Source organism: Dorea amylophila (assembly GCF_025567265.1).
Taxonomy (GTDB): Bacteria; Bacillota; Clostridia; order Lachnospirales; family Lachnospiraceae; genus Dorea_A; species Dorea_A amylophila.
On the sequence record NZ_JAOQJW010000028.1, the window covers coordinates 1 to 50,659 of the forward strand.

General features: G+C 42.6%; 54 protein-coding genes and 1 pseudogene. 54 read left to right on the plus strand and 1 reads right to left on the minus strand.

The window, feature by feature from the left end; genetic code table 11:
• The 10 genes from OCV72_RS14860 to OCV72_RS14905 all read left to right on the plus strand — a co-directional run.
• Positions 1-656 (plus strand): hypothetical protein (locus OCV72_RS14860; RefSeq protein ID WP_172677234.1); only part of this gene is annotated, 656 nt, incomplete at its 5' end.
• A gap of 266 nt (positions 657-922) precedes the next feature.
• A complete protein-coding gene (locus tag OCV72_RS14865; RefSeq protein ID WP_242859272.1) occupies positions 923-1,843 on the plus strand; it encodes an Abi family protein in 921 nt (306 codons plus the stop codon).
• Between the two features lie 213 nt (positions 1,844-2,056).
• On the plus strand, positions 2,057-2,548 hold the full coding sequence (locus OCV72_RS14870; protein WP_006426642.1) for an RNA polymerase sigma factor: 492 nt from the start codon (positions 2,057-2,059) through the stop codon (positions 2,546-2,548).
• Entirely contained in the window at positions 2,541-3,110 is a 570-nt protein-coding gene (locus tag OCV72_RS14875; protein ID WP_006426641.1) for a zf-HC2 domain-containing protein, read from the plus strand. Before OCV72_RS14870 ends, OCV72_RS14875 begins: the two co-directional genes overlap by 8 nt.
• A gap of 12 nt (positions 3,111-3,122) precedes the next feature.
• Positions 3,123-5,033 carry an FtsX-like permease family protein gene (locus tag OCV72_RS14880; RefSeq protein ID WP_055284614.1) on the plus strand — a complete coding sequence of 637 codons (1,911 nt, stop codon included), beginning with the start codon at positions 3,123-3,125 and terminating at the stop codon, positions 5,031-5,033.
• Positions 5,033-5,788, plus strand: a complete 756-nt coding sequence (locus OCV72_RS14885) for an ABC transporter ATP-binding protein (RefSeq protein ID WP_055284616.1) — start codon at positions 5,033-5,035, stop codon at positions 5,786-5,788. Before OCV72_RS14880 ends, OCV72_RS14885 begins: the two co-directional genes overlap by 1 nt.
• 200 nt (positions 5,789-5,988) lie before the next feature.
• A complete protein-coding gene (locus OCV72_RS14890) occupies positions 5,989-7,224 on the plus strand; it encodes an ATP-binding protein (RefSeq protein WP_055284618.1) in 1,236 nt (411 codons plus the stop codon).
• A 35-nt stretch (positions 7,225-7,259) separates the two neighbouring features.
• Positions 7,260-9,371, plus strand: coding sequence for an ABC transporter permease (locus tag OCV72_RS14895; RefSeq protein WP_055284621.1), 2,112 nt, complete (start codon positions 7,260-7,262; stop codon positions 9,369-9,371).
• Positions 9,361-9,885 carry an ABC transporter ATP-binding protein gene (locus tag OCV72_RS14900; protein ID WP_242859273.1) on the plus strand — a complete coding sequence of 175 codons (525 nt, stop codon included), beginning with the start codon at positions 9,361-9,363 and terminating at the stop codon, positions 9,883-9,885. Before OCV72_RS14895 ends, OCV72_RS14900 begins: the two co-directional genes overlap by 11 nt.
• Before the next feature lie 386 nt (positions 9,886-10,271).
• Entirely contained in the window at positions 10,272-11,318 is a 1,047-nt protein-coding gene (locus OCV72_RS14905) for a hypothetical protein (RefSeq protein WP_242859274.1), read from the plus strand.
• Positions 11,319-11,374: 56 nt separating this feature from the next.
• On the opposite strand, the gene OCV72_RS14910 is transcribed toward OCV72_RS14905, so the two are convergent.
• Positions 11,375-11,611, minus strand: coding sequence for a helix-turn-helix domain-containing protein (locus tag OCV72_RS14910; RefSeq protein WP_004848380.1), 237 nt, complete (start codon positions 11,609-11,611; stop codon positions 11,375-11,377).
• A gap of 117 nt (positions 11,612-11,728) precedes the next feature.
• Here OCV72_RS14910 and OCV72_RS14915 point away from each other — a divergent pair, with 117 nt between their 5' ends.
• From OCV72_RS14915 to OCV72_RS15130, 44 genes and pseudogenes are all read left to right on the plus strand, one after another.
• Positions 11,729-11,860, plus strand: coding sequence for a hypothetical protein (locus OCV72_RS14915; protein ID WP_262568961.1), 132 nt, complete (start codon positions 11,729-11,731; stop codon positions 11,858-11,860).
• 3 nt (positions 11,861-11,863) lie between these two features.
• Positions 11,864-12,130, plus strand: coding sequence for a hypothetical protein (locus OCV72_RS14920; RefSeq protein ID WP_004848384.1), 267 nt, complete (start codon positions 11,864-11,866; stop codon positions 12,128-12,130).
• A 169-nt stretch (positions 12,131-12,299) separates the two neighbouring features.
• Positions 12,300-13,001 carry a hypothetical protein gene (locus OCV72_RS14925; protein ID WP_004848385.1) on the plus strand — a complete coding sequence of 234 codons (702 nt, stop codon included), beginning with the start codon at positions 12,300-12,302 and terminating at the stop codon, positions 12,999-13,001.
• A gap of 143 nt (positions 13,002-13,144) precedes the next feature.
• Positions 13,145-13,462 (plus strand): DUF5720 family protein, encoded by a 318-nt coding sequence (locus OCV72_RS14930; RefSeq protein ID WP_055056414.1) that lies wholly within the window; start codon positions 13,145-13,147, stop codon positions 13,460-13,462.
• Positions 13,463-13,573: 111 nt separating this feature from the next.
• Positions 13,574-14,482: a ParM/StbA family protein gene (locus tag OCV72_RS14935; RefSeq protein WP_055056415.1), complete on the plus strand. Its 909-nt coding sequence runs from the start codon at positions 13,574-13,576 to the stop codon at positions 14,480-14,482.
• Entirely contained in the window at positions 14,479-14,754 is a 276-nt protein-coding gene (locus OCV72_RS14940) for a hypothetical protein (protein ID WP_018593901.1), read from the plus strand. The genes OCV72_RS14935 and OCV72_RS14940 overlap by 4 nt, the downstream gene beginning before the upstream one ends.
• A 156-nt stretch (positions 14,755-14,910) precedes the next feature.
• A complete protein-coding gene (locus tag OCV72_RS14945) occupies positions 14,911-15,270 on the plus strand; it encodes a hypothetical protein (RefSeq protein ID WP_044998323.1) in 360 nt (119 codons plus the stop codon).
• A gap of 50 nt (positions 15,271-15,320) precedes the next feature.
• A complete protein-coding gene (gene dcm, locus OCV72_RS14950) occupies positions 15,321-16,640 on the plus strand; it encodes a DNA (cytosine-5-)-methyltransferase (RefSeq protein WP_004848393.1) in 1,320 nt (439 codons plus the stop codon).
• Positions 16,641-16,646: 6 nt separating this feature from the next.
• Entirely contained in the window at positions 16,647-17,606 is a 960-nt protein-coding gene (locus OCV72_RS14955; RefSeq protein WP_004848397.1) for an amidoligase family protein, read from the plus strand.
• Positions 17,607-17,616: 10 nt separating this feature from the next.
• A complete protein-coding gene (locus OCV72_RS14960) occupies positions 17,617-18,114 on the plus strand; it encodes a gamma-glutamylcyclotransferase family protein (protein WP_055056416.1) in 498 nt (165 codons plus the stop codon).
• 54 nt (positions 18,115-18,168) lie between these two features.
• Positions 18,169-22,551, plus strand: coding sequence for a SpaA isopeptide-forming pilin-related protein (locus tag OCV72_RS14965; RefSeq protein ID WP_055056417.1), 4,383 nt, complete (start codon positions 18,169-18,171; stop codon positions 22,549-22,551).
• Positions 22,529-23,317 carry a class B sortase gene (locus OCV72_RS14970; RefSeq protein ID WP_055284623.1) on the plus strand — a complete coding sequence of 263 codons (789 nt, stop codon included), beginning with the start codon at positions 22,529-22,531 and terminating at the stop codon, positions 23,315-23,317. The genes OCV72_RS14965 and OCV72_RS14970 overlap by 23 nt, the downstream gene beginning before the upstream one ends.
• Positions 23,314-23,511, plus strand: coding sequence for a hypothetical protein (locus OCV72_RS14975; protein ID WP_044998325.1), 198 nt, complete (start codon positions 23,314-23,316; stop codon positions 23,509-23,511). The genes OCV72_RS14970 and OCV72_RS14975 overlap by 4 nt, the downstream gene beginning before the upstream one ends.
• Before the next feature lie 348 nt (positions 23,512-23,859).
• A complete protein-coding gene (locus tag OCV72_RS14980) occupies positions 23,860-24,057 on the plus strand; it encodes a hypothetical protein (RefSeq protein WP_044998327.1) in 198 nt (65 codons plus the stop codon).
• Between the two features lie 19 nt (positions 24,058-24,076).
• Complete coding sequence (locus OCV72_RS14985; RefSeq protein WP_044998333.1) at positions 24,077-24,265, plus strand: UPF0175 family protein; 189 nt, start codon at positions 24,077-24,079, stop codon at positions 24,263-24,265.
• A 275-nt stretch (positions 24,266-24,540) separates the two neighbouring features.
• Positions 24,541-25,062, plus strand: a complete 522-nt coding sequence (locus OCV72_RS14990) for a type II toxin-antitoxin system PemK/MazF family toxin (protein ID WP_004848409.1) — start codon at positions 24,541-24,543, stop codon at positions 25,060-25,062.
• A gap of 283 nt (positions 25,063-25,345) precedes the next feature.
• The gene (gene metK / locus OCV72_RS14995; protein ID WP_055284625.1) at positions 25,346-26,512 is read left to right on the plus strand and encodes a methionine adenosyltransferase; all 1,167 of its coding nucleotides are present in this window, start codon (positions 25,346-25,348) and stop codon (positions 26,510-26,512) included.
• The gene (locus OCV72_RS15000; protein WP_055056419.1) at positions 26,512-27,480 is read left to right on the plus strand and encodes a DUF3991 and TOPRIM domain-containing protein; all 969 of its coding nucleotides are present in this window, start codon (positions 26,512-26,514) and stop codon (positions 27,478-27,480) included. Before metK ends, OCV72_RS15000 begins: the two co-directional genes overlap by 1 nt.
• A 5-nt stretch (positions 27,481-27,485) precedes the next feature.
• The gene (locus OCV72_RS15005) at positions 27,486-28,259 is read left to right on the plus strand and encodes a hypothetical protein (protein ID WP_055056420.1); all 774 of its coding nucleotides are present in this window, start codon (positions 27,486-27,488) and stop codon (positions 28,257-28,259) included.
• Between the two features lie 104 nt (positions 28,260-28,363).
• Entirely contained in the window at positions 28,364-29,170 is an 807-nt protein-coding gene (locus OCV72_RS15010) for a DNA-methyltransferase (protein ID WP_330376629.1), read from the plus strand.
• 81 nt (positions 29,171-29,251) lie between these two features.
• Positions 29,252-29,578 (plus strand): DUF7768 domain-containing protein, encoded by a 327-nt coding sequence (locus OCV72_RS15015; protein WP_009268837.1) that lies wholly within the window; start codon positions 29,252-29,254, stop codon positions 29,576-29,578.
• Between the two features lie 126 nt (positions 29,579-29,704).
• The gene (locus OCV72_RS15020; RefSeq protein WP_009248016.1) at positions 29,705-30,082 is read left to right on the plus strand and encodes a hypothetical protein; all 378 of its coding nucleotides are present in this window, start codon (positions 29,705-29,707) and stop codon (positions 30,080-30,082) included.
• An 8-nt stretch (positions 30,083-30,090) separates the two neighbouring features.
• Entirely contained in the window at positions 30,091-30,399 is a 309-nt protein-coding gene (locus OCV72_RS15025) for a plasmid mobilization protein (RefSeq protein ID WP_009248015.1), read from the plus strand.
• Positions 30,400-31,674 carry a relaxase/mobilization nuclease domain-containing protein gene (locus OCV72_RS15030; protein WP_009248014.1) on the plus strand — a complete coding sequence of 425 codons (1,275 nt, stop codon included), beginning with the start codon at positions 30,400-30,402 and terminating at the stop codon, positions 31,672-31,674.
• A 14-nt stretch (positions 31,675-31,688) separates the two neighbouring features.
• The gene (locus OCV72_RS15035; RefSeq protein WP_055056422.1) at positions 31,689-32,489 is read left to right on the plus strand and encodes a PcfB family protein; all 801 of its coding nucleotides are present in this window, start codon (positions 31,689-31,691) and stop codon (positions 32,487-32,489) included.
• Between the two features lie 6 nt (positions 32,490-32,495).
• Positions 32,496-33,446 carry an ArdC-like ssDNA-binding domain-containing protein gene (locus OCV72_RS15040; protein WP_055056423.1) on the plus strand — a complete coding sequence of 317 codons (951 nt, stop codon included), beginning with the start codon at positions 32,496-32,498 and terminating at the stop codon, positions 33,444-33,446.
• Between the two features lie 51 nt (positions 33,447-33,497).
• Positions 33,498-33,839 carry a hypothetical protein gene (locus tag OCV72_RS15045; protein WP_242859275.1) on the plus strand — a complete coding sequence of 114 codons (342 nt, stop codon included), beginning with the start codon at positions 33,498-33,500 and terminating at the stop codon, positions 33,837-33,839.
• A gap of 18 nt (positions 33,840-33,857) precedes the next feature.
• Positions 33,858-34,136 (plus strand): DUF4314 domain-containing protein, encoded by a 279-nt coding sequence (locus tag OCV72_RS15050; protein ID WP_055056425.1) that lies wholly within the window; start codon positions 33,858-33,860, stop codon positions 34,134-34,136.
• A 29-nt stretch (positions 34,137-34,165) separates the two neighbouring features.
• Positions 34,166-35,896, plus strand: a complete 1,731-nt coding sequence (locus OCV72_RS15055) for a VirD4-like conjugal transfer protein, CD1115 family (RefSeq protein ID WP_416795056.1) — start codon at positions 34,166-34,168, stop codon at positions 35,894-35,896.
• Positions 35,897-35,904: 8 nt separating this feature from the next.
• Entirely contained in the window at positions 35,905-36,273 is a 369-nt protein-coding gene (locus tag OCV72_RS15060; RefSeq protein ID WP_055056439.1) for a hypothetical protein, read from the plus strand.
• A 63-nt stretch (positions 36,274-36,336) separates the two neighbouring features.
• Positions 36,337-37,176 carry a VirB6/TrbL-like conjugal transfer protein, CD1112 family gene (locus OCV72_RS15065; RefSeq protein WP_044961796.1) on the plus strand — a complete coding sequence of 280 codons (840 nt, stop codon included), beginning with the start codon at positions 36,337-36,339 and terminating at the stop codon, positions 37,174-37,176.
• A gap of 14 nt (positions 37,177-37,190) precedes the next feature.
• The gene (locus OCV72_RS15070; protein WP_055056427.1) at positions 37,191-37,661 is read left to right on the plus strand and encodes a DUF4313 domain-containing protein; all 471 of its coding nucleotides are present in this window, start codon (positions 37,191-37,193) and stop codon (positions 37,659-37,661) included.
• A gap of 6 nt (positions 37,662-37,667) precedes the next feature.
• Positions 37,668-38,114 (plus strand): PrgI family protein, encoded by a 447-nt coding sequence (locus tag OCV72_RS15075; RefSeq protein WP_055056440.1) that lies wholly within the window; start codon positions 37,668-37,670, stop codon positions 38,112-38,114.
• A complete protein-coding gene (locus OCV72_RS15080; RefSeq protein WP_276554592.1) occupies positions 38,107-40,437 on the plus strand; it encodes a VirB4-like conjugal transfer ATPase, CD1110 family in 2,331 nt (776 codons plus the stop codon). The genes OCV72_RS15075 and OCV72_RS15080 overlap by 8 nt, the downstream gene beginning before the upstream one ends.
• Positions 40,438-40,505: 68 nt before the next feature.
• Complete coding sequence (locus OCV72_RS15085) at positions 40,506-41,303, plus strand: DUF6674 family protein (RefSeq protein WP_055056429.1); 798 nt, start codon at positions 40,506-40,508, stop codon at positions 41,301-41,303.
• 30 nt (positions 41,304-41,333) lie between these two features.
• Positions 41,334-41,681 (plus strand): hypothetical protein, encoded by a 348-nt coding sequence (locus OCV72_RS15090; RefSeq protein ID WP_021652009.1) that lies wholly within the window; start codon positions 41,334-41,336, stop codon positions 41,679-41,681.
• 27 nt (positions 41,682-41,708) lie between these two features.
• A complete protein-coding gene (locus tag OCV72_RS15095) occupies positions 41,709-43,418 on the plus strand; it encodes a lysozyme family protein (protein WP_055056430.1) in 1,710 nt (569 codons plus the stop codon).
• Positions 43,419-43,579: 161 nt separating this feature from the next.
• A complete protein-coding gene (locus OCV72_RS15100) occupies positions 43,580-43,942 on the plus strand; it encodes an MmcQ/YjbR family DNA-binding protein (protein WP_172675983.1) in 363 nt (120 codons plus the stop codon).
• A 44-nt stretch (positions 43,943-43,986) separates the two neighbouring features.
• Positions 43,987-44,405: pseudogene (locus tag OCV72_RS15105) on the plus strand (nuclear transport factor 2-like protein).
• Between the two features lie 201 nt (positions 44,406-44,606).
• Positions 44,607-45,296, plus strand: coding sequence for a response regulator transcription factor (locus OCV72_RS15110; RefSeq protein ID WP_055056432.1), 690 nt, complete (start codon positions 44,607-44,609; stop codon positions 45,294-45,296).
• The gene (locus OCV72_RS15115) at positions 45,293-46,321 is read left to right on the plus strand and encodes a sensor histidine kinase (protein ID WP_055056433.1); all 1,029 of its coding nucleotides are present in this window, start codon (positions 45,293-45,295) and stop codon (positions 46,319-46,321) included. Before OCV72_RS15110 ends, OCV72_RS15115 begins: the two co-directional genes overlap by 4 nt.
• A gap of 20 nt (positions 46,322-46,341) precedes the next feature.
• Positions 46,342-47,019 (plus strand): ABC transporter ATP-binding protein, encoded by a 678-nt coding sequence (locus OCV72_RS15120; protein WP_055056434.1) that lies wholly within the window; start codon positions 46,342-46,344, stop codon positions 47,017-47,019.
• Complete coding sequence (locus OCV72_RS15125; RefSeq protein WP_055056435.1) at positions 47,006-49,609, plus strand: FtsX-like permease family protein; 2,604 nt, start codon at positions 47,006-47,008, stop codon at positions 49,607-49,609. Before OCV72_RS15120 ends, OCV72_RS15125 begins: the two co-directional genes overlap by 14 nt.
• A gap of 80 nt (positions 49,610-49,689) precedes the next feature.
• A complete protein-coding gene (locus tag OCV72_RS15130) occupies positions 49,690-50,313 on the plus strand; it encodes a VanZ family protein (RefSeq protein WP_055056436.1) in 624 nt (207 codons plus the stop codon).
• Positions 50,314-50,659: the final 346 nt, after the last annotated feature.

Here is a 50,659-nt window from a genome sequence, read left to right on the forward strand (position 1 = left end):
TCGTACCAGAAGATGCCGGTGAAGGGTGTGAAGATACAGTTATATTTTCGGATGAATATTTTGATAAACAATGGAAAAAACAGGCAACAGATTATGAAGAAGTTTCAATGTTAGAAGCATTTTCTTTTCCAAAAACAAAAGAGCAGATGGCCTGGAAAGAGATAAAATGTCATGCAGATAAAGAGGGAATTACTGTATTTCAACCAGATGACAGTCATTCGCCACATGCTATATGCTATGATAAGACTGTGTTTTTAAAAGAGCAGAAAGCAAGTAATATATTTTTACTTTTTAGCAAGCTGTTTATTCTGATAACACTTTTGATTAGTGGTGCTTTTATTATGGTTGTTAAAAATCTGGCCGAAATGTCTTCTTATCAAAGACGTTATGAATTTTTTCATTCTATGGGCATGAAACAAAAAGAGCAAAAGAAGATCTTAAGTTTTGAGATTTGCAGCGTAGCAAATATAGCATTAGGTACAGGTATTTGTTTAGCTCTTTTATATGTAATGACTTATTTACATTGGTATGATGCGATGGGTGAAAAAATATCAACCACTTTTTGGATCTACTGGCTTAAGCTCGTTGGAATTTATATAATTATTCAGATAGTTGTGCAGAAATTATTTGTAAGGTATGTGAACAAAAGAATTTAGAAGAAAGGCTCAGACGAGGTTTGTTCTGTCAAATTTTGAATGCGATATAAAAATACGCATATAATATTTTACTGACAAATGTTTGCAAAAATCACTTGCCTTTTGCAAAGGTTCGTGATAAAATTTTTGTCAGTGATCAGGTTGCAGAAACTTGCGATGCCTGCGACCGGACGGAGGACCTGAGGGCCCTCCGTTTTTCTATATATGCAGATTTTTATAGAAGGTGAAAAATGACAGAAAAAGCGTTAAAACCGATAAAACCGTTTTTGAATTATGAAGAACAAATCAATAATCTCATCGAGCAAAAAGGAATGATTGTTAATGATCATAAATTTGCTGTGTCCAAATTAGAAGATATCAGTTATTTTGCTTTAATAGATGGATATAAAAATCTGTTTTATAATCCTATGACAAGAAAATATAAGGAAGGCACAACCTTTGAGGATCTTGTTGCTTTATATGAATTTGATGAAAAACTTCGTACATTGATTTTCCGGTATCTTTGTCATTTTGAGCAAAAAATGAGATCGCTGATTTCTTATCATTTTTGTGATACTTATTCAGAAAAACAGGAAGATTATCTGAATGCTGTACATTATAATAACTCGGGAGCAAATAAAAAGAAAATTGCTGCTTTAATAGCTATACTGGATAGAGAAGCAAAGAAAAGCACAGATCACGCTTATGTAGTTTATCAAAGAAAAACATATGGAAATGTTCCTATGTGGGTCATTATGAAAACTTTAACATTTGGACAGATGTCAAAGATGTATTCATTTCTGACGACCAGTATGAAAACGAAAATTAGCCGACATTTTGATTATGTAAGTGAAAAAGAACTAATTCAGTACATGAAAGTGCTTACCTTATATAGAAACGTCTGTGCTCATAATGAAAGGTTATTTTCATATAAGAGCAGGTTTGATATCCCTGATACAATATTACATAGAAAAATGAAACTTCCGCAAAATGGAAATAAATACAAATGTGGAAAAAACGATTTGTTTTCTGTTGTAATTGCTTTTCGAATGTTGCTGGCAAAAGAAGATTTTGCTGAATTTAAAAAATCTTTGAATCAGATAATTAACCAGTATATGAAAAAGACGGGCAATCTAAACCAGGATTTATTTTTCAAAGCAATGGGATTCCCGGAAAACTGGAAGAATATAAGTAGATATAAATTATAAAATAATCAATATAGTACGAACCGAGGATTCAAAATGAAAACCACGGAAAACAGATAAATATATAAATAGTCAGGAAGGTCAATATTTTGATTTGCCTGACTTTTTTTATATCCAAATATGTAAGAAAAGTTGCCGATGGAAAGTTCTTTGCATTTTATTTGTAACATTTATCAAATTGAATAGTTAATATTATAAAGGAAAGGAGGACAGCACATGGATTTTGATTGTATATATAAATCATATTACCTGGACGTATATCATTTTTTGTGTGGTTTATCATCGAACAAAGAAATTGCAGAAGATATTACACAGGAAACCTTTACAAAAGCATTGACGGCAATTAATTCATATGATGGAAGAAAAGATATACGTGCATGGTTATTTACAATTGCAAGAAATACATATTTTACATATTGTAAGCGTGAGAAAATCTATGTGGAATGGGAGCCTCCAACGGAGCAGGTCGATATTCAGACGGAGTTTATTGACAATCTAATAAATAAAGAACAGGTTGAGAAAATACATAATTTTTTGAAAAATATGAAAGATCCATACAAAATAGTATTTGAATTAAGAATACATGGGGAACTTTCATTTGAAAAGATTGGAAGAATTTTTGGAAAAAGTTCTGGCTGGGCAAGAGTAACTTATTATAGAGCCAAAATGAAAATATTAGAATATATGGAGGCAGAGAATAATGAATAAAATAACATGTAATGTAATTAAAGATATTCTTCCGCTTTATATAGATGGGGTGGTAAGTGAAGATACACAAAAAATAGTGGATGAACATTTAGCGGAGTGCAGTTTATGCAGGGATGAAATGAATAAATTAAAAAAAACGTTAGTTATTCCAACAAATGAAGAAATACAACAGGAGACTGTCAATGTATTGGAAAAAAGTATTTCTTCTATTGAAAGAACTGTAGTTAAAAAATTTATCCATTATTCATCGTATTTCGATCTGATATTTAATATCGGAATGATTCCGTTTATATATTGGCTGTATGTGATTTGGATAAAAAAAGAAACGTCTCTTTTGAATATATATGTGTTTATCAAAAAATATAGCCGAATAAGCGGGGACTTATTAAGCTTTGCTTTGTTTTTTGTAATATTTATTTGTTGCGATATTATCCATATTGTTTTAACCATGAAAAAGAAACAATTGAATATTATGGATTCGGTAGTTGTGATGTCAATTATGGTAAAGTTATTTCTTATTCTTATTCTAATGGCATTTTTAACGGCAGGTATATTAATGTAAGGGGGAGAATTCATGTTCAAAGTTGTATGGAAAAGCTTTAAGTATAATAGGAAAAATTTTCTTTCTTTTTTTATGAGTGAAATATTATCAGTTGCAGTTATATTTATGCTTATTTATATTCAAGAGGCATTGTCACAAGTCCCAGGAATAAAAACTGAAGCGTTACAATTTGCATATCAAAGTGAATTAAGAAAGCAGTTACGCATAATCATTCCATGTATTATTTTAATTATGATTCTGGTAACGGGATATTCTGTTAAAGCGTATATAAACACAAGAATATGGGATTATAAATTATTTCAATTATTAGGAATACGCAAGAAAAATTTAAAAGTAATGATTGGTCTGGAATATGTAATAAGCGGTATGCTTGCATGTGGTTTTGGAATTCTGTTTGGTTTAATTGGAACGAAAATTATAAAAGAAATTCTTCATACTAGAATAAATGCAAGATTTGTCAAAGGCATTTCGATGTCAAGAGTTTATCTTGTGTTGATTCTAAGCTGTCTGATCATGACGATAGGCGTATATATTACATTGCAAATATTATTAGATACCAGAACGAATTTAGGAGATAAGATATTCAAGATTAAGGAATCTCGAATCCATTCGATGATATCAGTTATTTACTTTATAGTGGGTATTTTGGTTATTAGTAGTGGTTATCTGTTGGTGAATAATGATCCAATGATGGCTTATATGGCACTTATATGTATTTTGACAGGTCTTATAATTCTTATGATATTCGGAACTGGATTTTTTATGGATAAATTCAGTGAGTCGAAATATTATAAAAAGCATATATTAGCTTGGAATGATTGCTACTGTTACATAAAAAAACATGGATTTCGGATGCTAATGCAGATATTGTTGGGAATCATTTTAATATTTAATACATTTTTAATGCTTCGAGGTACAATTCATGACAGATATATGCCAAATGATTTTGTGTGTATCGGCAACTCAAAAGAAACGACAGCAGTAAATACTGTGGTAACAGCTCGATTTAATGGTCTTACAAAACAATTCCCGTTTCTGTGGTTTAATGAGATGAGAGGTGATTCATGGGTTGCTATATCACTTAGCGACTATAATAAAATTTACAATAAAAATGAATCGTTAAATAAAAATGAAATAATAAGAATTTGGAGAAAAGAAGGGAGCCGTAAATCGGATCTAAGTGATAAACAACATAGAAAAATAAAATCAATCGCACTTGGTAAATGCGGAAATATGGATGAAGAGGGATTGGAATATAAATACAATTTCCAGATAAAGAAAGAGCAAATCAAAGAGATGATCGGCTTTTCTATGACCGGTCTTGTAATTATTCCAGATAATATATTCACGCAGGCAGAAAAAGAAAGTGATTATAAAAAAATGTTTATGATTATAAATCTGCCAAAAAAGAACCTGACAGTTTCAACACGATACATAGAAGAAAAATTGCAACAAGGAAAACTAGATGAGGCTTTTTGTAAGTTGACAATTCAGGGTATTGATAAAAAAGAAAACGTATTAAATCAAATGGTAGCAATCCTCGTAGCGATTATTATTTTAATTTTTACGATGTTTATAACATGGTTAATGCTGCAGAATGATCAGGAGCATTTAAAACGAAAATATCAGATAGGTGCTATTCTTGGTGTGAAGAGGAAGGAAGGGTATTTATCCGTTGTGAAAGAAATATCCAGAGACATGTGGTGGTCCCTTTTACTTGCGATCGGTATAAGTGGAATGTTTTGCGGCGTATTTATAAAATCTTATTATTACGGAACAATGGAAATTGTTTTGATACAAAAGGAAGTTGCAATGTTAGGATGGATTTTATGCATATATGGAATTATTTTTATGATATTTATTATTTTTTCAACCAGGCGTTTATGGAAAGAAATTTCAAAAATATGGGGTGATAAGAATTGATGAGAAATATATTAGAAGTTAAAAATCTTGTAAGAAGTTACAATACAGCAACTTTTAGGGATTCAAAAAATAATGTGAATGTGTTAAAAGGAATCAGCTTTCAAGTTGCGGAAGGTGAATTTGTTGGAATCATGGGAAAATCCGGATGTGGTAAGACAACGTTGCTTAAGACACTCGGAATGATTGATAAACCGACGGATGGAACAATTAAATTTATGGGAGAAGATACCAGTGAACTGTACGGGGACAAGCTTGCGGATATCCGGAACAGTAAAATAGGATTTATTTTTCAGGATTTTTATCTGATGGACAGCCTCTCAGTGGAAGAGAATATCATGCTGCCGATGATCATAAGCAAACAGAATATTAATAAGATGATTGCAGAAGCAAAGAAATATGCAGAACAATTTCAGATAGAACATCTGTTAAAGAAAAACCCTTATGAATTATCCGGTGGTGAAAAGCAGAGAGTTGCCATATGTCGTGCGTTAATCAATAATCCTGATCTGATACTTGCTGATGAGCCGACCGGAAATTTGGACTCAAAGTCAGGAAAGATTGTAATCGATGCATTGAATAAGATTTCATCGGAATATGAGAAGACAATTGTCATGGTAACGCATGATCCGCAGATGGCAAGCTATTGCAGTCGGTTAATTCTGTTGAAAGATGGTGTAATACTAGAGGATTTGAAGAATAGCGGAAATCAGGATGCATTTTATCAGGAGATCCTTAGGAAGATGAAAGAGTTGTAGAAGATTCACAATTCCAATTTCAGGTTTTGTAGACGCCAAAATAGGCAAAAGAAATTGTTATAAAGAGTATTTCGAAAAATTCATGGCCAGAAAACCGGGTATTCATGGCCACAAGCAACTGTTGCCACACAAATCATGGTATAATTACCCCAATCATTTAAGTATAAAATTAACACAAAATAATAAGGAAGCCCTTTCAAATGACAATAACAGACACCGTAAAACAAAAAAAGCCAAAACATAAACTATTGGAGAAATACACCGTAAAAGAAAGAACAAGGAAACAAAAAGCAGACATATTTATGGGAATCGTTTTTCAGATATATCTTTGCATACCATGGATCAATATAAATGGGAAATATAACACAATACATATGTATTTAATAAAGGCATTTCGACAAAACGATTATGTAGACATATATATACAAACATTCTTGAAAAATCATACATGGCCGCAACAGTATTCAAGAATGGCAGCATTAATCTTCTTACTGTCCATGATTGTAATGCTTCTTGTGCAATGTTTAGAATTGTTTAAACTATATCAGAACATAAAGGGTATCAATAATTCTAACTATTTATTAGCTATTGGTATCGCCTGGTTTGCGGTATTTTATATTTTTCTTGCTGCGTTGGACGCACATAGTGAAGGATTGATAAAGCTTTATTCCATGCCTGCTTATTTTTACATGATAACATTTTTAGTTTTGATAGTTGTGTGGATATTTTTAGATATGCAGGCAAATATCTGGGATGATGAGACAGCAAAGCATAAAGCCGAACTGGAAGAATGTGATAAAAAATTACTGCAAATGAAAATAAACTCGCTGGAGGCGCAATATAAGGAAATGTTGAAAAGCAGAAAGGTTGTACATGATATGAAAAACCATCTGCTTGCATTAAAAAACTATTCCCTGGAACAGGACTGGATCGGACTGGATAACTACTTAAATGAACTTAGCGAGGATATATTAGATTACAATTATCAAATTTGGACAGGTAATCGTATGCTGGACATGATACTTAATGAGAAATCGAAAGAAGCCAAAGATAAAAAAATTGATATGCAGATTAACACAGAAGTATTTACAACACTTCCTTTTACGGATCGTGAAATTATATCATTGTTTGGCAATCTTTTAGACAATGCAATAGAAGCCTGTGAACGAATAACTGATAAAAATACGTGGATCCATATAAAAATGAAAAAGAAAAATCAACTGTTGTATTTTGAAATCAAAAATACGACAGAGCATATAGTGCAACCACTTCCGGGAAAGTTTATAAGCACAAAAACAAATGGTACTTTACATGGATACGGAATGAAAAACATTATGGATGTTGTTGAAAAATATCGTGGGATCTTTCAATCTCAAATGGTTGAAGATTATTTTGTAGTCATGATTTCAGTCTATGCCGATATATACAGCAAATGATATAAGACATTATTTTATGTGAGTGGGTGAGTGAAATGAAAAAAGACAAGTTATTTTTTCAGATAATGAAAAAAATATTTTTGGGACACCATAAAGAATTAAGAATTCTGATTTTATGCGAAACAATACTGACGGCAATTTCATATGCTATAGTCAGCGGATATCAGATGTTTTCCAACGGACATTCCTCAGAATACTTTATGCAGGAAGACGGAATAAGCAAAAGCTTTCTTTCCGCCGGAACAATTCTATTATTCTGCGGAATTATACTGATTATTACGGTGCTCATATCATATCTTGGAAAGCGTATTCCGGAATATGTATTTTTACAAAGAATGGGAATATCAAAGAAAGATTTAAAAACGATGGTTTTATACGAGGCAGCAATTTCGTATCTGGTATCCATCATAGCAGGATTTTTCGTTGGAAAAATATTGACTGAGGGATTAAAGCTCCTTATGGTTCGTGCTTTGCATATAAATTTTAAATTAGGAAGGGTGGCTTTCTTTACATATCCGTCCATTTGTATTCTTATTTTATTTATATATGGACTCAGTTTCTTGCTGGTAAAAGAATTGCAATCCGATTTTCTGATCATTACAAATATGAATGAGACAGCAAGAATAGAAAAGCTGGAAGGAAAATTCAGAGTTCCTAAAATAATGATCGGAATCATACTTTGTATTTATTCCGTTTATGCATATTCTAAAATATATCATTATGAGAGTGCATATCTGATCATCGCTTTCTTTACCGGATTGTATTTAAGCTTAAGAAATATATTTTCTATTTTTTTAGAACGTATAAAGCACAAAAAGCAGAAAAAATATTATAAGAATCTTTTGATGAATCATCGGTTTTATTACCGTATGAATACCGTGAGCAGATATATTTTATTCTTTTCACTGATGAGTTTTTTAAGCTGCTTTTATTTCGGAATACAATTTATCAGTACAATAAATGCCGAAAAAGCAGAAAGTTTATATCCGTATGATTTTATGTGTGTTGCAGATAAATCAGACGATAAGCTTTTTGAAAAAATAAAAGAAAAGTATCATGCTACATTAACTGAATATCCAATGGTAAGAGTTGCAAACGCAGATAAGACGGAACATTTAGAGGGACGAGGGGAAATTATTATCCAGGGACAACAGATTGGTATCTCGGAGTCTACTTATTACAAGTTAAAAAAAGCTGTAGATCCATCGTATAAAAAGAAATCCTTAAATCTGGATAAAAATGGAAAGAAAGTATATGTTGTCCATCAACAGGACCGGGCAACAAAGGCTCAGCCGGTCGACTGGTACTATAACAAAAAGACACCGACTTTACATATCGGACTCCCTTGTGAATATTGTGATTATGCTGATCATGAGACAACATACGATAAGAAAATAGTTGCCGGAGAGGAGATCTCCAGTCTTACAGGGTGTTACAGTACACCAAAATGTGAAAATCTGATCGTTTTTTCCGATGAATATTTCAAAAAAGCTCAAAATGAATGGAAGGATATAGAGGCTTTGACTGGTTTTAAATTGGAACGGTATAAGGCAATGTATGGTGATGATGGAGAACCTTATATTATTGAAGGACCAACAAAACTAGTATTCATCCAGACAAATAAAAAGTACATAGATCAAATCGATAAAGAATTGGAGTCAAAAGAAGAGAGACATAAATATATCGGCAATTATGATTCTACGATAAAATTTCATTATTTATCAAAAACAGCAATTACGGATATGAAAACCGAAAGAGCCGTTAAGTCGATGATCTGTGTATATATTATCATTACATTAAGCATATTGAATTGGATCATGCTATATGCCATGAACGAAATGGAGAAAAAAGAAAAAGCAGAACGCGAGAAATTCCTGGTATCCATGGGAATGGACCGAAAAGAACGGAAGAAAATGAATAAAAGAGAATGGTACATATATTGGATTGTCCCGACAATTATTCTTATCATTTCAACCATATTATTTATGCAAGACACCATGGCTGCAAGAATGTATTCAGGCGATATCCGAAAAATCTGTGAATTACAGGAAACTGGAGTTGTAGCAGTGTGGATCGTAATAAATGGAATATATTTTTGGATCATGAATCGCAAGGCAAGAAGGGGGATAGAAAATCATGACAAATAATACAGAAATACTGCGGACAGAAGGATTAAAACGGTCATATCTTGTTAACGAAACGAAAATAGATGTATTAAAAGGAATCAATCTGACCATTAATAATCAGGAATTCATAGCCATTATGGGAAAATCTGGATCTGGGAAAACAACACTCTTAAAATTATTAGGACTGCTGGACCGGCCGACGGAAGGAAAAGTCTTTTTTAAAGGTGAAGACAGTAATTCGTTAAGAGGGGACAGGCTTGCCATGATCAGACGCCGTGAAATTGGATTCATATATCAGGATTACTATCTTATGGACAGTTTATCGGTAAGAGAAAATATCATGCTGCCGAAGATTCTAGATCACAGTCCAGTAGAAGAGAGTATAACGGAAGCAGAAAAACTAGCCGATATTATGGGGGTTCGTGCTTTACTGGATAAAAAAATCTTTGAATTATCAGGAGGCGAAAAACAAAGGGCAGCGATCTGCCGGGCGTTGATGAATCATTCGGATCTGATCCTTGCCGATGTAAACTGAACCCCATGTGCTTACTGTACATAGCGTGTACACAGTAGGATTACATGACAATATAGGTACATGATACACAAGTAATGAGAAAAAATGTGTATGGAGTAGGAAGAGGGTATTGATATCTGGTATGAGGAAAGACATCCTTGTAGCAGGTTTTTTATTGTCTATAATAGACAGGTATAAAGGTAATATTTTAGTGGTATGTCCGAATAGCTTTTTTACGATAAGTGGGTATACTGGTGTGGTAAAGAGAAGAGGTGATGACTATGGCGTACTGCTATGATGGGAAAACATATGAAACGATAAAAGAAATGGCAGAGGAATATGGAATTGACCGTCAGAGAATATATTCCTTCCGGCGCCGAGGCTAGTCGTTAGAAGATGCAATGCAAATGTGCATTAATGATGTGCGAGGAAGAGGTTGGCTTTTTGAATACAATGGAAAGTTATATCGTTCGCCTAAAGCATTGGCTGAAGAATATGGATTACCTTGGAATTCATTAGCACATTACATACAAAGGTGCAAAACAGTAGAAGAAGCGGTAGATCGTTGCAAAGAGGCACAAGAGAAGAAAATTATGCTATGGGGCAAAAGATATCAGAGCAGATATGAGGTGGCAACAGCATTTGGAATTAGAGAGACTTCCATTTCAGCCAGAATCCATACAAGAAACAGGACATTAGAAGAAATTGTTCTTGAACTATTGCAGAAAGAACCGATATGTTTTGAAGGAAAAACCTATAATACATTGGTAGAATTGTGTGCGGAGTATCAAGTGCAGCCCTGCAATGTTTTTGAACGCTTGAAATATGGGAAAACATTGGAGGAAGCTATTTATTTGCCGATCAGGAATAATGGGAAAAGATATGAAATTGAATATGAAGGGAAAGTATATCAGAATGCTGCTTTTTTATGCAGGGAATATAATATCTCCAAGCTGTTAGTATATGGACAACAGCGCTATAAATCAGAATATTCGTTTATAGAATGTTTCCACTTAGTAAAGCAACTGCGGGATGAATGTGGATGGCCTAAAACTGAGGTATTTGCTTTTATTCCGAGATGTAAGATTCAAGGGAAATTCTATAAAAGGATATCAGATTTTGCATCGGCTGTCGGCATGACCAGAGGGCAGATAGATACCTATAAATCCCGACACCATCATAAAAATATGATTGAAGCATTACAGGAAATGAAGAAAGACCGTATTCCAGCGTATAAGACGGAATGCGGTCTTTTGCCATATAGTGAAGCCAGAAAGAAAAAATACACATCTAAGCAGTTGGAACAATTGGCATATGTCCCAAGTGCATTGCCGCGATACCCTGTGCTTCAGTCCTTTGATTTTACACAAGACAGTATGGATATACTTCTTCGATATGAGGAATTATTTCAAAAGCAATCCCAATGTAAGAGAGAGTGGAGGGAACAAAGATAAAGGAGAGGGGGAAAAGAAGAGGGGAGAAGAATTATAGGAAATGTTTCTTTTCCGGTTTAGAGAAGCCCGGAAAAGAATGTGTTGATATCGGTATGGAAGATTTTTGCAAGGGCAACAAGTTCCGATACCTTGATGTTCATACGGTTGGTCTCCAGTTTAGCATAGGTACTTTTGGACATGGAGATACCCATCAGGTTTAACTTTGCAATGACCTGGTCTTGCGTAAGTTTGTTTTGATAACGGATGGCTTGGATATTTTTGCCGATATCCATGTCTGGTCTGATCTTCTGCATGATAGAGTCCTCTCATTTCTTGATGTTTCGTAATAAAGAAACTTTATATTGATTTTACTGAGTTCACTTTTTATAATGTTTCGTAATAAGGAATTATTTATGCAAAGGGGAATGATTATGCATCAGAGCGATATAGAACGGTTTGCTTTCCTGTTTTTATGTGGAAAGCGTGACAGGGCAATCCTGATGGGAATAGAAAAAATGACATTTTCAGATTTGGACAGGCTGACATATGTGACTGATTTTTAAGGCTTGAAATTATATAACCTAGAAATCTGGAATGAATTTGCAGGGCAGTTTGGCGAACAATTTCGCCAGTTGGAATTATTATATGATGAAACCTGCAGCATCGTGTCCTTGGAGTCTACAGAAGCAGATGAGCATTTGCATGAACGATGGATACAGGAATTTTGCACACAGATATTGGATGAGGAAGTTCGGAAACAGCTGGAACAAATTATAAAACAACAATATCAGGAAAAAGAGATGGTAGATCCCACAGAGACAGACATCGTGTAGGTGCCTGTCTTTATGATTAAAGATGTATTTTTAGGATGCTTAAATTTAGAAATAAAAGAAAAGAGATTATTTGATTAGATAATGCGGTAATGGTATTAAATGGAAAAGGAAAGGGATTTATGGTATATTATCTATTGAGAAAGAATTGAAAATACATGAGGTAAGAAATATGGAAGAGTTTATAAAGTGGTTTTTAGAGAATTGGAATGCAAATATATTTACTTTATTTACGGTTTTATTATCTGGTATAATTTCTTTGATAATTTCGGCAGCTTATTACCGTAAAGGGAATAGAAATAATCTGAAAATGTCGGTCATTCATCCGATTATTAGTATATTAAATGACAGCTATTCAAGAAATAATTACAAGAAGATAGAAGAAATCGCAAGAGAATATAGTGTAAGATATTTCAAGAAAAAAGAATTAAAAAAATTGAATTCGCTTTTAGAAGCATATAAAGAGATTAGTGTCTATAATGATATACAAATAAATGCGAATAGTTTATTTTCATACTTTGAATATAAATTAGAAAAAGAAGGAATTAATACTAAACCATTCCCGATTGAATATGAGGGAGAAGTGGTTGCTACGCAGTATCCACCAGATTTATTTTATTTATCAGAAGATTTGGAGGATGTTCTTAAACAATATGATCCTGATTATGAACCAGATGAATGTGAAGCGAGGCTAATTTCTACATATGAAAGTTATTGTAAAAAATATTATACTTCTAAGAAGATTACATATTTTGATGACTATACATTGAAACAGGTATTAAAACAATCAGAAGTACGAAAAAAGTGGGATAAAAAGTTCGATAGCGTGAATCGAGCAAAAAGAGAATTTATGGAATTGAAAATAGCAAAATAAAAAGATAAATTATATAAAATCATATAAAAGGGGATTGGAAGATCCCACAGAGACAGACATCGTGTAGGTGCCTGTCTTTTTTTCGCAGAAAATTAAGTATAGAAATACGAAGAAAAAGGCTTCGAAGGGAGGTGATAGCAAACGTGAGTATCAGTATTCATGAATTATTGGCAGTAGCCAGGGAGTCGGAGGGTGTGAAGGCAGTACAGGGAGATGCCATGCTATGTGAGAAACGGTTTGCACCGGACACCCGGTATATGGTGGAGTTTTTGGTGTTGAAGCAGACGGAGCAGTTTGGGGAAGCGGGAATATATCATCGTTACTTTTTAACAAAGAAAGCATATTACGAAATAATGGAGTTACAGAACCAGGGAATCCTTCGTTTTCAAAGACAGGCACTTGTTTTGGAAGGAACACTGCATTATCTTCCCGTCCAGACATTTTTTCGAGACCGGGAGTAGGAAAAACAACAAGCTGGAAAGAAAAGAATGTCTGCCGGGGCGCGCCTTCGGGGGCAAGGGCTCTTTCACCGGAAACTTAACATAGAATAGAAAAGAAGGGAGTGGTAAGCAATGATTATCGGAATCGATCATGGATATTACGCCATTAAAACAAAGCAGGTGTGTTTCTCCACAGGGATCATCCGGTATGAGTATGAACCCTATACCATGCAGAATGTACTCCAGTACAGGGGAGAATATTATGTGTGTGGGACTGGGAGACAGACATTAGTAAAGGACAAGACCGCCAACGACAATTATTATCTGTTGACGCTGGCAGCACTGGCACAGGAGATCCGAAAGCGAAAGGGGGAAAGGACAGCGAAGGTTGTTCTTGCAGCCGGACTTCCCCTTACCGGGTTTGGAAGGGAAAAACAGAAATTCAAGGAGTATCTGTTTCGGAAGGAACAGCCAATCCGTTTTTTCTACGAAGGGGAACGCTATGAGATCCAGATTGAGGATGTGAAACTGTTCCCCCAGGGATATTCAGCCCTGGCTCTTTATCCAGAGTATTTAAAAGATGAGCCTTCTGTGCTTCTTGTGGATATCGGAGGTTGGACGGTGGACTTGATGCGGCTTGATAATGCTGTTCCTAACGCAGCTACCTGTAGAAGCCTGGAACTGGGGGTCATCCGCTGTATGGATGAGATCAGGGAACAGGTAAGGAGAAATACAGGGCTGTCGGTAACGGAGACGCAGATCGAGCGTGTCTTACATGGAAAACCCAGCAGCATGCCTGCGGAAGTGGTGTCTTTGATTGAGAGGCAGGGCAGGCTTTATATTGAAAAAATCCTGTCTGCGATCACCGAGGCAGGCTTTGACCTGCGGGCAGTTCCTTCCGTTTTCATGGGAGGCGGTGCTGCTATTTTTAAACATCGTGTAAGCGAGCAGGACCGCCTGTGCCGTCCGATTTACCTGACGGATATCCATGCCAACGCTGCCGGATATGAACGGATTGTGGGGCAGATGAGGACGCTGTGAGCCGCCCGGTCTTTTCCTTCCGCCCAAACCTTAAGAACCCGGAACATGAAAAAGCGTGGCAGCTTTTGATGGAAATTCCGGCAGGGCAGAGGAATCAGTATCTGGTGGATGTGATTCTGGAACAAGAAGAGAGAGAAACATTAAAAAGACTCATTCAGGAGGCTGTTCGGGAAGAGTTAAAATGTGGCGATGTGGAACGGACGCCAGCACAGGAAAAGGAAGAAATTCCCGGTCAGATGCTGGATTTTTTATTTCAGATGGAGCAGGAGTAAAGGGGGTGAGGCCTATGGGCAAGGAAAGCATGGCATTGTTGGATATGCTTTGGTTTTGCATACATTTGACATGGTTTCTTTAGTGGGTATTGTGAATAGCTTTCTTTCAAATTTGGGAGTATGTTGTGTATAACAAAACGAAAGGGGAAAGCGCTTATGGCAGAGATGAAGAACATATGCGGAAAGATCCCGGTGGAATTACATGAGAAGGTACGAGCCGAGATCGAAGAAAAGGAAACAAGTACACAGATCTTTATCCGGCAGGTGATCGAAGAACACTTTAACAGGCTGGAAGGCAAAGGAGAAGAAAGCATGGAAAAAAGAACATTAGCAGTACAGGTCACAGAGGAATTATTCCAGAGAGTCAAATGGGCAGTCACAAAGGAAGGCATCAAACAGAAAGATTTTATCATCCGCATCATCGAAAAAGCGGTGGAAGAGGTAGAAGCCAAATGGCAGGAACTGGAACAGCCGGAAGAAATAGATAATCTGGAAGAAACCGAAGAGATCGCATAATGCCAAACACATAGAACTATAAAACCAGCAGGCGGTGTGGGAGAAAAACCATGCCGCCTGCTTTTTTTCAGCAAAGGAGGTTGATAGCCGCAACCATTCGATTTTTTGATTTATTCAGCGGAATCGGGGGATTCCGGGAAGGGTTAAGACGTGCAGGCGGTTTTACCTGTGTGGGACACTGCGAGGTGGATGCTTATGCGGATAAGAACTACCGATTGCTGTTCGACACAGAAGGGGAGTGGTTTTGCAATGACGCAAGAACAATCGAAACTGAACGAATGCCGGACTTTGATCTTTTGTGTGCAGGATTTCCTTGCCAGGCATTCTCTATCGCCGGAAAGCGGGAAGGATTTGCAGATGCCAGAGGAACTCTGTTCTTCGAGATTGCCAGACTGGTTGCAGACAAGCGACCTGCGTATTTCATCCTTGAAAATGTTCCCGGACTGCTTTCGCATGACAAAGGCAGGACGTTTCACACCATCCTCAGTACGTTATCTGAGCTGGGGTACGGTGTGGAATGGAAAGTGCTTAACAGCAAGGATTTTGGAGTCCCCCAATCCAGAAAACGGGTGTATCTTGTCGGATATCTTGATCGAAGATGTGCCGGAAAAATATTACCTTTCCCAGCAGCAAATGGAACGTCTCTTATACAAATCCGAACAGGCAGCCAGGGGAAAAGAGTGTACAGCCCGGAAGGATTAAGCTGTACTTTGACATCGCTGGCAGGCGGTATGGGTGGAAAAACTGGATTGTATGAGATGGGTATTCCCATCAAGGAGAATACCAAGCAGGGATATAAGATGGCGTATCCGGGAGACAGCATTGACTTAGGATATGCAGGCATGAATACCAGAAGAGGGCGTGTGGGGCATCAGATCGCCCATACCCTTACTACAGGAATCCAGCAGGGAACGCTTCATTTTGTGGATCTGTCTGTGCCACCTCTTGTCACAGAGCAGTGCAGGTGTCTGAATACCAGACAGTCCGGCATCCATAATCATAAAGGGGAATGCTCTGGTGTCTTAAAAGAGGAAGGTGCCAGGGCAGTTCTGACTCCGGGAAGAGAAGAAACCCGGCAGAATGGCCGGAGGATGAAGGAGCCGGAAGAGCCGATGTTCACTATTACTGCCACAGACCGGCATGGAGTTGCCTATCGGGGCAGAATCCGGAGGCTGGTGCCAAGGGAGTGTCTGCGGCTGCAGGGTTTTTATGATTGGCAGATTGACCGCATAGAACAGGAGACTTCGGACAGCCAGCTGTATAAACAGGCCGGAAATGGAGTGACCGTCAACGTGATCGAAGCCATCGGAACGCTTCTTCGGCAGGCAGATGCAGAAATCCGGGCAGAGGATGAAAAGACAAAGAGGTAAGGCAGTATGGCAATTGGAATTCAGGATCAATATTTCGGTACAGAGATTGAGATGACAGGGATCACCAGGCAGAGGGCTGCGGAGAAAGTAGCAGAACTGTTTGGAACAAGGGCAGTTTGCGACGGTGGATATTATGGGGTCTGGTCTGTGACAGATCAGGAAGGAAAGAAATGGAAGTTCATGTATGATGGAAGCATTTATACGGAACGCAGGGAGCGTGGACGCATGGTTCGTGCTGGAAGTGAATACAGCACCGAAATGGTCAGTCCGAAATTGTCCTATGGAGAAATGGGAAAGCTGCAGGAAGTGGTGCGGTGTCTCAGGCATCATGGGGCGAAGGTAAATGCATCTTGCGGGCAGCATGTGCATGTGGACGCTTCTAACCATACTCCAAGAAGCCTCAAAAATGCTATGACCATTATGTATTCCAAAGAGGATATCCTGTTCAAGGCATTGAAGGTACAGACATCAAGAGAACAGGAGTATTGCCAGAAGGTACGCCCTATTGTGCTGGAGAAGATCCGCCGGATGCCAAACAACACCATTTCCATGGAAAAGTTGAAACGGGTATGGTATGAGGGCAGGGACGGAAGCAATAGTCATTATGACAGCACCCGGTACTATGCGTTGAACCTTCATGCAGTATTTTCCAAAGGAACTTTGGAGTGGAGATGTTTTGAGAGTACCCTCCATGCAGGAAAAGTGCGGGCAAATATCACTTTGGCTCTTGCCATCTCTGCCCAGGCCATCAATCAGAAATGTACCCAGATGCGGAAAACGGAGATTACAGAGAATCCGGCATTTACCTTCCGTACTTTTTTATTGCGGCTGGGACTCATTGGACCGGAATATAAGAATGTCCGGGAACATCTGCTTGCCAATCTGGAGGGTGACAGAGCATGGAGATATGACCGCAGTACCTATGAATGTTTGAATCGAAATCATCGGGCAGAGGATGCCCGTTAGGAGGTAAGAGATGAAAGAAACCTATTATTTTGCCTATGGCAGCAACATGAACTTAGACCAGATGGCGTACCGCTGTCCGGCAGCTTCCGTAGTGGAGAATGTCAAGCTGGAGGGATACCGCCTGACCTTTTGTGGCAGGGGAAAAGGATGCGGTGTTGCCACTATTTTGCCGGAAGAGGGCAGCCAGGTGGAAGGGGTGCTTTGGAAGATCACACCGGAGTGTGAAAAAAGCCTGGACTTTTATGAAGGGTATCCCCACCTGTATGGGAAGGAGCCTGTTTTTGTTCAGGGAAAGGATGGTGTGAAACGGGAAGTCATGGCATATACCATGAATGCACCCTATAAGGATCAGCCTGCCATCCCCTCGGATCTTTATTTTATGGGGATCGTGGAAGGCTGCCATCAGAATGGGATTTCCAGCCGATCTGTGACCGATGCGCTAAAGCGTACCAGACAGGAAGTGGGAAAGCAAAAAGCCAGTCACAAGAAAACAGAAGTCAGTAGATAACAAAGCCACAGGGGAAAGCCTCTGCGGTATTTTTAACGAAAAAAGGAGAATGCAATGAAGAGCAGAAATATCAAAACAAGACTTGCAGCTTTTGGGCTCGCACTGCTTATGGGGCTTAGTCCGCTTGGGAACTTAGCGGATGTCCATGCGGCAGAAACAAAAAATCCGTCAGAGCCAGTGACGGAGAGCGCAGAAATATCTGAAACGGAACAGACAGAGGAAGTTTCAGAAGCTGCGAAACATTTGGTAACAGCAGAAGATATCACGAAAGATATTTCCGACAAGGATTTTATGGTAGAGACTTGTATGGAAGGCATCCATTACAATCCGGAAAAAGAGGATGTTACGTTAGAGCGTATTGAAGCGGAAGATGGAGGGAGCTACCATCCTGACCAGGAAGGAACTTATATCGCAACCTACTGGGTTGTGCCAAAGGATGCGCGTGACAGCTATTCTGTGAGCAGAAAGATCATCCTGACGGATACGGAAGGGCAGGCTCATACAGAAGAAAATGGCGGTCAGAAACAGAAGGAGGATACGAATTCTGAAGAAGATTCGGAGACGCCTGTGCAGGAAATCCCGGATGTGGAAGTGACGGTATCCGGGGAAGATGCGGATGCACAGGCAGCAAGGGAACTGGAAGAAAAGATTGAGGATGGGGAAGTGATGATGCTTTCCGGTGCGGAAAATACTTTCCGAGCAAGGGAAACCGTACATCTGGAAAAAGGAGAGACCATCTACTATCCAAGTTATATTGGAAATTACTTAACCTGCTGGTTTACGGTCAATGGAAAGATCGCTTACTGTCTGGAATCCCATCGTTTCTCACCGCCGAGTGGTGACTATGTGGCACAGGTACTGGACAGCAATAAGAACTTGCAGAAGGTGCTGTATTATGGTTATGGCGGTGCCGGGGATATTACAGGTAGTTATCTGTCCGGGAAAAGTGCAGAAGAGAAATATGTATATACCCACATCGCAGCCAGCTATGCCTATGCAGGTGAGGCAGGATTTACAGGATGTAAGTATGAAGACCTGGTAAACGTAGGCGTGATCGCCTATATTGACCACCTGTTTGCTATGGAAGAGCCGTCGAAGGGAGAAATTTCTCTTTCCAAGACTTCTGTAAAAGCAGTCCGAAATGGAAATGTACAGAAAACACCGGATATCACATTGTCCGGGGATCACCGAAACTACATTTCAGTCCATGTACCAAAAGACATCACCATTTATAACAAGACAAAGGGAACTTCCGCAGAGAATGGTGCGCTGAAGATCTATGGCGGGGATACCTTTTATTTGACTGCCCCAATGCTTCATACTGGAAAATATTCCTCCGGGGAGCTGCATGGTTCTGTAGGGGAAACCTGGAGAACACTGATATTATCCACAGGAAACAGCAATCAGGACATTGGAGTCTTTGAATCGGAGAAAGCCAATCCAGTAAGTTTTACGGTAGACTGGCTGGAGATGACAAGGATCGAGCTTTTCAAACAGGATGCGGATACCAAGAATCCTTTAGACGGTGCAGTGTATGGCATTTATACAGACAGCAAGTGTGAGCATCTTTTGATGGAAATGCCAGTCACTGGGGAAGAGGGAAAAGCAGTCAGTGATTATTTTGAGGTAGCCATCAAAACAGTATATGTGAAAGAGATTAAGGCTCCGGACAAGTATGCACAGAGTGATGTGATCCATAAGGTGGATGTGGAAGCCGGAAAGACGGTCACCATCTCAGCAACTGATGAGAGGGTACGAGGCGCTGTCCATATCCAAAAGTTCGATAAGGAGACACAGGCCTTTCTTCCCCAGGGGGATAGTTCCCTTGCCGGGGCTGTGTATGGTCTGTATGCCAGAGAGGATATCGTCCACCCGGATGGAAAGACGGGGGTTCTGTTCAAAAAAGACAGCCTCATCGCACAGGGCGTGATCAAGGAGGATGGTACCTTAGATTTTTCCGAATTGTATCTGGGAAAAATGTATGTGAAAGAGATCACTCCGCCGGAAGGCTATACGGTAGATCCAATAGAGTATGAGGTGGACCTTGCTTACGAAGGACAGGAAGTGGCAGAGGTAACCAGGGACCTGACGGTACAGGAACAGGTGAAAAAGCAGGCGTTCCAGCTGATCAAGATCAGCGAAGATGGAGACCAGACAGAAACAGACCTTGTGGAAGGGGCAGGATTTAAAGTGTATTTAGTCAGCAACCTGTCCAAAGTAAAGAGTGGGGAACTACAGCCATCCAATGGCGAGCAGCTTACTGCGGAAGATTTCCGAGGTTATGATTTCAGTAAGGAAGAGGTGGCAGTGACCTATGTGGATGGCAAGGCTGTCCCGGTATCGGAGCTTATTACAGATAAAAAAGGATATGCCCTCAGTCCGGAGCTTCCGTATGGTCTTTATGTGGTAGAGGAAAGCACTGTACCGGAGAACTTGAAAGCCATCGATCCGTTTTTGGTGAAGGTTGATGAGGACAGCAGAGAACCGATGGTATGGAGGATCTTCGATGACCGTCCATTTGAGTTTTTGTTAAAGATCGTGAAAAAGGATGCACAGACAGGCAATCCGGTTTTAAAAGCAGGCGCTTCCTATAAAATCTTTGACATGGAAAAAGAGGAATATGTAGAGCAGACGGTATTCTATCCGAAGAAAGAGACCATCAGCGTTTTTAAGACCAATGAGGAAGGCTATCTGGTAACACCGGAAGAATTGAAATGTTCTACTTACCGGATTGAAGAAGTAAAAGCACCGGAAGGGTTTGTAAGACAGGGATATGAGAGTTCCTTGTATGAAGGGGAAACAATAATTTCTCCATTGGAAGTGACCGGAAAAGGCAGTTACAAAGAGAACCCAAAAGAGGGAATTGTGATCACGGTTTCTTCCGATACCGCCCATCAGATCGATCCCGATACCGGGGCAGTCATCGTGGAAGCCTGGCAGCCAAACGATGAGCAGGTGGGCAGCCTGACACTGACCAAAACCGGAGAACAGCCAGTGGAAGTGAAGGGGGATTCCCTGCTTGCAAAGGCAAAGAGACTGGCAGGAAAGATCAAAGATGCAGTGACCGGAGAGGATACCGATACCGGAGTGTTCCATGATTTTGTCTATGAAGAATCCGGTGTGGAAGGGGCAACCTTTGAACTGTATGCCAAGGACACCATTTATTCCCCGGACGGAGCAAAGGATGAGCAGGGCAATCCGGTCATCCGTTATGAAAAAGACGATCTGGTGGCAACTTTGGTCACAGATAAGGAAGGAAAAGCAGTGGTGAACAATCTTCCATTGGGCTCTTATTATCTGAAAGAAACCATAGCAGGCGACCATTTCGTATTGAACCCGGAACAGAAAGAATTTACCCTGACCGCAGAGGATGATACTCAGGCAGTGGTTTATGAAGGGGTTGCTTATAAAAATGAGCGACAGAAGATTTCCATTTCTGTAGAAAAGAAGGATGCAGTCACAGAAGAGAAGCTGGAAGGCGTGATCTTTGGATTGTATGCAAAAGAAGATATCCTCTCCCAGCAGGGTGAGGTTCTTGTAGAAAAGGACACGCTGCTGGAGAAGAAAGCAACGGATGAGAAGGGACAGCTTACCTTTGACAGCGACCTCTATCATGGAAAATATTATGTGAAAGAGGAAGTGAGAAAGCCGGGGTATCTTCCAAATGAGGAAATCTGGGAGATCGATGCCTCTTACACAGACCAGAACCTTGCAGAAATCAAGCTGACAAAAGAAGTGGAAAATCAGCCAACGAAAAGCCAGTTTACAAAAACCGATGCCACAACCGGGGAAGAACTGGAAGGGGTGAAGCTTCAGATCATCGACCAGGATGGCAACATTGTAGAGGAGTGGATCAGCACAAAAGAACCGCACGTAGTCTATGGACTGCCAGAGGGAACATATACGCTCCATGAAGAACTGCCGCCTTATGCAGAAGGGTATGTGTCTGCGGAAGATATTGAGTTTGAAGTAAAGGAAGATGGCAGTGTGACCAAGGTGGAAATGAAGGATACCTATTCCAAAGTGGAAATCTCCAAAACAGACCTCACCACCGGAAAGGAACTGGAAGGAGCCAAGCTTCAGATCTTAAATAAGGATGGTGAAGTTTTGGAAGAGTGGGTAACAGATGGCAAACCGCATCTGGTAGAGAAACTTCCGGTAGGGGAAGAATTGATCCTGCGTGAGATCACAGCGCCGGAAGGCTATGAGATCGCAGAAGATGTGAAGTTTACACTGGAAGATACCATGGAAGTCCAGAAGGTGGAAATGAAGGATGCAAGGACACTGGAAACTCCGGGTGTACCGCAGACAGGAGATGACCACTGGAAACCAATCCTTCTGTTTGCACTTTTAGGTGTATCAGCAGCCGGACTCATGGCAACCATGCTCTATAAGAAGAGACATAAAAAAGCAGATGAAGCGAAAAAAGAAGAATAAGCTGTGGATGCTGCAGGCAGTCTTGTGTGCTGTCTGTATCCTCAGTGCGGCACTAATTTATCATGATTATGTGGCGATTCCCCGGCAGAACCGAGAACTGGTGGAAGAGTTAAAAACCTGCTTCCCGGAGGACATCCCTCGGGGCGGGGGCTCTCCAGGAGAGAAAGAGGAACAGGCTGGAAGAGAACCGGAAGTGTCTGCCGTTGACCTTCAATCCCTCCAGCGCCGGTATCCGGGTGTTCGTGGCTGGCTTACGATCCCAGAGGTTGGGATCGATTATCCGGTCATGCAGAGCAGCCGGGAAGAGCCGGAGTATTATCTGCGGAGGGATTACCGGGGAAACTACGACATCAATGGGAGTTTGTTCCTCCAGGCAGACTGTATTTTGGGAGAATCAAAGAATCTGACCATTTACGGTCACAACATGAACAGCGGGGCGATGTTCGGGAATCTGGACCGGTACGCCGCCTATGATTACTGGAAAGCACATCCAAGGGTGTTCTTTCAGACGCCGGAAGGCATGGAAGAGTACCAGATAGCGGCAGTATTGAAAGCTGATGTGTCCATGTTCGACTTCCAGCAGGCATCTTTTCACATTCCGAAGGAATTGGAGGCTTATGTAGCGCAGGCGAAAGCGCTGTCGCTGTTTGAAACAGGGGTAGCTGGTGCAGGTTGTGAGACAACCCTGACGCTGGTAACCTGTTCTTATGAGTGGAAGGAGGCCCGGAACATCCTTGTGGCAGTAAAAGCAGAACCTGAAAGGTGAAAAGTGTTCAAAGATGGGTACTTTCTTCAGCTCTCTGGATGTATCATGGGGTACTCTGGATCACTCTCCTGCCGGAAGTGTTCAAAAGTACCCGAAAAGTGCAGAATGTGAGACAAGGTGCAACGGGAAGTGGCGATGCGGAACGAAAAGTGTTCGAAGTTAAGGGATGTGCAACAGGTCGTGGCATCTTGTAATATTGGGAAGTGTTCAAAGGCAGGTGCTTTTCCAGCTCTTTGGTGGCTTTCCCGAACCGTATATTCCGGGGAGTGTTTGAAAGTACCCGAAAAGTGCGGAATGTGAGACGCAACTGCAAGCAAAAGACAGAACGATAACCTAAAAGTGTTCAAGGTTGCGGGATGTGCAACGGAACGTGGACAGGTGTAGTGTCGGAATGTGTTCAAAGATGGGAACTTTTGCAGCTATCTGGATGTAGCGTCCAGTTATCTGAAATATATTTTCAAGAAGTATTTAAAAATAGAAAAGCTCTGTTCATTTGTCTGAAAAAGCGTTACAATCATTTCAGAAAGACAGGGAGGTGTTCCATGAATCAGAAAGAAAAAACAGAGTGTATGGGTTTCGATGGAATGCAGAAAATGAACGGTGCTATTAATGCCGATCTCATGACTGTGGAAGAGATTCATCAGAAGCTGGAAGCAGGATATAAGGATATGGAAAGAGGAAGAGTGCGGGAAGCATCGGAGGCTTTTACAGAATTTCGACAGAGATATGAAGTCAGATAAAGGTGAAAGGGGGAAGAGCATGCAGGTTGTCATCGAGATACCCAAAGAAGTATTGTACGATACAAAGCAAACAATAGAACAAGCAACAGACTTTGCAAAAAGAGCAACTGCATTGGGATTTTATAAAGAGTATGGAGTATCTGTGGAATTGTGTTCTCGGATTGTTGGTATCACAGAGGAAGAATTTCTGTCAGAAGTGAAACATTAATCTGTATGATAGCCAAAGCCGATATGTGAAATACAGAAGCATTTGTTCTTGACAAGTGTGTCAGAAGCGATTACACTATGCCTAGTGATCGCACTACGGAAACTTGCGAAGCCCGTAGTCCGGGGAGACTCCTACGGGGGTCTTTTCGTTATTAAGGGATAGATGAGAGAGGACTTTTTGTGGCATGGAAACTCGTTGGAAAGTCTAAAAAATAGTTGAAGATACACATGAGGCGAATTATAATGAATCTTATCAAATATGAGTAGGTGATACGAATGAATCAAGAAGCACAGGAATATTATAATATTGCCAGTTGGACAAAGGATAAAGTAAATTACAATCGGATATCAAAATTTAATACGAATAAGCACAGACAGGTTTTACATGGACAAATATGGTTTTGTGATTTAGGCTATAACGTAGGAACGGAAAAGAATAAAATGCGTCCGGTATTGGTGATGTCTAATAATAAAATCAATAATTCCGAAAAAGTGGTAGTGGTATGTATTACCGATGCAAAAGGAAAGGTAAATGCACGATGTCTACCAATTCAGGATTCATGGTTTTTGTTATATTCTGATACAGAAGATGAAGAAAAACAAGTCATTCCGGGAAGAACGATACCAGCGTCTATGCATACTTATGAATTTTTGGATAAAGACAGTATGATTCAATGTGAAGAGATACGTGCAGTTAGTAAGTCAAGGCTGGATGCGAACCGAGGATGTATTGGGACTTTAACACCGGAAGATTTTAATCTTGTAAAAGGAAAATTCAAAAGAGCATACAACCTGTAAAAATGTGACTGCTAAAAATTTGTTGACAAAGAGAAGGCAGTTGCATATAATAAAGAGGAACAGAGATACTATGATTAAGTCCCACACTTGAGCAATCAAGATACAGTGGGTGCTTTATAAATGTTTAAACGAAGCCGTAGGACCGCAAGGTATAGCTTCTGGAGGCTCCCCAGTTTTATCTGGGGAGTTTTTCTTTGGAAAAATTTGTGATAACAGAAAAATAGAGACAAAACATCAGGCAGGATATGTTCCCGTAAAAAGGAAGGTATCCTGCTTTTTTTGCATGAAAGAGAGAAAATTTTATACAGCAGAAGCAGTAACTGAAGGGCATCCAGACAAAGTGTGCGACCAGATCGCAGATGCAATCCTGGATGTGTGTCTGAAAAATGATGCGAATTCTAAGGTGGCTTGTGAGGTGCTTGCCACGAAGGGAACTGTCATTGTGGCAGGAGAGATCACCAGCGCCTATGAACCGGATGTGTTTGGTGTAATCAAAAAAGTATTGTCTGAGGTGGGATATTCCAGCGAAGGAGTTGCCATGAATACGTTTGTCCATCAGCAGAGTCCGGACATTACCAATGCGGTCAGGGAATCCAAAGAAAAAAGGGAAGGGGTGTCTGACAATCAAATGGATTGGTTTCAAGGTGCCGGGGATCAGGGCGTCATGATCGGATATGCCTGTGATGAGACGCCGCAGCTTATGCCTATGCCTGTGGTGCTTGCAAATAGGATTGTCCGGGAACTGTCTGCCTGTAGAAGAAGCAGCTATATTGAAGGGATCTGCCCGGATGGGAAAGCACAGGTGACGGTAGAGTATGAGGATGGGAAGCCTGTCCGTCTGGATAGTGTGGTTGTATCCTGTCAGCATATGGAAGATAAGAATCTGAAGAAACTGGAAGCAGAGATCCGAAAAAAGGTGCTTCTTCCGGCACTTCGTTTTCTTCCACCGGATGAAGATACAAAGATACTTATCAATCCATCCGGACGTTTTGTCTGCGGAGGCATGGAGGCAGATACGGGACTGACTGGGAGAAAGTTGATGGTAGACAGTTATGGCAGCATGGTTCCCCATGGCGGTGGGGCATTTTCCGGAAAGGATTGTTCAAAAGTGGACCGTTCTGGGGCATATATGGCAAGGTATATTGCAAAAAATATGGTCGCAGCCGGACTTGCCAGCAGATGTCAGGTTTCCCTTGCCTACGCCATAGGTGTTGCCCAGCCTGTTATGGTTCAGGTAGATACGTTTGGCACAGGAAAAGTGTGTGCGGATGACTGTCTGGAAATGGCGATCCCTTTGGTGTTTGGACTGACACCAAAGCAGATCGTAGATACGCTGCGCCTTACCCGTCCTATTTTCCGACAGACAGCAGCCTTTGGACATTTTGGAAGAAAGGAACTGCCATGGGAGCGCACCGATAAGGTAGAACAGCTCCGTAATACGGTGATCTGATGGCTTGGGTTACGGAAGAAGAGTATCAGGCAGCCAAGCAGGTGCGGGCATATGAGTATTTGCAGACATACCAACCGGGAAGGCTGAAAAAGACAAGGACAAGAAACGAATGGCAGCTTCAGGACCATGACAGTTTTAAGATCAATGAGATCACCAGTAAATGGCATTGGAAATCCAGGGATATCGGTGGAATGTCTGCCCTCCGGTTTTTGATGCAGGTAGATGGCATGGGATATACGGAAGCCGTAAAGATCTTGTGTGAGCAGACGCCTGTGTATGTTCCCAGAGCAGAACCAGCGCCTAAAAAGAAGCCCTTTGCCCTGCCCCTGCCCAATGATAATTTTTACCGGGTGCGGAGATATTTGAACCAAAGGGGAATCCGGGATGAGGTACTGGATTACTGTGTGCAGCTCGGAATCCTGTATGAGAGTGCCCCCTATCATAACGCTGTTTTTGTTGGCATGGATGAACAGGGACATGCAAGGTATGCGTTCCTGCGGGGAATCTATGACAATCGGGGAAAGAGTTTCCGGATGGAACAGGAAGGCAGTGAAAAACAATACAGCTTTTGTGTTCCGCCCCTTGGGAAAAGCTGCCGGGTGGCAGTATATGAAGCCTGTATTGATGCCCTGGCTCATATGACACTGGAAGGGAATGCGGATAAATACCGATTGTCTTTGGGCGGTGTCACTGCACCGAAGGAAGGAACCGGGCAGAACGTCAGAAAGATGAAAATACCAGATGCATTGGAACATTTTTTGAAACAGCATCCGGAGGTGACGGAGATAGAGATCTGCACCGATCATGATTTTGCCGGACGATGGGCGTGTGAACAGCTAAAAGAGCGTTATGAAAAAGAATATGCTGTTTTCTGCAATCTGCCCCCAATAGAGGGTGCTGATTATGGCGACCTGGCAAAGCAGGCGTGGGAAAAACAGCAGAAACATCGAAGAGAACGTGGGAGGTGAAGCGAATGGAAGATACCATAAAAATAGAATTGTTGACACCACTGACAGGGAATTTCACGTCCAGAGAATTGGAAAGGCAGTGGGAAGAGGGGGAATACGAGTACGATGTTTATGAGGGACTGCCATTGGAAGGAACAGACTTGTCACAGTATGAATCGGAGATCAAAGAAGCAATCGAAAAATATAATGCCATTGGAAATGAGGAAGGAAAGCCCTGCAATTTAATGGATTATTTTGATGGCAGTGCAGCCATCAAAGAGAAAGTGATCAGTGCAATCCCTTCAGTGAAACAAAAAGAGGGTGTTTTGTATGGATGTACTACTTTGGAATTGACTACATTTTTAGAACAGCCGGAAACAGAAGAACTGTATGAATATGTTACCGGGCAGTATAGTGACGGATGGGGAGAAGGGTTTGAACAGCAGGAAATCCAAGTCGGAGATGGAGAAATCTATGTTCATTTTTGGCAGAGCGGTGACTATGAAATTCAGATCAGTGATCCCGATTATCAACAGAAGGAAACGGAAATGAGACGTCCGAAGATGCAGCTTGTGGGACAGGATGGAAATGTGTTTTCTATTCTGGCAAGGGCAAATAAACTGCTTCAGGCAAATGGGCAGAGACAAGAGGCAAAAGAAATGATTGCACGTGTCCAAAAATCAGAGAACTATTATCAGGCTCTTTATATCATCAGTGAATATGTAGAGACGGAATTGAGTGAAGATTTTCAGAAAGCCACCAAGCCGCCAAAGAAACGTGGGAAGGAAGAATGCCGATGAAGTTCGCTTTTGCCATATCATAAAAGATATGGGAAGAAAAAATAGCAGAAACCGATAAAAAAGATAAGAAACAGCCAAAGCGCTGATAAGAAAGGATGATGCCTATGGAGAATACCCTGCAGTTAGGGAACTTATTGAAAGAAGGAACATACCCAGAGGAATATACCGGAGGGGAGAAGTGGACAATCCTGCATGGAGATACGCTGAAACTGGTGAAGGCATTTCAGCCGGGAATTTTTGATGCAGTGATCACCGATCCGCCGTATGCGTCCGGGGGAACGAAGCAGAATGAAAGAAACCGTACTACCAATCAGAAATACAGCAGTATGAAGGCTGAAAATGCCTTGCCGGATTTTGATGGGGATAACAAGGATCAGCGTTCCTGGACACACTGGATGGCAGAGTGGCTTTACGATGTGCGGAAAGCCTGCAAGATCGGAGCTCCTATCTGTCTTTTTATTGACTGGAGACAATACCCGTCCATTACCGATGCCCTTCAGTGGGCAGGTTGGATCTGGAGAGGTACAGCGGTGTGGGATAAAGGAAACTCTCGTCCGCAGAAGGGACGTTTCCGCCAGCAGGCTGAATATATTGTGTGGGGCAGTAACGGACCGATGCCTATCAGCCGTCCGGTGTCCTGTCTTCCCGGTGTGTTCCGCTATGGAAATCCCCAGAACCGTATCCATGTGACAGAGAAGCCTTTGCAGCTTATGAAAGATGTGATCCAGATTTGCGAGCCAGGTGGAAGGATCTTAGACCCCTTTGCCGGAGCTGGGACAACCATCCTTGCAGCCGTAGAGGAAGGATATGAGGCAGTGGGCATCGAGGTAACGGATGCTTATTATAAGCTGGGAAGTGACCGGGTGAAGTTTGCACTGGAAGCAAAGGAAAAAGAAGAAGGCGAGAAATAGCAAGGGCATCCACATGGATGTCCAAATTTATTTCAGAAGAAGAAAGGTGCATCCACATGGATGCAGGAAAGGAGTGAGGCGATGGAACAGGCGATGGCGTATGTGTGCTGTCCGGCAGAAGAAAGCAGGGTAAAAGTGCAGAGATACTGCCGGAAGATTTATGAACTGGGGTATGTACCGATTTGTCCGAGGTTTGGGTTTCTGCCATTTTTGGATGAAGGGGAAGCGGAGGATCAGCAGGCATATAACCGGATGTCCCACTTGATCTTAAAACGGTGCCGGATGGTGGTGGTCTGTGGAAAAGAAGTGACCGGAACGATGAATACAGATATCAGCACTGCTGACCGACTGCATATCATCTGCACCACACTGGATGGTTTGATCAAGATCAAAGAAAATGAATCGTAATCGATTTTATAAGGAAGAGTCGATTGGAATCGATGGAACTGGTTTTGCAAGCATAGCGTTTGGATATCCAAACGCACTTTGGGGAGAACCCCAATCCCCCGGCAGTCGAGAAAGGAGAGAAGTGAAATGTTTTTTGCAGGAATGGCTCTTGGGGCAATGGCAGGTGCAGCCTTTGGCATTGGACTGATGTGCTGTGTGGTTGCCGGAAAGAGAGAAGATCAGCAGATGGAGCAGATGCGGATACGCAGACAGAAACAGGGAGAACCAAAACAGATCCAGTTCCGAGATATGGAAGGGACAAAGCGGTTCATCCTTTTGGATGGGGAAAGTCTTTGCATGATGGCAGAGGACGGAACGAAAGAGATTGGGCTTTGCCGCTTTGTGGATGAAAAGCAGGTAGATGTGAATGGGCAGGTCTGGGAGATCGGGGAATTCCTCTGGCAGATGGAACGCAGGGGAATTCAGGTGTATCCCTTAGAGACAGCAGAAAAGAAGAAAAGGTAGGTGGTTGAATGAGAAAACGAAACCATGTAGTTCCTGTCCGTCTGAATGCGAAAGAACTTCGCCATCTGGATGGGCAGGTAGCAAAGAGTGGACTAAGCAGGGAGGAATTTTTACGTTCTCTGATCTTAGGTGCACAACTGCAGACAAAGCCCTGTGAGCATCACGCAGAACTTCTTCGAAAAATCGCGGGGCTTTGCAACAATGCGAACCAGCTGGCTCATGTCGCCAATGGAACAGGGAGGGCAGGGGAAGCCAGCATACAGGAAATGCTCCGGATTTCAAAAGAGACCTGGCGTCTGGTGAAAGAGGAATGGTAGATGGCATATACCAGCGTTCTCCCCGTCCACCGCCTGGACCGTTCCATTGAATATGTGAAAGACCGGGCAAAGACAACCAAGAGTGCCGGATCCCTGGAAGAAGCCATTGATTATGCATTAAACCGGGAAAAGACGGAACAGACCATTTTTGAAGATGCCATTGGGTGTACCTGTGAGAATGCCTATGTGGACATGGTAAAGACAAAAGAGCGTTTCCATAAAAAAGAAGGGGTACAGGGATACCATTTGGTACAGAGTTTTGCGGAAGGGGAAGTATCTCCGGAACTGGCACATCTTATTGGACAGGAACTGGCAGAGCAGCTTTTGAAAGGGCAGTATGAGGTCGTGATCACTACTCACTTGAATACGAAGCATTACCATAATCATCTGGTGTGGAATTCAGTGAGTATGGTAGATGGGAGAAAATACCACAGCAATGCCAAAAGTTATTTTACCGAGGTACGTCAGATTTCCGACCAATTATGCAGAAAATATGGTCTTTCGGTGATCCAGACGAATCAGGGAAAAGCCATGCATTATGCCCAGTGGAAAGCAGAAGCAGAAGGGAAGCCTACCTGGAGGACTGCCATCCGCATGGATATCCGGGATGCCATTGGCGTGAGCTTTTCCTGGAGTCAGTTTATAAAAGAAATGGAGAAGCGGGGCTATACCTGGAAGCTGAACCGGAAGTATCCGGCATTAAAGACGCCGGATATGGAGAGGTATGTCCGTCTGCGTTCCTTGGGAAAGGGCTATGGGGAGGCAGAGATCTGGGAGAAGATCCTGCGTCCAAAGATCCAGCAGGTGTATGGAAACACACAGGTGCAGTTTCCAAAGAGGAAACTTACCGGACTTCAAAAGCTGTATTTTTCTTATCTGTATCGGATGGGAGTGCTTCAGCAGAAGCCGAAACGGATTTCTTATGCGGTCCGTGCCGATATCCGAAAACTGGATCTGCGCATCCGGCAGATGGAGTTTTTGCAAAAAGAAGGGATCAACACCAGGGAAGAGCTGGTAGCATACCGGAAACCTTTGGAGGAACAGGTACTTTCCTTGATGAAGGAGAGAAGAATGCTATACCGAAAAGAACCGAGAAGTATGCGCCTTCAGGAGATCAACGGGGAATTAAAAGAACTTCGGAAGAAGATCCGTTTAAGCCAGCAGATCGAGATCCAGTCGAAAGAGATGGAAGAGAGGTTAAAACGGACAAAGGAACAGGAGAAGGTACAGGAATCGTCTGGGAAACAACGAAGGGAAGAAGAACGGAAGCGGTAAGGAGGTGAGAGCGTATGAACTATGGCGGTGATGCGGCAGATCAGATCGTCCGGTATTCCATGGAAGGCATGGAACACACGTTACGGATCAGCGGGAGCGTTGCAAAGAATCTGGCGGTGCTGATCGTTGCGGTGATGAAGGACCAGAAAAAGACCAGGGGAAAGACCAACCTGCTTCGGATGTTAAAGGAACAGCGGGCAATGAAATTTTTCACCATTCCCCATGACAGGCTGCGGGAGTTTGCCGGGGAAGCCAAATCCAGGGGACTGTTGTATGTGGTCATCCGGGATAAGAAGAATCCCCAGTTTTCCGAGATCATGGTGTTTGCCGATGATGCGGCAAAGGTGAACCGGGTGCTGGACAAGATGAATCTGGACTTTGTAAAATCCGAAGCCGGTGAAGCGGTTGTGGAACAAGCGCCAGTCCGGGAAGGAGAGCGTGTGATCGATGCAGAGTTTACCGAGAAAACCGAAGCAAAAGAAGAACTTCCGGTAAAGACCGAAAAGGTGGTGCTGCCGGAAGGGACCATTGAGTTTGAACTGGATGAAGAAGAGCATTTGTTTGATGTAGGGGAAGTTTCTCCTTCGAGGGAAAATTTTACCCAGGCGGAGAAGGCAGAGAATCTGTCCGAACCTTCCTCGCACAACAGCGCTTCTTTTTCCGGGCAGGAAACTAGCTGGAAAGGGGACAAGCCCTCTGTCCGGCAGGAACTAAAGAAGATTGAAGCCGAGCAGAAACAGCGCAGGCAGACACAGAAGAGTCGGAGAAAACCGAGAAACCAGCAGAGAAAAAAGAAAAAAGTGAAAGGCAGGTAAGGCGATATGGATTTAACGAGTATGATCCCCAATGGAGCAGGGGAAGAACAGGCGGTAGAGCAGCGTCTGTCAAAAGAAGAGTATGCAGCCATGAAAAAACAGCAGAGGGAAGAAGTGTGGGCAGAGGTTGACGCCCAGGCGCAGGCAGTGTTCCAAAATGGAGAATCTTTAAAAGGATTCTTGGATTTTATGGCACAGTGCAACACCCAGAAAACGCCCAATCTTCTGCTGATTTACGGACAGAATCCACAGGCAACCGTGGTAAAGTCTTATGATTACTGGAATGCAGAGAACCGTTCCCCAAAATCCGGGGTGCATGGATACACCTATATGGTCAGTACGGAATATGAAAAAGACGGAGAGATGCGGACAGGCTATACCATCAGTAAGGGCTTTGACATCAGCCAGATGAGTGGGAAACCGTTGGAGGAACGTCCGCAGCGTTCCATGGAAGAACTGATTCATGCAGTTTTAAAGGATCAGCCAGTGCGGATGCAGATCGCAGACAATCTGCCGGAGGGCATCCAGGCACAGTATATCCCAAAACAGCGCACAGTCTATGTGCGTAATGGCATGGATGAGAATACAACGTTCCATGCAGTAAACCGGGAACTGGCGTGTGCAGCATTAGACCAGCATGATGGGAATTATGTCAGGAAGAAAGTCAATGCCCAGGCATACTGCGCCGCCTATGTGATTGGTAAGCGGTATGGAGCAGAGGTGTCCGGTTTCCAGTTTGGAAAAGTGGCAGAGATGCAGGCGAATGGGCAGAAAGATCCCCAGGAACTGCGTGGCTTTTTAAATGATGTGCGTCAGGCAGCCTATACCATCCGCAACCATATGGAACGGAACTTCGGGGAACAGGAGCAGACTTTTACGAAGGATGATTTTTCCTTTGAGGAACCGCCAAAGCAGACACCGAAGAAGGAGAAAAAAGAGAAACAGCCGGAGCGGTAAGTTCTGAAAGAAGTTCCGTCTTTGGGATAGCTATTGTGGGGGTCTTGTGGTATGTTGGGTGTAACAAAGGAGGTGCCGAAGATGGCAGATTACTATTTGAAAACAGACAACATCATGAAAAACATGTTTACGGTGGCACTCAAAGATGAGTTAGCAGCCCAGAGTCAGATGGGAAAGGTTCGCCCTGCGACAGAGGCAATGCTGCAGAAAGTCCGTTCCTATGAACTTTCCGAGAAAAGGCTTCCCATCACCATAGAGGAACAACGGGAACTTCGCAATGCCCTCAATCGGCTGCGGGACAAGTATCTGGACATGGGCAGATACAGCGATGGCATTGACAGCGTGATCTTGAAGGTCATGAAACCAAACACCAGCAGGCGCTTCTTCTGGTAGCAGAAGGGAGGGATGTCTATGAGGATGTATAATCAAAAACAAGTGGAACAATTACGAAAGCGGTATCCGAAAGGAACAAGGCTCTGCCTGGACTTTATGGATGAGGCAGGGATGCCGCCGGGATTGCAGGGAACGGTAGCATTTATCGATGATGCCGGACAGATTCACATGCATTGGGAGAATGGGCGGAGTCTTGCCATTGTTCCCGGTGTGGATTCTTTTCATAGGGTAGACGGACCAGCAAACGAAGTGCCAAAAGACGAAAAAGCGAAGAAGGAGCGAAGCCTGCAGAGGTAGCATGCAAACGTTCTGACCTTTGGGTATGGCTGCTGTTTCTGCCCGTTGTCTGGTGGGCAGGCGCGATCACTGCCTGTGCTACCGAACCGGATACGAATTTATTACAAATCTTACAAGTGCTGACCGAAAAACTGGATCAGCCATTTTCTATTACCTATACACCGTACACGCTGCGGTGTGTGTTTACATTCACAATCGCCTATGTGTTAGGCATCGGTATTTATTACTCCCAGAAGAGAAATTATCGAAGAGGGGTGGAGCATGGCTCTGCCAAGTGGGGCGATGCAGCTTCCATCTGCAAGCGTTATCGGGACAAGCGGTACACCCAAAATCTCATTTTAACCCAGAACTTCCGTATGGGGCTGGACTGTTATAAACACAAACGCAATTTAAATGTATTGGTTGTGGGTGGCTCCGGCGCGGGAAAAAGCCGGGCATACGCCGTAGTCAACATCATGCAGTGCAACTGTTCCATGGTGATCACCGATCCAAAGGGAGAGCTTCTGCGGAAAACCGGAGGGCTGCTGGAGCGGGAAGGGTATGAAGTGCGGGTGTTTGATCTCATCAACCCGGAAACATCCTTTTGTTACAATCCTTTTGCCTATGTACGGGATGATAAGGATGTGCTAAAGCTCATCAACAACCTGATCCGAAACACCACCCCGAAGGGGGCGCAGAGTTCGGATCCGTTTTGGGAGAAAAGCGAAACCGCGCTGTTGCAGGCACTGATGCTGTATCTGTTACATGAAGCGCCGCCGGAGGAACAAAACTTCTCCATGATTATGGAAATGTTAGGTTCTGCCCAGGTGAAAGAGGATGATGAGGAATACCAGTCGCCTTTGGATATCCTGTTTGAACGACTGGAGATGCGCAATCCGGAAAGTATTGCAGTCAAGCAGTATGCCATTTACAAACAGGCGGCTGGAAAAACTGCCAAGTCCATCCTGATTTCCGTAGGTGTCCGTTTGGCAGCGTTCAACTTAAAACAGATTGCCAATTTAACCTGTACCGATGAACTGGATCTTTACAGCATCGGGGAGAAAAAGGTGGCGCTGTTTTGTTGTATCCCGGATGCGGATACCAGCCTCAATTATCTGGTAGGTATGATTTACAGTAACCTGTTCCAGACCCTTTATTATGTGGCAGACCGGAAATACCATGGGAAACTGCCGATCCCGGTACACTGCATCATGGATGAGTGGCCCAATGTGGCATTGCCGGATGATTTTGACAAACTTCTGGCAACCATGCGGTCGCGCGCAATTTCCTGCAGTATCATTATTCAGAACATCGCCCAGATGAAAGCTCTGTTTAAGGACAGCTGGGAAAGTCTCATAGGAAATTGCGATGAATTTTTATACCTGGGCGGGAATGAAAAAGAGGGGCATAAATATGTCTCAGAACTACTGGGAAAAGAAACGCTGGATACCAATACCTACGGGCAGACCAAGGGAAGAAGCGGAAGTTATTCTGTGAATTTCCAACAGTCTGGAAGGGAACTTCTTACCCCGGATGAAGTGCGGCTTTTGGATAACCGGAAAGCGGTGCTGCTGGTGCGTGGGGAGCGTCCCATTTTGGATGAGAAATATGATCTGCATAAGCATGTGAATGTGAAATATACCGAGGATGGCGGTGCGCCTCCATATGATTATGCGAAAGCACCGCTGTCCCATGAAGATGTAACCATTGATACCAGGAGACTGGATGATTATGAACTGCTCTCAGCTGAGGAAATCCTCGGAGGGGAGCAGTCTTTTTGATTGGAGGAATGCCATTGAAGAAAACAAATGAAATGCCAAAGAATCAAACAGGAAACCATGCCACGGTACCGAAACTTATGGGAAAAGGACCCAAATATCCCTTTGCCTTTTATGTGGCGCTGGTGCTGTCCATGACGGTAGGGGCAGTCCCGGTGCTTGCTGCCGGAGATCCGCTGGCGGTCATTAATAACCTGTCCACCTTTATCTTTTCCCTGATACGGGCCATCGGTCTGATCTTATTGGGATTTGGTGTGGTACAGGTAGGCTTGAGCCTCAAGAGCCACGATCCCAGCCAGAGAGCCAACGGGTTTCTGACGCTGGCAGGCGGCGTCATCATCACTTTCGCAAAAGAGATCCTGGACCTGATCGTTGGGTAGCAGGAAGAAATGGAAAGGGGCGGGGAGAGATTCTTCCTGCCCCGGCAAAGGAGGTGAAGCTGTTTGAGTGATAACTGGATTGTGCAGAACCTAAACTCTGCACTGAACACCTGGAATGAGAAGCTGGCAGAAATCTGGACACTACTTACCCAAAGCCCGGAATCTTTTAAGGGGGGAGATATTTGGAGTGTCATCACAGGAATCAACGGAGCGTTGACCGCCATTGGATATGGATTGTTGGTCTTGTTTTTTGCTGCCGGAATTGTCAAGACCTGTGGCAGCTTTACGGATATGAAGAAGCCGGAGCATGCCCTCAAAGCCTTTATCCGGTTCGCTCTGGCACAAGGCGCCATCATGTATGGCATGGAACTGATGACAGCGCTGTTTTCCATTGTGCAGGGGATTGTGTCCACCATCATGGCACAGTCAGGCATGACAAACGGGGGTGTGACAGAACTTCCGGCAGAGATTGTGGAGAAGATTGAAGCGGTGGGCATGCTGGAATCCATTCCCTTGTGGATCGTGACCTTGCTTGGAAGCCTTTTGATTACGGTGCTGTCCTTCATTATGATCCTTACGGTATATGGAAGGATGTTCAAGCTGTATATGTACACTGCCATTGCGCCTATTCCTATTTCCACCTTTGCGGGAGAACCCTCTCAGTCGGTGGGAAAGAATTTTATCAAGTCTTATGCCGGAGTGTGTCTGGAAGGGGCGATCATTGCATTGGCCTGCATTATCTTTTCCGTATATGCTGCCAGTCCGCCTGCAGTAGGGGATACCTCTTTGAGTGCAGTGACCATTGTGTGGAATTATATCGGAGAGTTGGTGTTTAACTTATTGGTACTGGTTGGGGCGGTAAAAGCATCCGACCGGATTGTAAAAGAAATGATGGGATTATAGGAGGAAGCAAAACCATGAATGAGAAGAACAACGGAAATAGAAACGAAAGAAAGACTTTGCCATTCCCTTGGGAATACGGGCAGGAAGAAATTACTTTGAAGGTATCCAGCTATGCTTATGGAAACGGGCTTGCGATTTTGATGTACCGCCAGGAAGAAGGGGAGTTGGAATTGTTTGATGATCTGACGGTAAATCTTCCGGGCGGGTATGGGCTGGAACCCCAAGAGGCATTTATAAGCGGCGATTTTACGAAGGACAAGCTGGCATTCATCGAAAAGAACAGGCTGGGAAACAGACTGCCGGGACAGGCCCGGTCAGGCTTTGCTACCTACACCCCGGTGGCGTTTGACCTTTCAAGGCTTGCCCAGTATGACCGGGAAGGGGTGGAAGAATTTTGCAGACAATGGGGGCTGGATGTGCCAAAAGAATCGGAAAAAGACCAAGGGAAACTTACAGGCAGAAAGAAAAGAGAAAGAGGGAGATAAAAATATATGGAAGTAAAAATGAATAAAGAAATCCGTAACTATCAAGAGTCCATGTTTATGGGGCTGAATTTGCGCCAGTGTATCTTTTCCCTACTTGCCATCGCTGTGGCAGTAGGAATTTATTTTGGTCTGGGAGACTATGTGGGGCAGGAAATGACTGGGTGGCTGTGTATCCTTGGGGCTGCCCCATTCGCAGCCTGCGGGTTCTTCCAGTATCATGGCATGAATGCGGAGCAGTTTGCCTGGGCGTATATCAAGTCCGAATTTTTATACCCCAAGCGATTGCTGTTTCAAAGCGAGGATCTGTACCATGCCTGCATGGAAGAAACTATGAGTCTTGGAGAAAAGACCAGGGGAGATGGTGCTGCTCTTTTGAAAAAGCGGGAACAGCGGGCAAGGAAAAAACAGATGAAGCAGAAAAAGAAGGCAGGAAGGAGTGGTGCGTTTGATTAAAACCTTACAACAGGCATTAAAAATGGACCGGGAGAAGTTCAAAGTCCCAAGGTCTGTCCAGCAGGCAATTCCCATCCAGCGGATTTGGCCGGATGGGGTGTTCCAGTCCGGGACGAAATTTTCCAAATCCTTTCGGTTTTCGGATATCAACTATGCCATTGCAAGCAAAGAAGATAAAACGGAAATGTTCTTAGATTACAGTGAGCTGTTAAATGCTTTGGATTCCGGCGCATCTGCCAAGATCACCCTGAACAACAGAAGAATCAATAAGGAAGAGTTTGAAGCCTCCCTGCTTTTGCCGGTGAAAGAGGACGGGCTGGATGAATACCGGAAGGAATACAACGAAATGTTGCTATCCAAGGTCAGCGGCACCAACAACAGCATTTATCAGGAACGGTATCTGACGATCAGTGTCCATAAGAAGAACATTGATGAGGCAAGAACCTATTTTGCCCGTGTGGGAACGGATATCATCACCCATCTGAGCAAGCTGTCCTCTATTGGGGAAGAACTGGATGCGGAACAGCGCCTGCAGATTTTCCGGGATTTTTTCCAGGCAGATGAACCCCAGTGCTTTCCCTTTGATATGAAGGCGTTTGCCAAACGGGGGAGCAGCTTTAAGGACTGGATCTGTCCCCAGTCCATGGAGTTTTCCAAAGACTGTTTCAAGATCAATGAGCGGTACGGACGGGTGCTGTATATGCAGGATTATGCCAGTTATGTAAAGGATGACATGATTTCGGAATTATGTGATTTGAGCCGGGATCTGATGCTGTCCATTGACATTCTCCCGGTGCCAACAGACGAAGCAGTGCGTGAAATCCAAAATCGTCTGCTCGGCGTGGAAACCAATGTGACCAATTGGCAGAGACGCCAGAATGCTAACAATAACTTTTCTGCCATTGTGCCCTATGATATGGAACTGCAGAGAAAAGAGACCAAAGAAATGCTGGATGACCTGACCACCAGGGATCAGCGGATGATGTTCGGCATCCTTACCATGGTGCATATGGCAGACAACAAGAAACAGTTGGATTCGGATACGGAAAGCATCTTATCCGTGGCAAGAAAGCATTTGTGCCAGATGGCAACTTTGAAGTGGCAGCAAGTGGATGGACTCAATACGGTACTGCCTTATGGCATCCGAAAGATCAATGCCCTTCGTACCCTGACCACAGAATCTACCGCAGTGCTGATCCCATTTCATACCCAGGAGATCATGCAGCCGGGTGGGATTTACTATGGGCAGAATGCGGTGAGCAAAAATATGCTGGTAGCAGACCGAAGGAAGTTATTGAATGGAAACTCCTTTCGTCTGGGTGTCAGCGGTTCGGGAAAAAGTTTCTCGGCAAAAGAAGAGATTGTGGATCTTGCCCTGTCTACGGAAGATGACATCCTCATTTTAGATCCGGAGTCCGAGTTCGGTTCTTTGGTAGAAGCACTGAATGGAGAAGTGATTACGATTTCCGCTACATCCAACACCCATCTGAATGCACTGGATATGGACTCTGCCTATGGAAACGATAAGAATCCGCTGATTGAAAAGTCGGAATTTATCTTGTCTTTGTTTGAACAGTTAGTGGGGGCTGGCAATCTGTCGGCAAAGGAGAAATCCATTCTGGACCGCTGTACCGCAGATGTGTACCGGGACTATATCCGAAGCGGTTACCAGAGCGAAGCGCCCACCTTGAAAGACTTGTACCGCCAGCTCATGCTCCAGCCGGAAGAAGAGGCCAGAGGACTTGCATTGTCTTCGGAACTGTTTATCAATGGAAGTCTCAATACCTTTGCACAGAAAACCAATGTGGATACGAAGAACCGTATCATTGCCTATGATATCCGGGAACTGGGAGAGCAGCTCATGCCTCTTGGTATGTTGGTCACCTTGGACAGCATCTTCAACCGGGTGATCCAGAACTGGAAGAAGGGAAAGACCACCTGGATCTTTGCTGATGAGTTTTATCTCTTGTTCCGGTATCAGTATAGTGCTGACTTTTTCTACCGGCTCTACAAGAGAATTCGTAAATACCAGGGATTTGTCACAGGTTTAACGCAGAACGTAGAAGAACTGTTAAAATCCGATACCGCAAGATTGATGCTGGCAAACAGTGAATTTTTGATCCTTTTGAATCAGGCAACCACAGACCGGGATGAACTAGCTTCCCTTTTGAATATTTCCGAGAACCAGTTATCCTACATCACCAATGTAGGCGCAGGAAAGGGACTGATCCGGTGTTCCGGGAATCTGGTTCCATTTGAGAACAGCTTCCCGAAGAATACGAAGCTGTACCGTTTGATGACAACGAAACCGGGAGAGTGTTAGTCGAAAAGAGATTTAAGGTGCTGCTGAACTTTCTTTGGCAGCACTTGTTTGGGAAGGAGGGAATGTAAATGGAAGAAAAAAGCACAGGGATTCAAGAAGTAAAAGAACCGCTTCGGGAGCAGGGTAGTATCCGGGCATTGCTGGAATTGTTGGAACAGCAGGGCATGGAGCAGGAAAAAGGGGACGTGCTCCGTATGGCAGACTATATTGATTCCATGGAAATGCAGCTGGGAACCGTCCTAAAGGAATTGGGAGAGGTGAAGAAGCAACTGGGTGTGATGCAGGAAAGCAAGGTCAAACTCTTTGCGGTGAACACAATCCAGAAGGTGGAACATCAGGTGCAAACACTTCGTTTTCAGGTGGGAGAATTTAAGACAAAGTTTGTGAAACGTGCAGAGCAGGCAGTTGTTGATTTTAAAGAAAAGGGGAAAGATGCCCTTGCCTCTGCGGTAAAGGGAATGCACCTTACGCAGGGATTACAAATACTTCAGTCTTCTCTGCACAGCGTGATGCTGTCGATGGATCAAAAGATTGATCGTCTGGGGAGTATGGCGGAAGAACTGCATGTTGCCAAAGGGCATCTGCGGAATGCATTTCTGGAAGCGGGTGGAAAAGAGGTGCGAAAGCTCACAGAACGCAATTCCGAACAGGGAATCATCTTTCAAACGCAGAAAGTGCTATTCCAGTCTATGCGGAGTATCCATCAGCTGGAACAGAAAACGGAGCGATTGCAACAGCAGATAGGGAAGCTGGAAGCAAGAGAAGGAAAACAACCGTCTGTGAAGGATACCCTGCAGAAACTGAGACAGGAACAACACCCTTTGAAGTTTGGTAAAGAAGAAAAACAGAAGTCTGCGGTTCGATAAAGAGAAGTTTTTCAAAGGGAGGTGAAATCCATGAAAGAAAAAACAACCATTACGTTTCTTGCAGCGGAGTGCGGGGAGTTCCATGGGATGGGGGAATGTATCGAATGTACATCTTTAAAAGAAGCATTCCGGCATTACCAGAGATTTTGCAAACGTTCCCCTCAGATGCTCCCGTCTTTGGAATTTTCCCTGCACCATGCAGAGGATCCTCTGTATAACGAGGGAGAATATCCATTAGTTACCGGGGAGAAGGGAAAAGAGTTATTATCCTATGTTCCCTATTATGCCAATCATCCGCTGGTGCAGGAAGCGGTAAGGGAACTGGAACAGCTGGAGAGTCAGCAGAAGAAAGCAAAAAAGCGGGGAAGGGAACGTTAGAAAGTACAGAAGAAGGGAGGTGTGTGATTGAAAGATATCAAAGAAAAAGTGCGGGATCAAAGTCCAAAGATCCGCAATCCAGCCTCCCGGCTTCCGAAGGAACTGGTGCGTTCTGCCATGCTGGAAACGAAAGAAAAGTCCAGTATTATGGCAGATAAGCTCGGAAGAGAAACGGGAGAGGAATCCCCGGTAGAATATGCCGGAAACCGCATCCAGCGTGTGGAACAGCGAGTGGGAAAGAAAAGTGCTTCGGCAGCCTATCGTGGCGGTAAGAAGCTGGCAGTGAAAACTTATGAGAAGTTAAAGGAGCAGAAACAAAAGCAAAGAGAAGCCACTGCCGCCTCTTTGGACGGAGAAACAGGAACGGGTGGCACATCCGTTCAGGCAGGGCAGACAAAGGCAAAGAAAGGGCGAACAGAAGCCAAAAGAAGCATTAAGGTCAAGCCGGAAGCAGAGAAAACGATCAAGGAAGCTGGAAATCGGACGGTAAAAACAGCGCCCCGTGTGGTGAAAGCCTCTCCGGTTTCTTCCCAGAAAGTGAAAACCCAGGCAGTCTTACAGAAAAAGCAAGCACTCAAATCCATGAAAGCAGCCAGAGAAGCGAAACGGGCTGCCATGCACTCGGTTCAGACTGCCAAGCAAAGTGCAAAGACTGCAAAGGCAACCGGAAGAGGATTGAAAGCCATGGCAGAAGCCGCCGCTCATGCAGTGAAAGCTGCATTTGCAGCACTGATGGCAGGTGGAGGCACAGTGTTTATCGTTCTGATTCTGATTGTGGGGATCATTGGGGGTGCAGCCTTTTTGGGGAATTCCCAGAGCAGTGAGGCATTAAGCGCAGAAGTACTGGTGCATACACCTGCCATTCAAAAGTATGCCAGCGAGTTTGGCATCCCGGAATATGTTCCGGCAATCCAAGCCATTATGATGCAGGAAAGCGGCGGCAGGGGAACGGATCCCATGCAGGCCAGTGAGTGTCCTTATAACACCCAGTATCCCAATACACCCGGTGCGATTCAGGATGCAGACTATTCCATCAAAGTGGGGATACAGTATTATGCGGATTGTGTCAGGGAAGCCGGATGTGAAAGTCCTCAGGATATGGAGAAACTGAAACTTAGTTGGCAAGGCTATAATTACGGGAATGGGTATATCTCATGGGCGTTGGAAAAATTTGGCGGTTACAGTGAAGCCAATGCGCTGCAGTTTTCCCAGGAGCAGGCAGCCGCCCATGGCTGGTCTGGTTATGGCGATCCGGAGTATGTGCCTCATGTGATGCGGTATTATTCCGGCGGCGGTTGGTTTGCCGGCCTATTTGGAAACGGACAGCTTGTCACCATTGCGAAAAGCCAGCTTGGAAATGAAGGCGGAGAGAAGTTCTGGTCATGGTATGGATTTGACAGCCGGGAGGAATGGTGTGCCTGCTTTGTCAGCTGGTGTGCTGATCAGGCAGGGTTGATTCAGAAAGGAGCAGTACCAAAGTTCTCCCTTTGTACTGCAGGCGTAGATTGGTTTCAGGAGAAAGGAAAATGGCAGGGGGCAGGAAGTGTCCCAAGTCCCGGCATGATTATTTTTTTTGATTGGGATCATGACGGAGCCAGTGACCATGTAGGAATCGTAGAAAGCTGCGATGGAACTACGGTACATACGATTGAGGGAAACAGCGGAGATGCGGTAAAGCAGAACAGCTATACGGTGAATTCCCAGTCCATTTTGGGATATGGACTGGTTGCTTACTAAAAAATGAGAAAAAATCAAAGAACGGATTGCAGATTGCATTGTAGGAGCAGAGGAACAATGCTATAATAGGAAAGCAGGCAGGGCGCACGTCCTGCTTGCTGATAAATATGAAAAGTACAATCATGAGATTGATAAAATAGAGTCATTGGGGAGTGGAATATTTGAAACGGGAAGAAATCTTTGAATATGTAAAAAAGCAATATGGAACAATTCCGGAATATCTTTGGAAGAGTTCTCCTAAGAGTGCAATACTCCGGCATAAAAATGGAAAGTGGTATGCAGCTATTCTGCGAGTTGAAAAATCAAAACTGGGTTTGAAGGAGGAAGGAACCGTAGATATCATCAATGTGAAGTGTGAACCGGATATGGTTGGACTTCTGACACAGACCTACGGTTTTCTGCCAGGGTATCACATGAATAAGAAGTATTGGATCACCATGTTGTTAGATGGAAGTGTAAGTGAGGCAAAAATCTTAGATTTTCTGGATATGAGTTATGATTTGATAGATGGGAAAAAGGATTGAGTTTAGAGGTTCTGTAACGAATTTGATATAGGAGGGATTCTATTATGGACAAGAGAGAACAGATGATCCGGTTATGGTTTTCTATGTGGCTGGAAAAGAAAGATTTGGGAATGGATGATATTTTTGCAGAGAACGTGAGTTATACAGAAAGCTGGGACCATGTTATAGCAATCGTGAAACCGTAAAGCATTGGTTTCAGGAATGGAATATGAGGGGGAGTGTAATCGCTTGGGATATCAAACAGTTTTTTCATAAAGAAAATCAGACCATTGTTGAATGGTATTTTAAAAATGTGATGGATAATGGGGATATTGAAGAATTTGATGGAATTTCATTGATTGAATGGTCAGCAGAGGATCAAATTCAATCCTTGAAGGAATTCGGCTGTAATCTTCATAACTACGATCCGTATCAAAAGAGTGATACGCCCCAATTCAGAGAAGAAAAAATTCATTGGTTTTAAAGTCAGGCAAGAGGTATAAAGTGATTTTAGCAAGTGACGAGAAGGTGTGTGGTGACATGCATCTTCTTTTTGTGTTTCAAAAGATTTTTAAGATTTCAAAAAGAAAATCATAAATTTTTCAATCTGTAACATTTCTAGGACATTTCTGTTGTAAAATAAGAATGGAAATGCTAGCAAAATTGTTGCAAAGGATGAAAAGGAATGAAACAGATTTTAATCGTAGAAGATGATGAACTTTTGAATAAAATGTTAGTTTACAACCTACAGTCAGAATCCTATGGGATTGTTTCGGTGGAAACGGTAAAAGAAGCCATGGAAGTGCTGAAGAGCCAACCGTTTGATCTGGTACTATTGGATATCAATCTTCCAGATGGAGATGGATATGCGATTGCAAAAACAATCCGGAAAAAATATAGCGATACCATTGTAATCTTTTTGACTGCAAATGACAGGGAAAGTGATGAGATCCGGGGGTATGAACTTGGAGCAGTAGATTATATCACAAAACCTTTTTCCATTTATTCCCTGCAGAGAAAAGTGGAAAATGTACTGCGTATGATGGGGCATCATGTGTCCATGCAGGATGTCTTTGATGATGGCAGGTTGTTTTTAAATTTTGCAGAGCAGACAGCTATGCTGGGTGGGAAGCCATTGACCTTATCTACTTTGGAGTTTCGGATGCTGAACCTGTTCTGTCAGAACCGCAATCGTGTATTAACGAGAAAGCAGTTGTTGGAAAAAATATGGGACTGTACAGAAAATTATGTGGACGAGCATACGTTAACGACAACGTTAAGCCGCATCCGGGGAAAGATTGAGACAGATGGAACGGTATATATCAAAACCGTATATGGCATGGGATATAAATGGACCGGAGGTGAAACAGCATGATAGGAAAGAAAACCTCTGTAAAAAAGATGTTTTTTTGGCTGACTGCCGGCATGGTACTCTCAATGACAGCAATCATATTGGTCTCCTTTTTTCTGACCAAAAATATCGCAGTGTTATGGGTTGGGCTGGCATTAACAGTCTGCGCTGCACTATGGATGCTTTTTATGGTACAACTGTTGGGAATGAGACTGTCAAATTTTACTTCTGAACTGTGCCAGATCCTGGATGACATGATGAACCGCAGTCAGGAACCTGAAAATGTATCCGACAGAGAGACGATTTTTGCCCGTATCCATCACCGCCTGGTGCGTCTGTATAATATTCTGCAGGAAAGCAACCGGAAGGTAGAAGCAGAGAGACAGGAATTACAGTCCCTGGTGTCAGATATTTCCCATCAGGTCAGGACTCCGGTGAGCAACATGAAAATGATTGTAGATACACTTTTGACAAAATCCCTGGAAGAACAGGAGCAAAATGAGTTTCTGAAAAGTGTAAGAGGACAGATCAATAAGCTGGATTTTTTAATACAGGCATTGGTGAAAACCTCCCGTTTGGAAACCGGGGTGATTCAATTAGAAAAAGAAGATCACTTTATATATGATACGTTAGCGCAGGCTATGAGCGGAATCGTATATTCCGCAGAGCAAAAAAAGATCCATGTATCTGTGGAATGTCCGGAGGATGTGCGTGTGTCCCATGACAGTAAGTGGACAGAAGAAGCGATTTTTAATCTGTTGGACAATGCGGTAAAATATACCCCGACAGGGGGAAGTGTCCATGTGTCTGTAGCGCAATGGGAAATGTATGTGGAGATAAAAGTATCTGATACCGGAAAAGGAATTTCAGAGAGCAATCAGGCATCTATTTTCAAGAGGTTTTACCGGGAAGAAGAGATTCATAATCAGCCGGGTGTTGGAATCGGTCTTTATCTGACCAGGGAAATTGTGACACAGCAGGGCGGCTACGTTACGGTGGAATCACAGGTGGGAAAGGGATCTGCATTTTCTATTTTTTTGCCGAGATAAAGAAATATATGGAGGATACTATGGCAGCTGTAAAATTAGTTTCACTTACAAAAGAATATCAAAATGGAGAAAATTATATAAGAGCCGTTGATGATGTATCCTTTTCTATAAAAGAAGGGGAGTTTATTGCAGTCATTGGTGCTTCCGGAAGCGGAAAGTCAACCCTGATAAATTTAATCAGCGGATTGGAAAAGCCAACCCATGGATGTGTTTATGTGCATGATGTAAATTTGACGCAATTATCTTTAGAAGAACAGATTTCTTTTCGCAGATGGCACATTGGTGTTGTTTTTCAAAAATATAATCTGATTCCTGCCATGAATGTGTTTGAGAATATCGTGCTTCCGGCAAAATTACTGGAGAGGACAGTAAATGAAAAAGAGGTTTTCCATTTGGCAAAAACTTTGGGGATCGAAGAGAAACTCTTTCAGATGCCGGATGAGTTATCGGGAGGACAGCAACAGAGAGCTGCCATTGCCAGAGCTGTCTACACCCATCCTACCATTCTGTTAGGGGATGAGTTGACGGGGAATCTGGATTCCAGAACCAGCGCCTCTGTTATGGAACTGTTAAAAAAGATCAGCAGGCAATATCAGCAGACCATGCTTGTGGTTACCCATGATGAAAAAATCGCTGCCATGGCAGATCGGATCATCCGCATGAAAGACGGAAGGGTGGTGGAAGATGAAAGACTATGATTATCACCGTCCGGCAGAAAAAGTGCTTTTGGATTCTTATCGAAAGCAGAACCGGAACAAAAACCGCCTTTTGTTTCTGGCAGTTGCACTTACCGTTGGAGTGATTTTCTGTATGATAAGTTTTGCCTATGGGAAGATCCAGGTGGACATCCAGAAACATATCCGGACAGATGGAATGACGGTGTCAACGTATCTTGAAAATGGTACAGAAGAAATGGCAGGACAGCTGCATACGCTTTCCTACATAGCAGAAACGGGAAAAGAAAAATTTGCCGGAAAACTATGCGATCAAACGATAAAATATTGCGACTGTGTTGTGGCAGATGAAACAGCATTTGAAACTATGCTCTGTCCGGCCTATACACAGATCATAGGAACGTATCCCAAACAGGAAAACGAAATCATGCTTTCCACCAAAACCTTAACGTATCTGGGAATTTCGGATCCAAAGGTGGGAATGGAATTAAAGCTGGATTTTTATTGGAATGATCTTTTCCAAACAAAAGGAACCGGACAACAGACGTTTCAGCTTTCCGGATATTTTACAGAATATCAGAATCAGGGGGCAAGTTTTTCCATTGCATTTTTATCCGAGAAGAAACTGAAAGAAAGCGGAGCTGGATGGAATCCCTGCAGGATACTGCTGAAACCGGAAAAGGATTCTGTCAGTGGCATACAGATGGAACAACAGTTGCAGGAAGATATCCGGTTGAAAGAAGGGCAGCGGATCGTCAGCATGGATTCGGCTGCATACCGGGCAGTGGAAGGAATGCTGGGAAGCTATGGATTTGCAGCCTTGTTCTCTTTCCTGATTCTGCTGTGTATGTTTTTGTTCATCTATAATATTTTGAATTTATCATTAGGAAAAGATTTACAGCAATATGGTCTGATGGAAGTAGTCGGGGTACAGCAGCATCAGATTATACAAGTGATATTTCGGCAGATGATGGAAGTTGTCTTGAAGGGAAGCCTTGCAGGCGTTGCCATAGGCAGTCTGGTGGTACTTGGAATCCTGCCCTCTGTCATTGGAAAACTGTATCTTGGACAGGCAGAAGAACTGGAGGGGATTTCTTTCTATCAGCCTGTGTTCTTTCTGATAGCCATTCTGCCAGTGGCAATGACTTTGGGTGTTGTGATACTTCTGGTAAAGCAAAAAATCAAAATCCTGAGTCCTCTGGAATGTATGAACTATGGAACTGGGAATGTTGCAGAGAAGAAACAAACAAAGAAAAAGAAAGCAGTTTTCCAAAGTTTTGGAAACAAGCCGGAAGTTTATCTGGCCAGAAGATATCTGTTTTACAATAAAAAGGCTTTTTTCATCACCATGATTTCTCTGACCATAGGTTGCGGCTTAGCGCTTGGATCTTCGGTGATTGTAAAGGGAGTAGATCTGCAAAACCAGTTTATGAAAGAACCTGATTTTCAAATCCGTATCACACAGGAAGCCTGCAGCACACTGATGGAAACTTCCCCGGATACAGAAAATATGGTCTTTTTCCCGAAAGAATTCTTGGAGAACATCAAGCAGACTGCCGGAAACAGCCTGCAGGATGAAACAAAGATCCAGGGATTTTACCCTATTATCGGGAAACAAGGTCGGGATAGCATCAAGTTATTAAATGACGGGGAAACCGTTCCGACTGTAATCCAAAAAATTTCTTCTTCTGAAAAAGAAAAACTGCAGGAATTTTTGAAAGAGCAGGAGATAACAGCAGACTGGGAAACATTTACACACGAAAACGGAACGATTCTTCTCCATGATCACAGAGTATCAGAATATGCAGAAGAGCAGGCATTGGAGCAGCTTGGAAATACAATAGAAGTGTATGATCTGGTTCCGGTGGGAACCGATATGTCCGATCTGCTTCCAGAGACACTGGTAAATTGCGGGTATCTGGATATTACAAAGGAAGGATTTCCGGAATTAGAGTTGTGCTGGGATGGCAGAAATACCAATCTTCTTCTTGTAACAGAGGAAACCTTTGAAAACCTGTCAGAGAATCTGACCCCACAGACCTTTGAAATGAGCTTTTCTGTAGAAAAGGAACAGGAATCCGGCTGCAAAAACAGGTTAAAGGGAATGATCCAAACAGAAAATATGGAATTTCAGTCTGAAAACGGATATGCGGAGCAATTAAATTTATTCCAGATGGAGAGTCGGTCAGACCTTTTATTAAAAGAACAGGAGTATATTCAGACCAGCAGGCTGTTGCTTCTGGTAATCAGCGGATGCCTGATCTTTATTGGGATTATGAATTTTTTAAATGTAAGGGTAACGGACATGTTACTTCGAAAAAAAGAATGTGCCATTATGAATCGTGTGGGAATGACCAGAAAGCAGTTGCAGCGGATGTTCCTTGCAGAAGGAATTTTTACCTGGCTGTTGCTGAGTGTTCTGATATTGACCGTTGGTACAATATTGATTTGCGGGATTGGATGGTATATGAAAACCGAGATATCTTATTTTGTTTTTTCTTATCCAATCAAAGAAATGGTTGCTCTACTGATGATTTTACTTGCAGGCAGTATTCTGGTACCAGAAATTTTATATAAAAAGTTTAAGAAAAATTTTCGATTTTTCGTTGGATAATTTTAAATTTTTGCTGTTATTCTTATGAAAGAAACGGACTGGCAAATATATGTAATGAGTTCATGTAAAGGAGTGAAAATATGTTACCAATTTCCGATATTCTTATTCGCTCAATAAGTGGGTATGTGTTTATAATTCCAGTTCTTATATTGTATTTTTTATATCTTAAAAAATCGGGACGCAAACAAAGCATTTTTCATATTACCGCTGTATTTGTGTTTTGTTATTATTTATTTGGAATTTTAACTGTAACAGGTATTGGTTATACAAGCACAATATCATTTCGTCCCCAAATTTCTATAATTCCATTTTGGGGTATGATAAGTGGACCAATAGATACCATACTTAATCTTGTTTTATTTGTGCCTTTGGGCTTTTTCTTACCATTACTGTATAAGAAGTATCGTCATATAAAGAATGTTGTACTAACTGGCTTTCTGTTTTCCTTATCTATTGAAATTGTTCAGATGTTTGGCTGGGGGGCAACAGATATAAATGACCTTATTATAAATACAGCAGGAGCATGTTTAGGATATTTGATATATTATCTGCTGTCAAAAATCTTACCCATTAATTTTAGAAAAAGGCTTCAGTCCGAAAATGTTAATGACATGGTCGAAATAATGTTATATGCAATTTATATATTTATAGTTATGATTACAGTTCAACCATGGGTAGTTCATAGTTTACTCAATATCGGATAAAAGTGAGTATTGATTATGCTTCAATCAATAAAATTGCAAAATGCAATTTTGCAAACTTAATATTACTACAAATAAAGCAGTTAGTCTTTAGGATTGACTGCTTTTTAGTGCTGTTTTGTTATCATATCAAGGCTCATTCAATCGTGGTAAAATGAATGGTTTTCTATACTTTAAAATACTTGAAAGTATAGTGTTTATGTGGATAATCTAAAATTAGATATAAAATTTTTGTTAAAAACGAATATTAAATAATGGAGGCAAAGATTGAAAATGAGAAGTAGAGGGTATCCATTCCCTTAAGCACACGACAAATAAGCCATCTTTCGGTGGCTGCTTTAAAAATTGA

Excerpts from the sequence above, each read along its gene's own strand:
- OCV72_RS14870 (WP_006426642.1), top strand. The coding sequence starts at position 2,057 with ATGGATTTTGATTGTATATATAAATCATATTACCTGGACGTATATCAT.
- OCV72_RS14875 (WP_006426641.1), top strand. The coding sequence starts at position 2,541 with ATGAATAAAATAACATGTAATGTAATTAAAGATATTCTTCCGCTTTAT.
- OCV72_RS14880 (WP_055284614.1), top strand. The coding sequence starts at position 3,123 with ATGTTCAAAGTTGTATGGAAAAGCTTTAAGTATAATAGGAAAAATTTT.
- OCV72_RS14885 (WP_055284616.1), top strand. The coding sequence starts at position 5,033 with ATGAGAAATATATTAGAAGTTAAAAATCTTGTAAGAAGTTACAATACA.
- OCV72_RS14890 (WP_055284618.1), top strand. The coding sequence starts at position 5,989 with ATGACAATAACAGACACCGTAAAACAAAAAAAGCCAAAACATAAACTA.
- OCV72_RS14895 (WP_055284621.1), top strand. The coding sequence starts at position 7,260 with ATGAAAAAAGACAAGTTATTTTTTCAGATAATGAAAAAAATATTTTTG.
- OCV72_RS14900 (WP_242859273.1), top strand. The coding sequence starts at position 9,361 with ATGACAAATAATACAGAAATACTGCGGACAGAAGGATTAAAACGGTCA.
- OCV72_RS14905 (WP_242859274.1), top strand. The coding sequence starts at position 10,272 with ATGTGCATTAATGATGTGCGAGGAAGAGGTTGGCTTTTTGAATACAAT.
- OCV72_RS14910 (WP_004848380.1), bottom strand. The coding sequence starts at position 11,611 with ATGCAGAAGATCAGACCAGACATGGATATCGGCAAAAATATCCAAGCC.
- OCV72_RS14915 (WP_262568961.1), top strand. The coding sequence starts at position 11,729 with ATGCATCAGAGCGATATAGAACGGTTTGCTTTCCTGTTTTTATGTGGA.
- OCV72_RS14925 (WP_004848385.1), top strand. The coding sequence starts at position 12,300 with ATGGAAGAGTTTATAAAGTGGTTTTTAGAGAATTGGAATGCAAATATA.
- OCV72_RS14935 (WP_055056415.1), top strand. The coding sequence starts at position 13,574 with ATGATTATCGGAATCGATCATGGATATTACGCCATTAAAACAAAGCAG.
- OCV72_RS14945 (WP_044998323.1), top strand. The coding sequence starts at position 14,911 with ATGGCAGAGATGAAGAACATATGCGGAAAGATCCCGGTGGAATTACAT.
- dcm (WP_004848393.1), top strand. The coding sequence starts at position 15,321 with ATGCCGCCTGCTTTTTTTCAGCAAAGGAGGTTGATAGCCGCAACCATT.
- OCV72_RS14955 (WP_004848397.1), top strand. The coding sequence starts at position 16,647 with ATGGCAATTGGAATTCAGGATCAATATTTCGGTACAGAGATTGAGATG.
- OCV72_RS14960 (WP_055056416.1), top strand. The coding sequence starts at position 17,617 with ATGAAAGAAACCTATTATTTTGCCTATGGCAGCAACATGAACTTAGAC.
- OCV72_RS14965 (WP_055056417.1), top strand. The coding sequence starts at position 18,169 with ATGAAGAGCAGAAATATCAAAACAAGACTTGCAGCTTTTGGGCTCGCA.
- OCV72_RS14970 (WP_055284623.1), top strand. The coding sequence starts at position 22,529 with ATGAAGCGAAAAAAGAAGAATAAGCTGTGGATGCTGCAGGCAGTCTTG.
- OCV72_RS14980 (WP_044998327.1), top strand. The coding sequence starts at position 23,860 with ATGAATCAGAAAGAAAAAACAGAGTGTATGGGTTTCGATGGAATGCAG.
- OCV72_RS14985 (WP_044998333.1), top strand. The coding sequence starts at position 24,077 with ATGCAGGTTGTCATCGAGATACCCAAAGAAGTATTGTACGATACAAAG.
- OCV72_RS14990 (WP_004848409.1), top strand. The coding sequence starts at position 24,541 with ATGAATCAAGAAGCACAGGAATATTATAATATTGCCAGTTGGACAAAG.
- metK (WP_055284625.1), top strand. The coding sequence starts at position 25,346 with ATGAAAGAGAGAAAATTTTATACAGCAGAAGCAGTAACTGAAGGGCAT.
- OCV72_RS15000 (WP_055056419.1), top strand. The coding sequence starts at position 26,512 with ATGGCTTGGGTTACGGAAGAAGAGTATCAGGCAGCCAAGCAGGTGCGG.
- OCV72_RS15005 (WP_055056420.1), top strand. The coding sequence starts at position 27,486 with ATGGAAGATACCATAAAAATAGAATTGTTGACACCACTGACAGGGAAT.
- OCV72_RS15010 (WP_330376629.1), top strand. The coding sequence starts at position 28,364 with ATGGAGAATACCCTGCAGTTAGGGAACTTATTGAAAGAAGGAACATAC.
- OCV72_RS15015 (WP_009268837.1), top strand. The coding sequence starts at position 29,252 with ATGGAACAGGCGATGGCGTATGTGTGCTGTCCGGCAGAAGAAAGCAGG.
- OCV72_RS15020 (WP_009248016.1), top strand. The coding sequence starts at position 29,705 with ATGTTTTTTGCAGGAATGGCTCTTGGGGCAATGGCAGGTGCAGCCTTT.
- OCV72_RS15025 (WP_009248015.1), top strand. The coding sequence starts at position 30,091 with ATGAGAAAACGAAACCATGTAGTTCCTGTCCGTCTGAATGCGAAAGAA.
- OCV72_RS15030 (WP_009248014.1), top strand. The coding sequence starts at position 30,400 with ATGGCATATACCAGCGTTCTCCCCGTCCACCGCCTGGACCGTTCCATT.
- OCV72_RS15035 (WP_055056422.1), top strand. The coding sequence starts at position 31,689 with ATGAACTATGGCGGTGATGCGGCAGATCAGATCGTCCGGTATTCCATG.
- OCV72_RS15040 (WP_055056423.1), top strand. The coding sequence starts at position 32,496 with ATGGATTTAACGAGTATGATCCCCAATGGAGCAGGGGAAGAACAGGCG.
- OCV72_RS15045 (WP_242859275.1), top strand. The coding sequence starts at position 33,498 with ATGTTGGGTGTAACAAAGGAGGTGCCGAAGATGGCAGATTACTATTTG.
- OCV72_RS15050 (WP_055056425.1), top strand. The coding sequence starts at position 33,858 with ATGAGGATGTATAATCAAAAACAAGTGGAACAATTACGAAAGCGGTAT.
- OCV72_RS15060 (WP_055056439.1), top strand. The coding sequence starts at position 35,905 with ATGCCATTGAAGAAAACAAATGAAATGCCAAAGAATCAAACAGGAAAC.
- OCV72_RS15070 (WP_055056427.1), top strand. The coding sequence starts at position 37,191 with ATGAATGAGAAGAACAACGGAAATAGAAACGAAAGAAAGACTTTGCCA.
- OCV72_RS15075 (WP_055056440.1), top strand. The coding sequence starts at position 37,668 with ATGGAAGTAAAAATGAATAAAGAAATCCGTAACTATCAAGAGTCCATG.
- OCV72_RS15085 (WP_055056429.1), top strand. The coding sequence starts at position 40,506 with ATGGAAGAAAAAAGCACAGGGATTCAAGAAGTAAAAGAACCGCTTCGG.
- OCV72_RS15090 (WP_021652009.1), top strand. The coding sequence starts at position 41,334 with ATGAAAGAAAAAACAACCATTACGTTTCTTGCAGCGGAGTGCGGGGAG.
- OCV72_RS15110 (WP_055056432.1), top strand. The coding sequence starts at position 44,607 with ATGAAACAGATTTTAATCGTAGAAGATGATGAACTTTTGAATAAAATG.
- OCV72_RS15115 (WP_055056433.1), top strand. The coding sequence starts at position 45,293 with ATGATAGGAAAGAAAACCTCTGTAAAAAAGATGTTTTTTTGGCTGACT.
- OCV72_RS15120 (WP_055056434.1), top strand. The coding sequence starts at position 46,342 with ATGGCAGCTGTAAAATTAGTTTCACTTACAAAAGAATATCAAAATGGA.
- OCV72_RS15125 (WP_055056435.1), top strand. The coding sequence starts at position 47,006 with ATGAAAGACTATGATTATCACCGTCCGGCAGAAAAAGTGCTTTTGGAT.
- OCV72_RS15130 (WP_055056436.1), top strand. The coding sequence starts at position 49,690 with ATGTTACCAATTTCCGATATTCTTATTCGCTCAATAAGTGGGTATGTG.